Genomic DNA, 54,338 nt, shown 5'->3' on the forward strand with positions numbered 1-54,338 from the left:
AGGCTTCCTTGATTTGTGGGCCCAAGCTGTCGGCACCTTCTTTCTCGCGCGAGCAGATAAAGGCGATGCCGCGCTTGCCCAGTTCACGGGCCACGTAGGTGAAGGTCTCGGCCAGGTTGTCGTCGCCCATGTCATGGGAATCGGCACGTGGCGACAGGTGCACACCCACACGGCCTGCGCCCCAGACTTCGATGGCGGCGTCGGTCACTTCCAGCAACAGGCGCGCACGGTTTTCCAGGGAGCCGCCGTAGATGTCGGTGCGCTGGTTGGTGCTGCTTTGCAGGAACTGGTCGAGCAGGTAGCCGTTGGCGCCGTGGATTTCCACGCCGTCGAAACCGGCGGCCTTGGCGTTCTCGGCACCGACGCGGTAGGCGTCGACGATGTCGGCGATTTCAGCGGTTTCCAGGGCGCGCGGGGTCGGGTAGTCGGACAACGGGCGAACCAGGCTGACGTGGCCCTTAGGCTGGATGGCGCTCGGTGCGACCGGCTTTTCGCCGTTCAGGTACGACTCATGGGAGACCCGGCCGACGTGCCACAGTTGCAGGAAGATCTTGCCGCCCGCGCCGTGGATGGCCTTGGTGACGTTGGTCCAGCCGCGTACCTGATCGTTGGACCAGATGCCCGGGGTGTCCGGGTAGCCGACGCCCATCGGCGTGACCGAGGTGGCCTCGCTGAGGATCAGGCCGGCGGAGGCGCGTTGTACGTAGTACTCGGCCATCAGCGCGTTCGGCACACGGCCTTCGTCGGCGCGGCAGCGGGTCAACGGGGCCATGATGATGCGGTTGGACAGCTCGAGGTCGCCCAGTTTGATCGGATCGAAAATAGTCGTCATTCGTTAAAACCCTCGTGAGGTAATGGTCAATCAGTTAGTCGCAGGAGCCAGTTCGGGATTGCCGCTCTGGCGGAAAGTGATCAGGGTTGCCAGCAGGGCGAGCACCGCCAGTGCCGCGGCGGCGAGTGGCACGCTGGTCAGGCCGAAACCATGGGCAATCACGCTGCCGCCCACCCAGGCGCCGAGTGCGTTGCCGACGTTGAATGCGCCGATGTTCAGGGTCGACACCAGGTTCGGCGCTGCCTGGCCATAGGTCACCACGTTGACTTGCAGGGCCGGCACGGCGGCGAAACAGGCGGTGGCCCAGAGGAACAGGGTGATTTCGGTGGGGATCAGCGCCACGCTGGTCCAGGTCAGCACGGTGGAGACCACGGCCATGGCGATGAAGACGCCGATCAGCGTCGCGGCCAGGCCTTTGTCCGCCAGCTTGCCGCCGATGATGTTGCCGACGGTCAGGCCCAGGCCGATGAGCATCAGGCTCCAGGTCACACCACGGGGCGAGACGCCGGTGACTTCGCCCAGCAACGGTGCGACGTAGGTAAACAAGGTGAACACCGAGGCGGCGAACAGCACGGTCATGCTCAGGGACAACCAGATGCCGGCACCTTTGAGGGCGCGCAGTTCGGCGCGCATGTCGAGTTTTTCTTCATCGCGCTTGGCCGGCAGGAAACGGATCAGGCCGATCAGCGCGATCACACCGATCACTGTCACTGCCCAGAAGGTCGAGCGCCAGCCGGCTTCCTGGCCGAGCGCGGTGCCCAGTGGCACGCCGAGGACGTTGGCCAGGGTCAGGCCGGTGAACATCAAGGCCACGGCCGATGCACGTTTGTTCGCCGGCACCAGGCCCGCCGCGACCACCGAGCCAATCCCGAAGAAGGCACCGTGGCAAAGGGCTGTCACCACACGGGCGAGCATCAGCACGTTGTAGTCACTGGCCACCGCACACAGCAGGTTGCCGATAATGAAGATGCCCATCAACGCCACCAGCGCAGCTTTGCGCGGCAGTTTCGCAGTGGCCAGCGCCATGAACGGCGCACCGATGGCCACGCCCAGGGCGTAACCGGTCACCAGCCAGCCGGCGCCAGGAATCGATACACCAAGGTCGGCCGCCACGTTAGGCAGCAAGCCCATGATGACGAACTCCGTGGTGCCGATGGCGAAGGCGCTCAAGGCCAGGATGAGTAGCGAGAGGGGCATTGGTTTAATTCCTTTTCGGCTGGCTGACGTTAAGGGTCAGAGCTCTTTGCTGAAGGTTTTGAGGAACTCCTGGATGGTTTCCTCGTTGCGCTTGAAAAAATGCCACTGGCCGACTTTGCGGCTGCTGATCAGGCCGGCGCGTTGCAGCGTCGCCAGGTGCGCGGACACCGTGGACTGCGACAAGCCGCAACGTTGATCGATCTGCCCGGCGCAAACGCCGTGCTCATTGCTGTGGGACTGGTCTGGAAATTCGACGTCCGGGTCTTTGAGCCAGTGCAGGATTTCTCGCCGTACCGGGTGCGCCAGGGCTTTTATTATTTCGTCGAGATTGAGGGTCATGGGTGTGGGCTCGTGATGATTAAAACGCTATATCGCGATGGGGCGAACTTTAAATCGGTATTTCGCGATATACAAATATGATTTGGCTCTGACCAGCTCACATTTCGGTATATCGAGTTATAACGATACGTTGATGTGTAGATACAAGGGGCAGTGCTAAGCTGCGCCCATGAACTATCTCGCACATCTTCACCTCGGTGGCCAGCGTCCCGGTCAACTGCTCGGCAGTCTGTATGGCGATTTCGTCAAGGGACGGCTGCAAGGGCAGTTCGATCCGGAGATCGAAGCGGCCATCCAGCTGCATCGCAGCATCGACGTGTTCACCGATCGTCACCCGTTGGTGGACGCTTCGTTGTCGCGCTTTTCCCTGACACGCAGGCGCTATGCCGGCATCGTTCTCGACGTTTTTTTCGACCACTGCCTGGCGCGGGACTGGGCGCAGTACGCCGATCAGCCGTTGGCGCATTTCACTTCGGACGTGTACCGGGTGTTGTCCAGTGAACGGCAGTTGCCCGAACGGCTGGCGAAAATCGCACCGCACATGGTGGCCAATGACTGGTTGGGGTCTTACCGGGAGTTTGAGGTGCTGGAGCAGGTGCTGCGCGGGATTGCCCGGCGCTTGACCCGGCCCGAGGAACTGGCCGCCGCGATGCAGGAATTGCGGGTGTTGTACGAGCCGTTGAGCGAGGACTTTCGGTTGTTCTATCCGCTGCTTCAGGATTTTGCGCAGAGCCATCCAACGACATAGATCACTGTGGGAGCTGGCTTGCCAGCGATAAGTCCGGATCATCCAACATCTACATTGGCTGACCCACCGCTATCGCTGGCAAGCCAGCTCCCACAGGGGGGGGATGTGTTCAGGCTGCGATGGCAGGGCGCAATGGGACTTGCTGTTTTTCCGGGATCGCCCCAAACAACACCTTCTGCACCGCCTGCTGCGCCTCGAACGCCAGTGCGGCGCGTTCGCGACCTTCGCAAGCGATCGGCTTGAGCAAATGAATTTCCACCTGGCCCCGGTCATTGGCAAACAGGCGCATCAGGTGCGAGAGCAAATCATCGTCGCCAATGAACGGGGCCAGCAGGCAAGGCTCGCCGTCGCGCACATAACGAATCGCTACCGGTTGCAGCGCGACTTCAGAATCGATGGCCGCCGACAACAAACGGCCATGAAAGGTACGCAGCGAACGGCCATCGGTGGTGGTGCCTTCCGGGAACATCAGCAGCGGGTGCGCCTGCTCCAGGTGGCGAGTCATTTGTTTGCGGATCAACTGGCTGTCGCCCGAACCGCGACGGATAAACAGGCTGCCGGCCTTGGCCGCGAGCCAGCCCGCCACCGGCCAGGTGCGCACTTCGGCCTTGGACAGGAACGACATCGGCGTGAGCATCCCCAGCAACGGAATGTCAGTCCAGGACACATGGTTGCTGACCCAGAGCATCGAGGTCTTCGGCAGTTCACCCTTGATCGTCACGTCGAAGGGCAGGGCGTTGCTCAGGCGCGCCATGAAAAAGCGCGACCAGCGTTGGCGACGCTCCATCGAATGGGCCATGCCCAGGCGTTCGAATACGCCGAACACGGTGGCCATGCCCAGGCCAAGCGCGACCACCAGCAGCACCCGCGCGATTCGCGCGTACACGCGCAACCGACGCATCACACAGCCGCCTTGAAGTGTTTGGCGTAACGCGGGCAAAGCTCGTCGCGCTTGAGCAGGATGAACACGTCGGCGACCTGGAAGTCTTCGTCCCAGCACGGCTCGCCGCAGATTTTCGCGCCCAGACGCATGTAGGCCTTGAGCAGCGGCGGCATTTCGGCGATCACGTTCGATGGAATATCCAGGGTCGGCAGCGGCTTCTTTGGCTCGGCCCGCAGGTGTTCGGTGCACAGGTAGCGCTCGCGCAGGCGCTGCATGATCGCGTGGGCCTGGACCCCGCCGTCCTGCATCGGAATGCTCGCGCAACCCATCAAGTAGCTGTAGCCACCCTGGTTCAGCACTTCGGCCAGCTCGCCCCAGAGCACGGCGATGGTGCCGCCGTTGCGGTAGGCCGGGTCGACGCAGGTACGGCCGATTTCCAGGATCGGGCCTTGCAGATGGATCAGGCCGTGCAGGCTGAATTCTTCTTCGCTGTAAAACCTGCCCAGGCTGCTGGCGGCGGTGTGATCGAGCAATCGAGTGGTGGCCACCAGGCGCCCGGTGTTGAGGTCGCGCACGCCGATGTGGGCGCAGTGAACATCGTAGTCGTCCATGTCCAGACCCCGTTCCGCGCCCTTGAGTTTGGCGTTGAATTCGCCGCTGAACACGTTGAAGCGCAAGGCTTGGGCTTCCTGCAAGGCCTCGGCGCCCACCAGGCGTTCGGCTTGCAGGCGGCGTTCGTTGCCGGTGTCGCTGATGCGGGCGATCTGAGTCATGGCGAATCTCCGTGCGGGCTGTTCACTCGTCTTTGGGTGCAGCCGATCGACTTTCTTTATGCAGCCGTGTTGTGCAAAGTCAGGCTATGTAGCGCCGGTGTCATCGCCGTTAAGCTTTGGTGATGCTTATATGACAGCCCACAAGGAGCCTCTTATGCCCTGGCAAAACCTGTTGATTCGCCGTGAACGCCTGCCCGCCAATCCGGACCTGGGTGAGGGCTACGCGACCTTGTTGCACCACTTGGGCACGGTCATGCCCTTTGATTTGGCGGTGGCGGGGGGGCGGATGATGGCGACGCCGGGGCTGGCATTTCTGGTGGGGTATCAAGCGGCCTTGCGCATGTTGTGGCCGAGCGCGCCGCCGAGCCTCGGTGCGTTGTGCGCCACTGAGCAACGCAGCCTGCGGGTGGCGGACATGCAGACCCGTCTGCACGACTTGCGCTTGAGCGGGCGCAAGGATTTTGTCACCGCTGGCGATGCCGCCGACTGGCTGTTGATCGCTGCGCGCAGCGAGGCGCCGGGCGACGATCCGTGCCTGAGCCTGGGGGTGGTCTATCCCGATGAGCCGGGCGTGCGCGTGGAAAAGCTGGCTCCGATCCCGTTGATGCCGGACATCAGCCATGGTCGGGTGTTTCTGGACAACGCTTTGTGCGAATTGCTGGCCGGGGACGGTTGGGATGCTTACGTCAAACCGTTCCGTACCCTGGAAGACATTTATGTGTTGAGCGCCATGACGGCGTGGCTGTATGGCGTCGGCCAGGACAGCGATTGGCCGCAAGCCCTTCAACTACGCCTGCTGGCGCTGCTGGCCGGGTGCGCGGAAGTCAGCCGCCAGGCACCGAACAACCCGTGCGGGCATGTATTGCTCGGTGGGCTGTTTGCGCAGTTCGAAGGGCTCAAGGGCGAAATCAATCAAGCGCTGGCCGAAGGGCCGCAGCAGTGGGCGGCGATGTGGCAGCGTGATCAAGCGGTGATGGATCTGGCGGCGGGGGCACGGGGCAAGCGATTGGCCAAGGCGTTGGCGGCGATTTGACTGACCCCTTCGCGAGCAGGCTCGCTCCCACTTTTTGAAGCGCATTGCCCTATGGGAGCGAGCTGGCTCGCGATAGCCATCTTTCCGGCAATACAATTTTCAAAACTGTCATCAACCTCAACTAGGCTCAGAAGGTTAATCCCCACGAGCACCCGCCATGCCCAAAGGCCTGTCGTTGTTTGTTGTGCTGCTGTTCAGTCTCGCGGCCCACGCTGAAAACTGGCCTGGCGAGCAATGGTCACCGGGCCCGAGCATCACCGGGCCGGCACTTCGGGCGTTTGAGGGGTACGCCTTCCCACCGCGCAACGACACCACTCGCCGAGGCATCCGCACCGATGCCTTGCTGGTGATCCGCGACGGTCAGTTGATCTTCGAGCGCTACGCTGGCCCGACCACCGCCACAACGCCACACCTGACCTGGTCCATCAGCAAGAGCCTGCTGGCCACGGTGCTGGGCGTGGCCTACGGCGAAGGCCGGTTCAATCTGCAGGACCCGGTGGCGAAGTTCTATCCGCCACTGAAAAAATACCCAGGCATGACCATGGCCGACCTGCTGCACTGGGCCTCGGGCCTGGACTGGCAGGAAGACTACGAATACGCACCATTGAAATCCTCGGTGGTGGCGATGCTCTACACCCGGGGGCACCGCGACATGGCGGCGTTTACTGTCGATCAGGACGCGTACGCCGCACCGGGTCAGGTGTTTCGTTACTCCAGCGGTGATAGCGGTCTGTTATCCGCTGCATTGAAGGGCATCGTCGGCCCGGCCCGCTATGCGGACTACCCGTGGACCGCGCTGTTTGAACCCCTGGGCATTCACCATGCCACCTGGGAAACCGACGCCACGGGTATCTTCGTCGCCTCGTCTTACGCCTACCTCACCGCGCGGGATCTGGCGCGGATCGGTCTGTTGATGGCCCGTGACGGCCGCTGGGGCGAGCGCCAATTGCTGCCCAAGGATTGGGTCACTTTCAACCTGGAACCCTTTGCCCGTTATCACGCCAACCAGGATGACGCCGTGCCCGGCGGCCACTGGTGGCTCAACCGCGCCGTGGAGGGCGCGCCCCGGCCCTGGCCCGACGCACCCGCGGACACCTTTGCCGCGCTCGGACACTGGGGGCAGGCGCTGTATGTGATCCCCAGCGAAAACCTGGTGATCGTGCGCTACGGCGATGACCGCGACGACAGTTACCAACACAACCAGTTACTCAAGCTCGCGCTCAAGGCCTTTGGCGGGAAGGTGCAGCCATGAACCGCCGCAGCTTTGTGCGTCGCCGACCGTTCAGCACCCTGCTGTTGATTCTGCTGATCGTCCTGTGCGGCTGGATCTGGCGTGAGCGGGTGGCACTGGAGGCGTTCCCGGACATCATCAGCGCCTACACCGCCAAGGAATATTGCTCGTGCCGCTACGTGATGAACAATGGCGCCGAGTACTGCCGTGGCTACGTGAAACAGTGGGTGCCCATCAGCGGCTTTACCGATGACGCCGCCAGCAAAAGCGTCACCGTCAGCGGTTTGGGGCGCAGCAACAGCGCCGTGTGGATCGGCGAGCGCCAGGGTTGCCGCTTGAACCCCTGACCGACAGGTTCCATCTGGTGGAACCACATTCGATTGTCCTCGCGCGCGACTCGCGGTTATCTGGCGGTGAGCGCGACCTGCCTTGATGTGTCGCGAAATCACAGCGAACAAAAAGAACGGGAATACACCCGGCCCGAGGACAATCGTCATGACCCGACATCAGCACATTCTTGCCTGGCTCAGCGACGTGGCCAGCGATCTGCACGCCACCCGCCAGGACATCCACGCCCACCCGGAACTCGGCTTCGAGGAAAACCGCACGTCGGCGCTGGTGGCCCGATCTCTGAAGGAGTGGGGGTACGAGGTGCACACCGGGATCGGCAAGACCGGCGTGGTCGGCGTCCTGCGCAACGGCAGCAGCCCGCGCAAACTCGGCATTCGGGCGGACATGGATGCGCTGCCGATCATCGAGAACACCGGTGCGACTTATTCCAGCCAGCATCAGGGCTGCATGCACGCCTGCGGGCATGACGGTCACACCACGATGTTGCTGGGCGCGGCGCGATACCTGGCGGCAACCCGTCAGTTCGACGGCACCCTGACCCTGATCTTCCAGCCCGCCGAAGAAGGTCAGGGCGGCGCCGAAGCCATGCTCGCCGATGGCTTGCTCGAGCGTTTTCCCTGCGACGCGCTGTTCGGCATGCACAACATGCCGGGCTTGCCGGCCGGACACCTGGGCTTTCGCGAAGGGCCGATGATGGCCTCGCAAGATTTACTGACAGTGACGATCGAAGGCGTCGGCGGCCACGGCTCGATGCCGCATCTGGCGGTCGATCCGCTGGTGGCGGCGGCCAGCGTAGTCATGGCGTTGCAGACCGTGGTGGCACGCAACATCGATGCGCAACAGGCGGCAGTGGTCACGGTCGGGGCATTGCAGGCCGGGGAGGCGGCCAACGTCATTCCGCAGCAAGCGATCCTGCGCCTGAGCCTGCGCGCGCTGAACGCCCAGGTGCGCGAGCAAACCCTGGAGCGGGTGCAAGCGATCATTGAATCCCAGGCCAGGAGTTTCGGTTGCAGTTCGAAGGTCGAGCACCGCCCGGCGTACCCGGTACTGGTCAATCATGCCGCCGAAACCGAGTTCGCCCGGCAAGTGGGCGTCGAGCTGGTCGGCGCCGATGCGGTGGACGGCAACACGCCCAAGCTCATGGGCAGTGAAGACTTTGCCTGGATGCTGCAACGCTGCCCCGGCGCCTACCTGTTCATCGGCAACGGCGTATCGCGGCCGATGGTGCACAACCCGGCCTATGACTTTAACGACGACATCCTGCTGACCGGCGGGGCGTATTGGGGCGCGCTGACCGAGCGCTGGCTCAAGTCGGCCTGATTTCCTCTCTTTCTACTGCCGCTGGACCGGGCGCGCGCCGTCGTGCCCGCCATCACCCACAGGTTTTTGGAGAGTTCCCCATGCAGACTTCGAGCGCAGGTGTTTCGCGGACCCGGCAGGTGATCGCCGCCGTGATCGGCAATGCCCTGGAATGGTATGACTTCATCGTTTACGGCTTTCTGGCGAGCATCATCGCCCGGCAGTTTTTCCCGTCCGAGGACGAGTACGCGTCGTTGCTGATGGCCCTGGCGACCTTTGGCGTCGGCTTTTTCATGCGCCCGGTGGGCGGCATTTTGTTGGGCATGTATTCGGATCGCAAAGGGCGAAAAGCAGCGATGCAGATGATCATCCGCCTGATGACGGTCTCCATCGCGCTGATCGCTTTCGCGCCCGATTACGCCGCCATCGGCATGGGCGCACCGTTGTTGATCGTGATCGCGCGGATGCTCCAGGGCTTCGCCACCGGCGGTGAATATGCCAGCGCCACCGCGTTCCTGGTGGAAAGCGCACCGGCACATCGCAAGGGCTTGTATGGCTCGTGGCAGTTGGTCGGGCAATGCCTGGCGGTGTTTGCTGGCGCGGGCATGGTGGCCTTGTTCACCCATCTGTTGAGCCCTGAAGCACTGGACAGCTGGGGCTGGCGGATTCCGTTCATGATCGGCCTGTTGATCGGCCCGGTGGGCCTGTGGATTCGCAAGCACATGGAGGAGCCAGAAGAATTTCTCCAGGCGCGCAAGCAGGCCAAAGGCGAGAGCCCGGGGCTGCTGCACGTGATCCGCGAACACCGTCGCGCCATTCTGGTGTCCATGGGCCTGGCGTGCGGCGCAACGGTGTCGTTCTACGTGGTGCTGGTGAACATGCCGACCTTTGCCCACAAAAACCTCGGTCTGCCGCTGGATCAGGTGTTGCTGGTGCAGATGATTGCAGTCGCCGTGATGACCGTGGTGATTCCGCTGTCCGGCGCATTGTCGGATCGACTTGGCCGCCGCCCGGTGCTGATGGCCTTCACCCTAGCGTTTTTTCTGATGGTGTATCCGCTGTATGTATGGGTGGCGGCGGCGCCGTCGGTGGAGCGGCTGCTGGTGATGCAGCTGTTGCTGTGCAGCGCGATCGGCGGATTTTTCGGCCCGGCACCGACGGCACTGGCCGAGCAGTTTCCAATCGAAGTGCGTTCCACCGGCGTGTCGGTGGCGTACAACGTCGCGGTCATGGTCTTCGGTGGTTTCGCGCCACTGATCGTCACCTGGCTGAGCAAGGTTCTGGCCACGCCGGTGGCGCCGTCCTTCTACGTATTGTTCGCTTGCCTGCTGACGCTGCTGGGTACTTACTGCATGCAGGAGGCGTCGCGTGCAAAGCGATCCGTCGCACTTAACCTTGAGGTGAAATCTTGAGCATCCATCCGATTGTTGAAATGGACGCCGATTTGTTGTCCCGCGCCATTCACGGGCGACAGGTGTCCTGCCGTGAAGTGATGCAGGCGTATCTGGCGCAGATCGAGCGCTTCAATCCGCAGGTCAATGCGCTGGTGTCGCTGCGCCCGGCCGAAGAGTTGCTGGCCGAGGCCGACACCTGCGATCGGCAACTGGAGCAGGGGCAATCCCGCGGCTGGATGCACGGCATGCCGCAAGCGATCAAGGACCTGGCGGCCACCGCCGGGTTACGCACCACCATGGGCTCGCCGCTGTTCGCCGAGCAAATCCCGCATCACGACGCCATCAGCGTGGCGCGGGTTCGCGACAGTGGCGCCATCATTATCGGCAAGACCAACGTGCCGGAGTTCGGCCTTGGTTCGCAGACATACAACACGGTGTTCGGCACCACCACCAACGCTTACGACCCGAGCCGGGTGGCCGGTGGCAGCAGCGGCGGGGCGGCGGTGGCACTGGCGTTGCGCATGCTGCCGGTGGCCGATGGCAGCGACATGATGGGCTCGCTGCGCAACCCGGCGGCGTTCAACAACGTATTCGGTTTTCGCCCGTCCCAGGGGCGCGTGCCCCACGGTCCGCAGCCGGAGGTGTTTGTCCAGCAACTGGCCACCGAAGGGCCGATGGGCCGTACCGTCACCGATGTCGCCCGATTGCTCGGCACCCAGGCCGGGTACGACCCGCGCGTGCCGTTGTCGCTGACGCAGGACCCGGAGATTTTCCATCAGTCCCTGGCGCAGGATTTCAGCGAGGTTCGTGTGGGATGGCTGGGTGACTACAACGGCTACTTGCCGATGGACCCCGGCGTGATGAGCCTGTGCGAATCGGCGCTGCAGGATTTCGCGGCGCTGGGTTGCAAGGTCGAAGCCTGCCAGCCGGATTTTTCCATGGAGCGCCTGTGGCAGACCTGGCTGGTACATCGGCACTGGCTGGTGCAGGGCAGTCTCGGCGCGCTGTATGCCGACCCGAAGAAACGCGAGCAACTCAAGCCTGAAGCGCAATGGGAAATCGAGGGTGGGCTGCGTTTGACGGCGGCGGATGTGTATCAGGCATCGGTCGGCCGCAGTGACTGGTACCGCGCCTTGAACGAATTGTTCGAGCGTTACGATTTTCTGTTGCTGCCCACCGCCCAAGTGTTCCCTTTTGATGCACACACCCACTGGCCCCGGGTCGTTGGCGGGCAGAGCATGGACACCTATCACCGCTGGATGGAAGTGGTCATCGGCCCGACCCTAGCCGGCTTGCCGAGCATGAACGTACCGGTGGGCTTCAACCCGGCAGGCTTGCCCATGGGCCTGCAAATCATTGGCCCGGCCCAGGCCGACCGCGCGGTGCTGCAACTGGCTTATGCCCATGAGCAGTTGACCCAGTGGGTCAAGCGACGCCCGCCCGGTTGTCTGTCAAACGCCTGAGCGCGCCGGACGGGCGCGCATCTTGCTGTACTTTGTAACAAGAGCACACGATCATCCATTCCGGGCAAAGGGAGGTCGAACACATGGACAGCAAGACAGAAACCGGCAGCGTGCGTTCCGTCGAGCGCGCCCTGGCCATCGTCGAGTTGCTGGGCGAGCATCAGGCGCTGGGTCTGGAGGAGTTGCACTACCTTACCCGCCTGCCCAAGGCCACGGTCTCGCGCATGTTGCTGACGCTGCAGGAGCAAGGCTGGGTCTATCGCGGGCTGAGCGACCGGCGTTATCGCCTGTGCGCCAAGCGCCTGTTTGGCGACAGTCAGCAGCGCTTCAAGCGGCGCCTGGTGGAAAACGCCGCGCCACTGTTGCTGGAGTTGAGTGAACGTACCGGGCTGGTGGCGGACCTGTCGTGTTTCGACGGCGAACGTGTGGAAGTCATGGAAAGTGCGGTTCCCACGGTGCTGCGCAAGCGCTATCCGAACAACTGCCAGATCGTCGGCCAGCATGCCAGCCTGTTTCATTCGGCCATGGGCCGGGCTTGCCTCGCCGAGTTGCACAGCGCTGAAGTGGAGCGTCTGGCCGATCGTGAGCGGCTGACCGATGAAAACCTGTTCAGCGCCACGCAGCAGGCCTTGCATCAAGGCTTCGGCCAGCGCACCGAAGGTTATTGGGAATACCCGGTACGCCTGCCGTTCCTGATTCGCGCGGTGGCCTTGCCGATCCATAGCGACGGCCGCTTGGTCGGCAGCATGGCGTTGCACTGGCCGATGGATCAGGCGCCGGTGGAGCGGGTGCTGAGCCTGCACCTCAACAGCCTGGCGGCGACCATCGGCGATGTGCAGCAGGCGATGGCCTGAGTGGAACCTTTGGCGGTTTAACGACTCAAGGCAACACAAAGTTTGCAACCTGTGTCAGGCCGGTTAAGGTTCAGCACAGGTTTATTTGCCTCACGAGTCACTATGTTCAAGCGCTCCATCATCAAAACGCTCACCGTCCTGCTATTGGCCGGCGCTTCGCTGTCGGCCCGGGCCAATTGGTACCTGGACGGCGAATCGTCGCGACTGTCGTTTGTCAGCACCAAAAACGCCAATGTTTCCGAAGTGCAGCGCTTTCTGGTGTTGCACGGCAAGGTCGATCCCGAAGGGGTGGCGGAGGTGGAGGTCGAGCTTGAATCGATCAACAGCGGTATTCCGTTGCGCGACGAGCGCATGCGCAAGGAACTGTTCGAAATCGACAGGTTTCCCGAAGCGCTGATCACCACCCGGATCGATCTGCGTCCGATCAACGATCTGGCCCCCGGTGCGCAACTCGAGCTGCGCTTGCCGCTGACCGTCAATCTGCATGGCAAGCAACACACCTACACCACCGAGCTGCTGGCGACCCGTCTCGATGACCGGCGCTTTCAGGTGGTGACGCTCGAACCGGTGGTGATCAATGCCGAGGACTTCGACCTGGCACCCGGCCTGGAAGCGTTGCGCAAGCTCGCCGGGCTGTCGGCGATCAGCCTGTCGGTGCCCGTGGGTGCCGTGCTGATTTTCGCGGCGCGCTGACATGGCCGGCCCCGTCTTTCCCTGGCGTGAAGGCAACCACTTCGAACTGTTGATTGATGGCCCGCAGTTTTTCCCGCGCATGTTGGTGGCGATTGCCCGTGCCGAAGAGCAAGTCGAACTGGAGTTGTACCTGGTGGAGGCGGGTGCCTGCGCCGAGGCCATGGTTCAGGCGCTGGTCCAGGCTGCCGAGCGCGGCGTGCGGGTGCGTTGCCTGTTCGATGATTACGGCAGCCTGGCGTTCACCTTGCACCTGCGTCAGCGGCTGATGGCCGCCGGGGTCGAGCTGCGGTTCTACAATCGCCTGAGCTGGCGGCGCTGGGTCGGTAACTTCTACCGCGATCACCGCAAGCTGTTGCTGGTGGACCAGAGCCTGGCGGTGGTCGGCGGCACCGGTGTCACCGATGAGTTCTGGACACCGGGCAAGGACGTCAGCGACTGGCACGAGGTGATGGTGGAAATCACCGGGCCGCTGGTCCTGGACTGGCAGTTGCTGTTCGATCGGCAATGGATCGCCAACCGCCATCGCCGCGCCTGGAAACCCGCCTCGCATTTCGGCCTGCCGCGCCTGCCCCGTGTGCCACCCGTGGGCGAGGGCATGGGCCGGGTCGCCTATGCCGACGCCCGTCAGCATCGGGACATCCTGCATTCGCTGGTTCGTGCCTTGAACAGCGGACAAAAGCAAATCTGGCTCGCCACCCCCTACTTTCTACCGACCTGGAGGGTCCGGCGGTCATTGCGTCGGGCGGCCGGCCGCGGTGTCGATGTGCGACTGCTGCTGACCGGACCGCGCACCGATCACCCTTCCGTGCGCTATGCCGGGCATCGCTACTACCCGCGCCTGCTCAAGTCCGGGGTGAGGGTTTTCGAGTACCAGCCGTGCTTCCTGCATTTGAAAATGGTCCTGATCGATGACTGGGTGAGCATCGGCTCGTGCAATTTCGATCACTGGAATTTGCGTTTCAATCTGGAGGCCAACCTGGAAGCGCTCGACCCGGGATTGACCCGGGCGGTGACGGCGAGCTTCGAAAACGACTTCGCCCTGAGCCAGGAAGTCAGCCTGGAGTCATGGAAACGCCGACCGCTGTGGCGGCGGGTCAAGCAGAGGGTATGGGGATGGGTGGATCGGCTGGTGGTGAATCTGCTGGATCGGCGGGGATAGGCGCTACACCCTAAAACACTGTGGGAGCGAGCCTGCTCGCGATGGCGGCCCGACAGTCAACAGTGATGTTGAATGTTATGACCTCATCGCAAGCAAGCTCGCTCCCACAGGTACTTCATGCAGCTTTAAGAATTACAGCAGTTCAAAACTCTGCTGCGTCACGTCCTGGGAATCCAGGCCGATCTGCACGTTGAACTTGCCCGGTTCCGCCGCGTACTTGAGCTGGGTGTTGAAGAACTTCAGGTCGTCCTCGGTGATGGTGAAGTGCACGACTTTCTGTTCGCCGGCCTTGAGCATCACTTTCTGGAAGTTCTTCAGTTCCTTGATCGGGCGGATCATCGAACCGGCCACGTCCTGGATGTACAACTGCACCACGGTTTCGCCGTCACGCTTGCCGGTGTTCTTGACCGTGACGCTGGCGTCGAGCTTGCCGGTCTTGTTCAGCGTGGTCGACGACAGGGCCATGTCGCTCAGGCTGAAGTCGGTGTAGCTCAGGCCGTAGCCGAACGGGTACAGGGGACCCGTGGTGTCATCGAAGTACTGCGAGGTGTAGTTGCCCGGCTTGCCTGGCGTGAACGGCCGGCCAATGGTCAGGTGGTTGTAGTAGGTCGGGATCTGCCCCACCGAACGCGGGAAGGTGATCGGCAATTTGCCCGACGGGTTGTAGTCGCCGAACAGCACATCGGCAATGGCGTTGCCGCCTTCGGTGCCGCTGAACCAGGTTTCCAGAATTGCGTCAGCCTGTTCCTTCTCTTCAAGAATCGTCAGCGGACGGCCGTTCATCAACACCAGCACCAGCGGTTTGCCAGTGGCTTTCAAGGCACGGATCAGCTCGCGCTGGTTTTCCGGGATATTGATGTCGGTGCGGCTGGAGGATTCGTGGGACATGCCACGGGACTCACCCACGGCGGCCACCACCACGTCGGCATCCTTGGCGGCCTTGACCGCTTCGTCGATCAGCACATTGGCCGGGCGCGGGTCATTGACCACTTCCGGTGCATCGAAGTTGAGGAAGTTCAGGTAATCGAGGATTTTCTTGTCCTCGGTGATGTTGGCGCCACGGGCGTAGATCAGCGTTGCCTTGTCGGCGACGGCGGCGTTCATGCCGTCGAACAGGGTCACCGATTGCGCAGGTTTGCCGGCGGCGGCCCAGCTGCCCATCATGTCGATCGGCGCCTTGACCAGCGGACCGACCAGCGCGATTTTCGCGGTTTTCTTCAGCGGCAGGGTTTCGTTCTGGTTCTTCAACAACACCAGGCTACGGCGTGCCACATCGCGGGCTTCGGCGCGGTGCAGGCGGCTGTCGGCATAGGTGTCGGCCGGGTCGTCCTCGGCCTTGCCGATACGCAGGTACGGGTCCTTGAACAGGCCCATGTCGTACTTGGCGCCCAATACGGCACGCACGGCGTTGTCGATATCGCTTTGCTTGATCTCGCCAGACTTCAACAGCCCCGGCAGCTCTTTGCCATAGAGGGTGTCGTTCATGCTCATGTGGATGCCGGCCTTGATCGCCAGCTTCGCCGCTTCGCGACCGTCAGCGGCCACGCCGTGCTTGATCAGTTCGAAAATCGCGCCGTGGTCACTGACCGCCAGGCCCTTGAAGCCCCAGTCCTTGCGCAGCAGGTCGTTCATCAGCCAGGTGTTGGCGGTGGCCGGTACGCCGTTGATCGAGTTCAGCGCGACCATCACCCCGCCGGCGCCGGCATCGATCGCCGCGCGGTAGGGTGGCAGGTAGTCCTGGTACATCTTGACCGGACTCATGTCGACCACGTTGTAGTCGCGACCGCCCTCGACGGCGCCGTACAAGGCGAAGTGCTTGACGCTGGCCATGATGCTGTCGGCGGCGTTCGCGCCGGTGCCCTGGAACGCCTTGACCATCACGCCGGCAATTCGCGAAACCAGATAAGTGTCTTCGCCGAAACCTTCGGACGTACGACCCCAGCGCGGGTCGCGGGAGATGTCGACCATCGGGGCGAAGGTGATATCGAGGCTGTCAGCCGCGGCTTCCTTGGCGGCGATGCGCCCGGACAGGCCGATGGCGTCCATGTCCCAGCTCGAGGCCAGGGCCAGCGGGATCGGGAAAATGGTGCGGTGGCCGTGGATCACGTCATAGGCGAAGAACATCGGGATCTTCAGCCGGCTGCGCATCGCCGCGTCCTGCATCGGACGGTTTTCCGGGCGGGTGATCGAGTTGAACGTACCACCGATGTTGCCGGCTGCAATTTCCTTGCGGATCAGCTCCCGGGGCATTTCCGGGCCGATGCTGATCAGGCGCAACTGGCCGATCTTTTCATCGAGGGTCATTTGCTTCATCAGTTTGCTGATGAAGGCGTCCTTGTTCTCCAGAGGTGCGGGCGTCGTGGCGGCCAATACGTTATGACTGGCCAGGCTGACGAGCAGGCCCAGCAAACACAGCTTCTTCATGAATGTTTTTCTCAAGGGCCCAAACGGCGATGTACACGCCGGCCAGCCAAAATTTAGGGAGCGACTATTGTTGTTCGGGTGCAGACTCAAAACGGGCAGCCGCAAGACGACGATCGAATGCCGAAAGCGTTTTTGCGCAGGGCGTCTTTTTAGCCCATCGGCCCGTTGCAATCCAGAGGCGCGGGCGATTATGCCCCAAGAGCCGGCTCAGGAGGTTTCACGGTGGTTTATTTCATGAAGTGTACAAAGGGAGCATCATCCTGATGAATGTCAGTCCTACCTACCGTTCTCGCCTGCAGGTCGCCACCCTGCTGGTGCTGGCCACATTGCTGACCGCTTGCGGCATCAACAACATCCCGACCCTGGATGAACAGGCCAAGGCCGCCTGGGGTCAGGTGCAGAACCAGTATCAGCGCCGCGCCGACCTGATCCCCAATCTGGTGGAAACCGTCAAGGGCTACGCCAAGCATGAGGAAGCGACCCTGACCGCCGTGATCGAGGCCCGGGCCAAGGCCACGTCGATCCAGGTCGACGCCTCCACCCTGGACAACCCGGAAAAGCTCAAACAGTACCAACAGGCCCAGGATCAACTCAGTGGCGCCCTGAGCCGGTTGATGGTGGTGTCCGAGCGCTATCCGGACCTCAAGGCCAACCAGAACTTCCTGGCCCTGCAATCGCAACTCGAAGGCACCGAGAACCGCATCGCCGTCGCCCGGCGCGACTTCATTCTCGCGGTGCAGAAGTACAACACCGAAATCCGCACGTTCCCCGGTCGCCTGTGGCACAGCGTGCTGTACAGCAATCTGCCGATTCGCGAGACCTTCGAGGCCACGCCAGGTTCGGAGAAGGCGCCCGAGGTCAAGTTCTGAACACTGAAGGACCCGCCAGCATCACAAGGTGGGTGCGTCATCGCCCAAGAGGTTGCCCATGCGCATCTTGAAAATGGGCCTGGTGCTGTTGCTCTGGGCGTTGTCCCTGGCGGCCCAGGCGCAATTGAAGTTCCCCGAGCTGACCGGGCGGGTGGTGGATAACGCCCAGATGATCGAGCCGGCCGTGCGCGAGCAACTGACCCAGCAACTCCAGGCCCACGAAAAGGCCACCGGCGAGCAGTTGGTGGTGGTCACTCTGGCGAACTTGCAAGGCACCGACATCGCCGACTTCGGTTATCAACTGGGGCGTTATTGGGGCATCGGGCAGAAGGACAAGAACAACGGCGCGCTACTGATCGTCGCCCGTGACGAGCGCAAACTGCGCATTGAAGTCGGTTACGGCCTGGAAGATCGCCTGACCGATGCGCAGAGCTCGGTGATCATCAATCAGGTCATCACCCCGGCATTCAAGGCCGGCAACTTCAGCAAAGGCATCAGCGACGGGGTGGCGGCCATGTTGGTGGTGCTGGGTGGCAACGCCCTGGACGAGCCATCGACCGTTTATGACTCCAGAGGCGATCCGGGTGACGATTTCGTCTCGCGGCATCCGGGTGTCTTCGTGTTTTTGGTGCTGCTGTTCATCCTGACTGTTTTTGTCTGCCAGATGCTCGGTATCCTTCCCGCCGGCCGCGGTGGTTCGGGCGGCTCGGGAGGCGGTTTCGGCGGTGGAGGTTTTGGCGGCGGTGGAGGCGGTGGCTTCAGCGGCGGCGGGGGCAGTTTCGGGGGCGGTGGTTCGTCGGGCGGCTGGTGATAAAAACAATAGCGAACAGGCATCTTCAAGACATGGCATTACTCACTGAACACGAACAACGCAAAGTGGCCGAAGCCATTGCCCGGGTCGAGCGCGACACCGACGCGGAGCTGGTGACCGTGCTCGCGGCCCGCGCCGACGACTATGCATACATCCCGCTGCTCTGGGCCAGTCTGCTGGCGCTGGTGGTGCCGGGTATCGTGCATTACCTGACAGGGTGGTTGACCCTGCACAGCCTGCTGCTGGTGCAATGGATCAGTTTCATCGTCCTGTGTCTGGTGTTCCGCCTGCCGAAAATCACCACCCACCTCATTCCGCGCGCGATGCGGCACTGGCGTGCTTCCAACCTGGCGCGGCGGCAGTTCCTGGAGCAAAACCTGCATCACACGGTGGGCCGCACGGGCATGCTGATTTTCGTCTGTGAAGCCGAGCGTTATGTGGAAATCCTGGTGGATGAAGGCATTTCCAGTCGGCTGGACAACAAAAACTGGGACGCGATTGTCGCGACGTTCACCCGGCAGGTACGCCAGGGGCAGACGTTGCAGGGGTTCGTCAGCTGCATCGAAGCATGCGGCGAGTTGCTCAAGGTGCATGTACCGGTCACCCATGTGCGCAATGAGTTGCCGAATCGCCTGGTGATACTGGGCTAGGCCTTTTGATCGGGAACTTTTGTAGCGCTCCCAGGGACAATGCCCGTTGATTGTGCGGGTTCCGGCTTGTCTTCAACATCTCTCTCCAATAGCGAACGCCCTGCGACAGGCGTTCTGATGAGAGAGAGTTCTTATGTCTATGCATCAAACACTCGACTCTTTGGCTGGTGCCTGCGGCGGCGCACATTCCCTGCCGGTGCAACTGACGGCCAAAGAGACGCAAACCCTAATGTGGTGCTTCAAAGGTAAAACTTCGTGGGAAATCGCCAGGATTCAGAATTGTTCGGAATCCACGGTCAACTTCCACTTCTCCAATATTCGCCGCAAGTTTGCGGTCAGGTCTCGCAGTGCCGCCCTGCTCAAAGCCATTGAGTCCGGTGCCATCCGCGTGAGTGAGGTTGAATCGCGAGGCGCCCATGAGCCTGACTGACTCGGCCTACAACAGTGTGGGTGGACTCCTGTTGGGCTTGGGCATCGCGACATTGCCCGTGATCGACGGCGAGGTGTTGTTCGGCGCATCGCTCGGGGCGTGGCTGGTAACCACGACGCGTGCCAACTTCAAGGCCTGGCAACGCATCGGCTCCTGGATGCTGTCGGCGGGCGTCGGTTATCTCTTCACGCCCGTGGCCCTTCCGTTGATCCCTTTCCTGACGGCGGGCGTGACGGCATTTCTGTGTGCGCTGGTCGTCATTCCCATCAGTATCAAGCTCATGCAGTGGATTGACGGTGCCGCCCTGGGTGAAATCGTTCGGCATTTGAGAGGGCGAGGATGATGAGTGATGACGCCGTTGTACTTGTCTTCATTACCGGTATTGCTCATTTGTTGAGTGCATTCAGGCTGGCCTGTTATCAGCGTGATGAGGTGCGACACCGTTGGCGTGACGGACTGTTGACCAGCCTGTGTGGCGGGCTGTTTTGCGTGGCCGGGATGGATGTACTTATAGCCTCTGTACCGGTGAGTCCATGGCATTCAGTCGTGAGCGTGCTGTTATGCGTACTGATAGTACGAAATGAAGGAAATATCATTGTGCTATGGCGCGCCTTGAAGTAAACGCTCTTCGGGCTATATATGACTTCATGTTTCTTTCGACTGTTGAAGTGTCGCAAGAATGGCGGCCATTTCCGATAGTTGAAGTTCCATGTCTCGCAGGCGTCGCTTTTCCTCCAGTGCATGTTGAATGGCGCGGCGATCCTCTTCATTGAGTAAACGCCACAACGCGAGAATTGTATTTTCTCGCGTCGCATTGTCCTGATTTTCCTCGGCTGACTGCGCAGGAGCAGACCGTAATACCGGCCCTTCACCGAGCAGTAACCAGTCAAGAGAGATGCCACGCGCTTGTGCGATATCTACGCATAATGAGTACGGTGTGCTGTCGCGACCTTTCCAGCTGCTGAGGGTTTGCGGACTGATCTTTAGCGCGGAGGATAGTGATGCATCGCTTGTAGTACCGGTGATTTGCTTTAAGCGCGTCAGAACAGCTTGTGATTTTTTGCTACGCAATTTGAGCCTCTTCCTTTTGACATATGCTTTTTGAGTGCCTAATTTATGCGTAATGAGTACGTTTTTTCTTGTGAGTAATCAATCGTCAACTATGAATCAGAAGAATACGATGTCGAAACTTCCTAATGGTAGCAAGGTGATTTCCTACGGGTTTAGTTCTTACCCAAGACGCTTCTGCCCATTGCACTTCCTTTTGTCCGGCAGGCGCCATTCGCAAGGGCGGATCTTGGCGAGCAATGCTTCCAGCAGTATTGCGTTTGACAATGTCGATTACCACCAGACGACCATCGGGAAGCAGGCATGAGCACTTACAAAATGGTGTGTCCGCACTGCTTGAACCGGATGCGCATTCGAACCAGCGAGGGCCGTCATATTTTTCTGCGGGTCGCCTATTTGCAATGTACGTCGGAAGCTTGCGGCTGGTCGGTTCGCGCCGAGTTCGAAATGACCCATGAACTTTCCCCCAGTGGAATGCCCAACCCGGCGGTTCGTTTACCTTGCGCCGGGCCGGACTTGCGCCGTGCCGCCCGCCCTGTTGCGGTCAGCGATGCTTCGACGGACCTGCAACAGGAGTCGTGAACATGAACGAAGTCGATGAAAACCCAGAATTGAATGAGGATCTGCTGGCGATGGCCCGGGCTTTTCTGGTTCGTCATGAAAGCGAAGGATTGCTTGATGACCAGGTGTTGTTCTGTCGTGCCGTCAAGCATTTGCAAAGTGTCGATGTGCCCATGCACGTGGCGGAAAGACTGGTCAGCCATGCCTATGGGGAGCTCAAGTCGAGCCATGATCGTCGGCGTCTGGACATCGCCGCGAGCTCTGAAACCGTCGCCGTGGTGACTGACCCGCTCAACGGTCTTACCTGGGCGGTACCGGTCGGGTTGATCGTCAAATACGTGATCAACTCGCCGAGTAACCGCAGGCTGCGACTGGTTGAGCCGTGATGCTTTAAAGGCGTTAATTCAGGTCTTGGGTGGCGTGACCAAGACCTGCCACAAAATAACCCCGTGCCCAAAACCCTCGGCCCCCCTAAAATACCCGGCATTCTCCCGATTCGTATTGCCCGAGGCCGTTTTTCCATGTCTGTCACCGCCACTCCCGCCAGCCTCGCGCCGGATCAACACGCGCAGTTCATCGAGCTGCTGCAATCGAGCCTCGATCACAATGCCTTCATCAAACTGGTGCTGGCCAAATACGTCGGCGAAGAAGCGGAGCTGCAGCGGGTCATCATCAAGCCGGTGACCGTCAAGTCGCAGCCGTGCCTGTCCTTCGTCTATCGCTACAAAACCCGCGACATCACCAAGAACCTGCCGCTGGCCGAAGGTGTCGCAAGCGTTGCCGAGCTGCTCCCCGCGTCGTTCAAAAATGCACATTTACTGTCGCTGACCGATGAAGCCCAGCTCGAATACAGCAAAAAGGGCAAGTCTTCGCTGTTCAGGAGCAAACCCCAGCAACTGCGTGAAGTGCCGTCCGCCGAGCACAACCGTGAGAAAAACCGCTTCCTTGACTTGAGCCGACCGTTTCTCGCCGACCTTGGCGTGACCAACAAGCAGCATGAGCTGATTCCTGCGATGTCGCGCAAATGGAAGCAGATCAACAAGTTCATCGAAGTGTTCAGCCATGCCCTGACCTCGTCTCCCTTGGCGCTGGACAAGCCGGTGCGTGTGGCGGACTTCGGTTCGGGCAAGGGTTACCTGACCTTTGCCATTCACGATTACCTGCGCAATACCTTGAACGCTGAAGGCGAAGTGACGGGCGTCGAGTTGCGCGAGGACATGGTCACCCTCTGCAATGCCGCAGCGGCCAGGCTCGAGCATCCGGGGCTGGTCTTCAAATGTGGTGACGTGCGTAGCGTGGCGCCGAGCGAACTGGAGGTGATGATCGCGCTGCATGCCTGCGACATCGCCACCGACTACGCGATTCACACCGGCATCCGTTCCGGCGCGTCGATCATCATGTGCTCGCCGTGCTGCCACAAACAGATTCGCCTGCAAATCCAGAGCCCGGCATTGCTCAAGCCGATGCTGCAATACGGCTTGCACCTGGGCCAGCAGGCAGAGATGGTGACCGACAGTCTGCGTGCACTGTTCCTCGAAGCCTGTGGTTACGAGACCAAGGTGTTCGAGTTCATCTCACTGGACCATACCAACAAGAACAAGATGATCCTGGCGGTCAAACGCGCCGAGCCGGTGGACCCGGCCCAACTGTTGGTGAAGATCCAGGAGCTGAAGGATTTCTATCACATCAGTGAGCATTGCCTGGAAACGCTGCTACGGGCCGACGGTTACCTGTGATCCGCTTGCTGGCGATGGCGATCCTGAGGACGCCATCGCCAGCAAGCTGGCTCCCACAGGATTTATGCGGTGGCAATTCGCGCGGGTTTGATGGCGGTCTTGCGTCCCAGCATCACCGTCACGATCACCCCGGCGGCAAACAGCCAGGTGATCGGCTCGACGTGTTCGCCGAAGAACAACGCCGAGAAGGCGATGGTGAAGAAGATCTGCAGCAACTGGATCTGGCTGACCCGCGCAATACCGCCCATGGCCAGCCCGGCGTACCAGGCAAAGAACCCGATGAACTGCGAAAACAGTGAGACATAACCGAAAGCCCACCAGGTTTTCGCCGAAATCTCGCCTTGATGTTGCAGCGCCAGATACACCACCGGCCCGATCAGCACGGGCGTCGACAGCACCAGCGCCCAGCAGATCACCTGCCAGCCGCCCATTTCCTTGGCCAGGCGACCGCCTTCGGCATACCCCAGGCCGCCCACGGCAATCGCTCCGAGCATCAACAAATCGCCGGCCTGAATGCTGCCGGCACCGCTGATCAGCGCATACCCGAGCACCAGCGCACTGCCCAGTGCGGCGCAGGCCCAGAACGCTTTCGACGGACGTTCATGGGACAACCATGCGGCGTACAGCGCCACGCACAGGGGCTGCAGGCCATTGACCAGGGCGCCATGGGACGCCGGCAAGGTTTGCATGGCCCAGGCCGACAGCACCGGGAAACCCAGAATCACCCCGGCAATCACCAGGGTCAGGCCCTTGACCTGCTTCCAGGTCGGCCATTTTTCACGACGCCAGAGCAACAGCAGTGCCGCGGGAATCGCCGCGAACAGGGCCCGGCCCAAGCCGTTGAGCAGTGGATGGAGTTCCTGCACGACGATTCGCGTGAAGGGCAGGGTGAGGCTGAAGATCACAACGCCGAGCAGGCCCAGGGCCATGCCGGTGTTTTCGCGGGAGGACATGATGGCAACCAGAATCGAGGGTGATGAGAGATGCCTTCATCTAGCCATAAATGCCGGGTTTGGCGCTGTTACAGCTAGGTGCAGAGTTATCCGTACAGTTTGAGGACGCCTTCGCAGTCCATCAGGTAGTAGCTGGTTATTACCCGACCCGCCGGATAAGGACTACCTTGAATACTCCTGCCTGCCTACGTTTTCCAGAGGAGTCCTCCCCATGGCCGCTAAAAAAATTCTGATGCTGGTCGGCGATTACGTCGAAGACTATGAAGTGATGGTGCCGTTCCAGGCGCTGCTGATGGTCGGTCACACGGTACACGCGGTGTGCCCGGACAAAACCGCCGGCCAGACTGTGCGCACCGCGATCCATGACTTCGAAGGCGACCAGACCTACAGCGAAAAACCCGGTCACCTGTTTGCCCTGAACTTCGACTTCGCCAAGGTCGCGGCAGCGGACTACGACGCGCTGCTGATCCCTGGCGGTCGTGCACCGGAATATCTGCGGCTGAACGAAAAAGTCCTGGAGCTGGTACGGGATTTCGACAAGGCCGGCAAACCGATTGCCGCTGTGTGCCACGGTGCGCAGTTGCTGGCGGCGGCAGGAATTCTCGAAGGCCGCGAGTGCAGCGCTTACCCGGCCTGCGCGCCGGAAGTGCGCCTGGCTGGCGGTACCTATATCGATATCCCGGTGACGGACGGCCACGTTCAAGGCAATCTGGCCACCGCGCCGGCCTGGCCTGCCCATCCGAAGTGGCTGGCGGGTTTCCTCGGCTTGCTGGGCACCAAAATCACGCTGTAACGAGGAACGTCACCATGTGCGAGCTCTACGTCAAAGCTGACCCGATCCTCTACGAATCGCGCTCCCGCTCGCTGCGCATCTGCGGGGTGGTCACCACGCTGCGACTGGAGAATCAGTTCTGGGACATCCTCAGCGAAATCGCCGAGGTCGACGGCATGACCACCAATCAGTTGATCGCCAAGCTGTATGAAGAGGTGATGGACTACCGCGGCGAGGTGGTGAATTTCGCCTCGTTCCTGCGGGTGAGTTGCACGCGGTATTTGAGTCAGCGGCGAGTGGCTGCTCCGGAGTTGTCGGTGGTGCGAACGGCGGTGAAATAGATAGGCGTGCATCGATCCTGCCGGCCCCTCGCGGGCCGGTACAGGCGACAAACGACCTGGCCTGATCTTTACTCTGAAGCGCGCAACCTCTCAATCGCCCAGGAGAAAGAGCATGTCCGGATGGTACGAAGTGAGCAAAAGCATCAGCGGCCAATTCAGGTTTGTGCTGAAGGCGGCCAATGCCGAAACCATTCTGACCAGCGAGCACTACACCACGCGCGCCGCGGCCGATAAAGGCATCGCGGCGGTGCAGGCCAACAGCCCGCTGGGTGAGCGCTACGAGAAGAAAACCACCAGGGATGGCCACCCTTATTTCAACCTCAAGGCCGCTAATCACGAGATTATCGGCAGCAGTGAAGCTTATTCGTCCGCCATCGCTCTGGAAAAAGGCATCGCCAGCGTCAAGGCCAACGGGCCGACCAAGGTGATCAAGGACAAGACATTGCCGGTGCTTTGAGGCAATTGTGGGAGCAAGCTCGCTCCCACATCGGTTTCGGGAAGACGCCAGATCCAGCTGCACTAAACCTCGACCGGCACCGCCAGCTTCGGGCTACCCAGTGCATGGGTCTTGGAATCAAAAAAACGCAACTCAACACCCGTCCCCTCGAACACCTTCGCGTAATAGCGCTTCTGATGCTGGATAAACGCCTTGCTGCGCGGATAGATCGAAATCGCCACCACCTGCGGTTTCGCCTGACGCAAGGCGTGCACGACATGACTGTCCTGTTCGCCCAGTGCATGACCAAAAATGCACAAGCCTTCGCCATGCTCCAGCAGCTGGTCGTAGCAGAACGACAAATAATCCGAGCTGCGAATGGTCTTGAGCTTGTCCGCGCTCGGGCCTTCGTTGACGAACAGCGGCACGTCGTCGAGGGTCTTGATCGTGTTGTTGATCGCGAAATTACCCAGCAATGTGCCCTCGGTCGACATCAGCTTGCGCGCCGTGCCGTCCTGATTGCGTACCAGATGCAAACCGCCGTGCAGGTACAGCAAGCGGGTTTTGTCCGTGGCGGTGGCGCTGAGGTCGAAGCCGGGCTCGTCGCCCTGGAACAGATCGGTGATCGCCTGCGGCGAGTGCTGGATCGCCCAGTAATTGAGCAGGTCGTAGTTGGTGGTGAATACCGTGCGGTAGCTGGTCAGTTCCTGATTGATCGACGCCAGGGTCGAAGCCTGGACCAGACGCCACGGGATATGCACCGCGTGCACGGTGTTGATCAAGGCTTCCTTGATCGCGTAGTAACGATTGCGCGGGGCGGCGGAGCTGACGGCCAGGGCCTTGTTGACCCGGCTGGTGGTTTTCAGCGCGCCGAGCACTTGTTCGAAACTGCGCGTTTGCAGCGCATCGAACACACTCAATTCCGATTGGCTCAGGGGCTTTTCTTCGACGGTGCGGGCGTTCTCGAACAGCGAGTCGTAGCCGAAATCGTCCCACACGGCGCGGCTGGCGCCGTTGCCCACCAGCAAGCCGGCGAACGCGGCGCTTGAGCGCAAGGCGTTCCAGTCTTCAAGTTGGGCGTCGACATCCTGTAAATCGGTCATTGCGTTTGTCGTCTCGAAGCAAAAGGTCTGATGGGCGGCGACTTTATCACGACCAGACGTTGAGCCAGATCAACATGCGGCGTTGGCGACGGGTCGATCCTGAGCATTCAGTGGATCGGCGCTGCCGGTCTGAAGTTCGCCAGGAGACTCGTGCATGAGTAGTACGTTTTTTATCCCCGCTGTGAACATCATGGGCATCGGTTGCCTGGACGAAGCCATGGACGCCATCCGCCAATACGGTTTTCGCAAGGCGTTCATCGTCACCGACGCCGGACTGGCCAAGGCCGGCGTGGCAAGCATGGTTGCCGGGAAGCTGGCGCTGCAGGACATCGACTCGGTGATTTTCGACGGTGCCAAGCCCAACCCCAGCGTCGCCAACGTCGAGCATGGCCTGGGTCTGCTCAAGGAGACCCGCTGTGACTTCGTGGTGTCCCTGGGCGGTGGCTCGCCCCACGACTGCGCCAAGGGGATTGCCTTGTGCGCGACCAATGGCGGGCAAATTCGCGACTACGAAGGCGTCGATCGATCCACTAAACCGCAACTGCCGTTGATTGCCATCAACACCACTGCCGGCACGGCCAGCGAGATGACCCGGTTCTGCATCATCACCGACGAGTCGCGGCACGTGAAAATGGCCATTGTCGATCGCAACGTCACGCCGCTGCTGTCGGTCAACGATCCGGAGCTGATGACCGCCATGCCCAAGGGCCTGACGGCCGCCACCGGCATGGATGCCCTGACCCACGCCATCGAAGCCTACGTGTCCACCGCGGCCACCCCGATCACCGATGCCTGCGCCCTCAAGGCCATCACCCTGATCAGCGATAACCTGCGCTGGGTGGTACAGGACGGGGAAGACCTCGGGGCGCGGGAGAATATGGCGTACGCGCAGTTTCTGGCGGGCATGGCGTTCAACAATGCGTCCCTGGGCTTCGTGCATGCCATGGCCCACCAGTTGGGTGGCTTCTACGATTTGCCCCATGGTGTGTGCAACGCAGTGCTGTTGCCCCACGTGCAAAGCTTCAATGCCCAGGTCTGCGCGGTGCGCCTGACCGACGTGGCCCATGCCATGGGCGCCGACATTCGCGGATTCAGCCCGGAAGAGGGCGCCCAGGCAGCCATCGACGCCATCCGCCGCCTTGCCCGCGATGTGGACATCCCCGCCGGTTTGCGTGAACTTGGCGTGCGCCTCAACGACATCCCGACCCTGGCCAGCAACGCCCTGAAAGATGCATGCGGCGTGACCAACCCCCGGGCAGCGGATCAGCGGCAGATCGAGGAAATTTTCCGCAGCGCGTTCTAGACGTTTTGACGGCCGGGCGCGAGCATCGCGCCCAAGGCCAGTATGACCGGGTGGCCTCCCTTTAGCCCACGGTCGCCAGTGCCTTGTCATGAGCCCCACTGAACTGAATCAGTATCACACCCGCAATCAGCATCACGACGCCCAACACCCGTGGCAAGCTCACCTGCCGCTGCACCAACCCGAACCACCCAAAGTGATCCAGCACCAATGACGCGACCACTTGCCCGGCCAGCGCCAAGGCCATGAACCCAGAGGCCCCGAGCTTGGGCAGCAGTACCAGGGCCAGGGAAATGAAGCAGACTCCGAATGCGCCACCCGCCCACATCCAGAGTGGCGCTCTGCTGATGAACGCCATTGAAGGCAACGGCACGCGCAGCGCCAGCATGATCGGCAACAGCACCAGGATACTCACCAGCAACGAGGCCAATGTGGCCCACAACGGATGCCCCAGGCCTCGTCCAAGGTTAGCGTTGATCGCACTCTGAAAAGGCACCACCGCCCCGGCAATCACGGCCAGCAACAACAGGCCGACCCCATGCAACGTACTCATGTTCATTCTCCAGCAGGTTTTGCTGGACTCTAGAGTATTCGTCGCGCAGATTTAAATTCCGCTTTGCTATCCAGAACATGCATCAAATGAATGATCTGCGCCGTATCGATCTCAATCTACTGGTGATTCTCGACGCCTTGCTCAGCGAGCAACACGTCACCCGGGCGGCTGAACGTTTGCACCTGAGTCAGCCGGCCGTCAGCCATGCCCTGGCGCGTTTGCGCGACCTGCTGGGCGATCCGCTGTTGGTGCGGGCGGGCGCCAGTCTGGTGCCGACTTCGCGGGCGCTTGAACTTATGGCGCCGTTGGCCGAAGCCCTGGCCCAGGTGCAATCGCTGCTGGCGCCCAATGCCTTTGATCCGGCGACCACCCAGCGCACCTTTCGCCTGGCCATGTCCGATTATGGCGCCGCCATCGTTCTGCCCGGTCTGATCCGCAGCTTGCGCAGTGAAGCACCGGGCATCGATCTGCAAATCAGTCACGCCAGCCGCGAAGGCATGCTCGACGGGATACTCAACGGTGATATCGACATCGCCGTCGGCGTGTTCCCGGAAATGCCCAACGAACTACGCAGCACCCTGCTGTTCGAAGAGCACTACGTGTGCCTGGTGGATCGCGACAGTTTGCCGGCCGACGCCACCCTCGACCTGCCGGCCTACCTGGCGCGTCCCCACGTCTTGCTGGAAATGCGCGGCAGTGGCACGCCGGAAATCGAGCGCGCCCTGACGGCGCTGCATGAACGGCGTCGCGTGGCGGTCAGCCTGCCGCACTGGAATGTCGCCCCGCAGTTGATCAGTGGCACGGATTTGATTCTGACCGTCGCCTCCCGCGGCGTGCGCGACATCGACGAGGCGTCACTGATCGTCGTGCCTCCACCCTTTCATATTCCGTCGTTTACCTTTGTGTTGGCGTGGCACCAGCGGCGGGGCGGGGATCAGGCGTTGAACTGGCTGAAACAACGCATCGGCGAGGGGATAAAGCGCTGATGAAGTTCTTCGACGATCAGTCAATCAATGCCCAATGAGCTGATATAGACTGGCGCCCACTCACCAAACGGTTCAAAAGGATTTCCCATGACCCCGTCGCTGCTAATGGCCGTTCTCGCCTCGGGCTTTATTTACGGGATTACGCCAGGCCCCGGCGTGCTGGCCGTATTCGGCATAGGCGCGGCCCATGGAAGACGGGCCGGGGCGGGGTTTCTCTGCGGGCATTTGCTGGGGGACGTGGTCTGGTGCGGCACCGCGCTGGTGGCGATTGTCGGGGCGCGGGAAATCGGCAGTACCGCGTTCGATGTACTGGGTGTGCTCAGCGGGCTTTACCTGTTCTGGCTCGGGCTGCGGGCGGTGCGGGCGCGTCGCAGCAGTGCCCAGGCGCCACAAGGGCCGGCACGTCAGCCGTTCTGGCACGGCATCCTGTTTGGCCTGACCAATCCCAAGGCTTATCCGGTGGCGGTGGCGACATTCACCGCGCTGCTGTCCAGCCGTGCAGAACTGCTGCATTGGTCGATGTTGCCGTGGCTGATCCTGCTGAGTTTCGTCGGCGGCCTGATCGCCTACGCTATCCTCATCGGCATCGTCGGTGCGCGGCGGGTGCGCACCTTGTATCAGCGCCATGAATTGGCCATCACCCGGCTTTGCGGGGTAATGTTTATCGGTTTCGCCATCAACGCCCTGGTGCATGCACTGCCGGGGCTGGTGACGAACAAGGCTTGAAGCCCGGCGCAGGGATGCCTCGGTTACACAGGTTTCAACGGTCAGGGACGGTTCTTTATTGCTGCATTGTCAGGACATGCTTTCAGCACCATGACCACCAGAAATTCCGCGCCGTTGGCGAGCTACATCGACCTCTTGCTGGACGCCGTTTGCGCGGTCGACAAGCAAGGTCGCTTCGTATTTGTCAGTGCGGCCTGCGAGCGCATTTTCGGCTACAGCCCTGACGAGTTGATCGGACAACCGATGATTGAACTGGTGCACCCGGCCGATCGCCAGCGCACCCTCGACGCCGCCCAGGAAATCATGGGCGGTGAGCCCAAGCTCAATTTCGAGAACCGCTACCTGCGCAAGGATGGCCGGGTGGTGCACATTCTCTGGTCTGCACGCTGGTCGGAGGTCGATCAACTGCGCATCGCCGTCGCTCGTGACATTACCGAGCGCAAGCAAGCCGAGTCCCGGCAAGCCGCGCTGTATGCGATTTCCGAGGCGGCGCATGCAGCGGAAGATCTCTTGGCGCTGTTCAAGCGTATTCACCTGATCATTGGCGAATGGCTGCCTGCGCTGAATTTTTCCGTGGCGCTGTATGACGAACACTGTACCGAGCTGAGTTTCCCCTATCACGTTGATGTCCACGAACCCGAAACCGGGCAGCCCGGCACGATGACCGGGCGCCTGTGTGCCGAGGTGGTCCGCAGCGGCCAGCCGATCCTGCTGACCCCGGATCAGGACGATCGACCTGCGGGGTTCGAGAGGCAAGGGAGCGGACAGAATTCGCCGTGCTGGCTCGGCGTGCCGCTGAACTCGCAAAACGGCACCATCGGTGCACTGATCGTCAAAAGCATGCCGGGTAGTGAGCGCTATACCGAGCAGGACAAGGAGTTGTTGCAGTACGTCTGCGCGCAGGTCGCGACCGCGATCGAACGCAAGCAACTGCACGCGCGCCTGCAACGCATGGCCCAGTACGACCAACTGACCCAACTGCCCAATCGCGAATTGCTGCGCGACCGGCTCAAGGTTGCACTGGAAGCGGCGCGTGAGGATCGCGGGCGCATGGCGTTGCTGTATGTCGATCTTGACCGCTTCAAGGAGGTCAACGACACCCACGGGCATGCGGTTGGTGACATGTTGCTGCAAACCGTGGCCAATCGCCTTAAAGGCTGCGTGCGTGAAACCGACACGGTGGCGCGCATTGGCGGCGATGAGTTTGTGGTGTTGTTGCACAGTATTCACGCCTCGGGAGATGCCGATTGCGTCGCTGTGAAAATCCGTCAGGTCCTGGCTCAACCCCTGCGCCTGGACGGCCACAGTCTCAACATTCAACCCAGCATTGGCGTTGCCCAATACCCCGAACACGGCACGGAAGAAAAACAGCTGTTCAGGCACGCCGATGAAGCGATGTACACCGCCAAGCGCGAGCATCACCTGCGGCTGGTCTGATTCGCGTGCACCGTTCGTCGTGGCATCCACATTTTTTTCTAAACCTTTTGCATCGCGCTAATTCAGATTCTATGCGGGCGTCAGCTCGCCGCGATCATCACCAAGAGGTAGAGAATCATGCCTAACTCAAGAAACTCGAACTCGGGAAGTTTCGCCAACGATCGAACCAAGGCGTCTGAAGCCGGTCGCAAGGGTGGGAAAACCACCACCACGACCGTCGATAAAGAGCCAGCGAAACCCGACATGGGCCGCAAACCCGGACAAAAATCCAAGTAGTGGATGAAGGTGGTTTTGATTGAGAAGCGGGGGCGAAAGCTCCCGTTTGAATTTACTGAGGAGGGCGCGACCATGAAGTGGATGGCCACCCGAATACGCAACACCGGTTTCGCCACGTTACTGGGCCTGTGTGCCAGCACGGCCTTTGCCCAGTCCCCCGCCGAATTCATCAACGATGCATCGGCCCAGGGCATGGCCGATATCGAAGCCAGTCGCCTGGCACACCAGAAGTCCGAATCCAAAGCGGTCAAGGACTACACCATCGTCGTGATCAACGACCGCACCACCGCCAACCAGCACCTGGCGAAAATTGCCAAACAGCTGAATCTGCCGGTGGCCCCGCGTGAACAAGTGGTCGACAAAGCCAAGGCCTTGATGCCGCAAGTCATGGAAGGCGCGAACTTCGATGAGGCCTATGCGGCCAGTCAGGTGCAGTCGACCGAAGAAGCCATCGCGCAGCTTCAGCAGGAAGCGCAAACCACGGATGTGCCTGAGATCAAGGCGTTCGCTGAAGAGACGTTGCCCAAGCTGCAAAATCACCTGCAGATGGCCAGGGCGTTGCAAGCCAGTCGTTAGGATAATCACGCGGGCGGCTGGTTGCCGCCCGCGCAGTGACCTTCAGCACTTGTTCAAATCCTGTTTGTTGTTCTCTTCGACGACCGTGCCATCAAGGGAAATCGTTTCGCCTTCGCCAAGTTGCCGATACCGCTTTCTCAGTGCTTCCAGCTCCTTGAGATCCAGTGCTTCGAGACCCAGCATCGCGTTCTGTGCCTCTTTCGTTACTCGCAACAGTTCATCGACTTTCAAATGCAGAATGTCCGTATCGCGGTTTTGCGTGTTCTGGATCAGGAACACCATCAGGAAGGTGATGATGGTGGTCGAGGTGTTGATGATCAGTTGCCAGGTATCGTTGAAATGGAAGATCGGCCCGCTCAGCCCCCACAGGAAAATCAGAATGATCGCCCCCAGGAAGGTCCTGGGGCTACCGGCCCACAGGGCAAGTTTCTGTGCGATTTTTGCGAATTTCATGGCCGTGTTCCTCATCTGAGAGCGCTTGAATTTCAGACAGTCAGGGCGGGATGAAAATTCGATGGGCGTGGCGGTGCGCCTCAAAGGGCATTTTCTGAAACCTTTGGGCGTGCCTGTCGCGGTATCGTAGCGGTCCGAGGACAACGCACCGACAGGAGAACGCAATGAGTTGGTCCGCCAAACAGTACGTCGCTTTTGAAGATGAACGCACCCGTCCCGCCCGTGATCTGCTGGCGGCCATTCCCGCCGGTGATGTGCGCTCGGCGATCGATATCGGATGTGGTCCCGGCAACTCGACCGAGTTGCTGGTGGAACGCTTTGCCAACGCCACGGTGCGCGGGCTGGACAGTTCAACCGACATGATCGAGGCCGCCCGCAAGCGATTGCCGCAGGTGCAGTTCGATATCGCGGACATTGACCGCTGGAACGAAACCGGCCCATTCGATGTGATTTTCGCCAATGCGGTGTTGCAGTGGCTGCCGGATCACGCCACGTTGCTGCCTTCGCTGGTGAACAAACTTGCACCTGGTGGCAGCCTGGCGATCCAGATGCCGGACAATCTCAATGAACCCTCCCATCGCTTGATGCGTGAAGTAGCGGCTGACGGGCCCTGGGCCGCCAAACTGTCTGGCGCTGCCGGGCAACGCACGCAGATGGACGATGCCAGCGGCTACTACTCCATGCTCAAACCACACTGCACTCGGGTCGATGTGTGGCGTACCACTTACCATCATCCACTCGCAGGCGGTGCGTCGGGCGTGGTCGAGTGGTTCAAGGGCAGCGGTTTGCGGCCGTTCCTTGAGCCACTGGATGAGGCCGAACGTGCTGAATACCTGAAGCAGTATCACGCCGCCATCGAACAGGCTTATCCGGCGCAGGCCGATGGTTCGGTGCTGTTGCCGTTTCCGCGGTTGTTTCTGGTGGCGACGCGCTGATGTGAAAAAAGGGACAAATGACCTTGAGCGTCATCTGTCCCTTTTCTTGCCCGTCCGAATCATTGCTGCGGCTTGTTCTTTTTCGAGCGACGGGCGCTCAGGTATTCAAATGCAAACGAGGCAAAGCCGAACAACCCGATCAATGAAATGATCATGATCCCCAACTCTGAATTGGCCATGTTGATCTCTTGGCGAAAGGTGAGCCTGGAGCATAAGGCATCTGCCATCGGGCTCAACGCAGCGCTATTGCTTCTTTACGGGCGTGCGTGGATCTATACGCAAACAATACGAGTGCCCGTTCAGCGTTGAACACCAACCAGCAACATCATCGGCCGTTCGCGTTCTTCGGCCAGCGCGGGTTGCGCTGCCACCTCGGCATCCGTGGGGCCCCATTCGTTGATGTGCTGGATGCTGAAGCCCGCGGCGATCAGCGCGTTAAGCAAAGTACCAAGGGTGCGATGTTGCTTGATCACACCCTCGGCCAGCCAATTGGTCACGCGCTCGCCTTCCCTCTGATAGCCATCCACCGGCCAGCTCTTGCGGCCCTCGGCATCGGTGATCCAGCCCGGATTACGCGGCGCCATGAAGATCGGATGCTCGATGGAGAACACGAAACGCGAGCCGGGCTTGAGGGCCGCGTGGACAGTCGCGAACAACCCCGGCAGGTCCTTGATGTAGTGCAGGGCCAGAGAACTGTAGGCCAGGTCGAAACGGGCGACCGGCAGGTCAAGGTGTTCCAGGTCGGCGCGTTCGTAACGGATGTTGGACACCGACGTGGTCTTGCGCGCATGCTCCAGCATTTTCTCCGACACATCCAGGCCCAGCACCTTGTCGGCGCCTTGCTCGCTCGCCCAGCGGCAGAACCAGCCATAACCGCAACCGAGGTCGACCACGTTCAGGCCCTGCATCGGCGGCAGCATCGATTTCAAGGCAGGCCATTCCGGCGCGGCGTCGAGACCACTGATCGAGCGGGCCATCTGGCTGTAGCCTTGGAAGAAACCGGGGTCGTCGTAGATGTTTTGAGTCATGGTGGGGATGCTCTTTTTGAGGTCGTTCGACAGGCATTTGAACGCCGAAAGACTTGTGGGAGCGAGCCTGCTCGCGATGACGGTTGCACGTTCAACGACTGAGTAGCCTACCCGTCCGTCCGCTATCGCGACCAAGCCCGTTCCTACAGGTTAGGTCAGGACGATTCTCCATCCATGCGCCGAGCGATGACATCCAGTACGTCGCAACCATCACGCAAAGGTATGCAGCACAACAATGCGAAGTCGCTGAGGATGACCGAGTCACTGGTGATATCTCCCCGCATCGCGAAGTTTTCGAGGATCTGCGTCACAGCGCCAATTCTGTAGCGGGCGGTGGTGAGCAGTGAGTGCAGGGGTTGGGTGGTGTTGACGTAGAGGGAGGGGAGGTCGTCGGCGTTGCTGGTTAAAGCCATAAATTCTTTCATGCGTAAAGGTTCCACTTAGTTGAGGTTTACCAGCCGATCGTCGCCAAACGAAAGGGTGGCAACTGTACGCAGGTTGGCGAACCGGAGTGGAAGCCGGCAGATCCGAAGATCTCCCGCGTACAGTCGCCAAAAAACGACAACTCTACAGATGCGAAAACGCCTGCAAGCAAGCCAGTGCGCTTTTGCATTCCACTTCAGGTCGCCAAACCCGATACGCCATTTTGGGCGCGCTCGGACTATAGGCCTCGTGGCAAAAGCACAGCAACGCGCAAGTGTACGGATATTTCCGAGTGTCGTGTAGGACGTTGCTTTTTTTGATAATTCGCCTTGGTCATGGTTTTTAAAACTTGGATGTGCGTCCACTTTGGCGGGTGTTTCTCTAATCTCCACCCATAAAAAAACCGGTCACTTGGACTAATGCCAGTCAGTTAAGGACGAACACTGTACCTGTGGCGAGCAAGCTCGCTCGCCACAGGTTACTGATTGCTCGCTCTATCTCTTAACTGATCGGCATTAGCCACTTGGACTGGCTTTTAAGTCTCTGCATCTCCTGTCAGGCAACACCCGCAAGCAAACTTTCATAAGGGATGCGTAGCCCATCGTGCAGGCGCTTGATCATCGACAGACTCAATTTACGCTTGCGATTGAGCACTTCGGACACACGTCCGCTCGTACCGATGAAAGGTTCCAGATCACGAGGCGTCAGGCCTTGTTGGTCCATGCGGAACTTGATTGCCTCAATCGGATCGGAGGGCGGCATGGGATAATGCTCGTCTTCGTACTTTTCAATGAGCAGCGCAAGAATTTCCAGCTCATCGCCTTCCGGAGAGCCGACTTCCGAGCCCCACAACTGCTCAACGCGAGCAAATGCAGCGGTCAGGTCTTCTTGGCTGCGAATAGGTTTAATGTCCATCATACGGTCTCCGCGTTGATCTGATCGTACTGGGCGTGGGTGCCAACGAATCGTATGAAACCGAGTTGGCGCTGATAATCAATTGCCATGATCACTCGGTACTTATTGCCACCAATGTTAAATACAACCCTACCACCCTTGAGAATGCTGACCGTTCTGAGCTCCGCTTTGACCTCTTGCGGCGTGCGATAAATCGCCTTTTCCATATGTCGATACCATTCGACAAGCGGTATTTCGGAGTCTGAGTAAGCTGAGCTGCTTTCCCAGAATTCCCGCAAAGTCCCTTTTGCAATCACTCGCACCTACATTCTCCTCCCGTTTTGGGAGATATTAGTCGTCACTCTAAAGAGACGCAATCGCCAGTAGTTGTCCGCATGTCAATCACCCATTCGCACGCATAAAAAACCGGCCGCGAGGGCCGGTCGAAATCTCTGAAAAAAACCATCAACTCTGCTGTAACACCTTGAGCGCCGCTGACGCCAGAAAGCCCGAACGGCTCTTCTCTTCCGGATGGTGCAGTACGTACTCATCGATTCGGTTGAGCAGGTAGCCAGGCAATGTGATGTTCAGTTTCTGGGCCTTGCCCAGGTATTTGGTAACGTCGATGTCCACCAATGCCCACGTACAGCCCGCATATTTCGGATTGGCTGCGTGCAGAGTGACTTTGTTGGCAGGCGGAATGGGTGAACCGTCCTCGGCCAGAATCTCAAAATGGCCTTCAATGGCTTCCCGGGCCATGGCCATTGCGTCATCCAGATCGTCCCCGGCGGAAAAGCATCCCGGAATGTCAGGGACTTCCACGCCCCAGGCGTGCTCGTCGTCGCCCATTGATATCGCAATTGGGTACAGCATGTTCATTGTCCTCCGAGGACTCAGCGCGTCGGGCTCGTTAAAGCAGCGCCTGTTGCAAAATACTGATGGCCGTTTTCTTCAGCAGATCTTTTTTCGGATGAGGGACCGTCACCAAGCCCGGCTTGGTCGGATGCTTGAAGTGATGATGGCTGCCTCTGATACGTACCAGATACCAACCGTCCGCCATGATTTGGCTTATCAAAAATCGGCTGTTCACATCACCTCCGTGTGGTGTGCTTGTGGTTACTATACCTACTGAACTTGTGTAATCAACACTATACCTACCAAATCTTCCTGGCTTGGTGGAATGGCGATAGAAATCGAGTCTAGGAGGGAGCTGCGGCAACGGCTTTGGGTCAGTCTGAATTTATGTGGTCTGTGGTATTGCGAGGTTTTTTCGTGAGCAACGTCGCCCGAATTCCAGGCATAAAAAAACCGGTCACGAAGGACCGGTTTTTTCTGTCTCAACATCCCCCGTCAAAACCTTCTTAACGTGAGACCCAAATTTGATGTGGAGCGGGTGAAGGGAATCGAACCCTCGTTATCAGCTTGGGAAGCTGGAGTAATGCCATTATACGACACCCGCTCAGAGCGGTGACTTTGTACCAGATACGGCTGGGGATTTGAAGTTTTTCTTTGCGTGGGGCGGGTTTAACGCAGACAGACCCTGTGGCGGTCTATCGCGGGCAAGCCTCGCACGTGCAGGAATGCAATTAACGCTGCGGGGCGAAGCTTGCTCGCGATGACTCTGTTTCAGATTGCCAATGCATGGTGGTCCTGGACGTAGTGGTAACGCGGTCGGCTTTCGTGCTGTGCCGGTTTCAGGAACCCAAGCAGTGCGTTGCGGCTGTCCCGGCAGGCGGCTTTGTGCTCCATGTCGAGAAAGTGGCCGGTGGCTTCCAGCGTCGTGAAGGTGGCGTGTTGCACGTGGTCGGCGAATAACCGGGCGCCTTCGGCGGCAGTGTATTCGTCCCATTCGCCATTCATGAACAGCACCGGCACGTTGATTTTCTGCGCGGCCTTGAAGAAGCACTGGCGATCACTGTGCAGCAGGTCGCTGATGTGGAAATGCATCTGCCCATATTCGTGATCGGCCAGGCTGCTCACGTGCCGGTAGTTGAAGCGCTTGAACAGCGTCGGCAAGTGTTTGCCGATGGTGCTGTTCACCAGGTTGCCGACCCGGTCGCCGTCGCGGCAGCCGAGGTAATCCACACCGCGCTCGAGGTAATCGAGCATGTGCGCGTTGATCTCCGGCGAGAACGAGCTGATCACCGCTTTTTCGATGCGCCGAGGCTGGTGGGCGAGTGCGACCAGTGTCGCGGCGCCCCCCCAGGAAAACGACAGCACGTGTTCGGCGGCGAAGTGGTCGATCAGCTCCAGGAGGATCTGCCCTTCGACTTCCTTGGTCAGCAATTTCTCATGCAGGTTGTGGGCTTTTGACTTGCCCGCGTAGGGCTGGTCGTAGCAGACCACATTGAACTGCGGGTGGAGGTTTTTCACGGTTTGTGCAAACGACGCAGTCGTGGCCATCGAGCCGTTGACCAGAATAATGGTCTTCTCTGCGGCGTCTGCGCGATAGAACTCCGTGTAAACCCGATACTGACCCTGTATATCCAGCACAGCGATTTCTGGCCTCATGTCATAAGACTCCTGGCAAGCGGGTATGCGCGCAAAAGAGATTGCACGAGCTTTGTGACAGGTAGGCATACGCCTGGAATTTGAGAGGCCCATGTCGATCCGTTACGGCAGGTCGACGGGTATTATTATTGGCGGGCAGTTTGCCGGGGAGGCGGAACCTGAAGGTTCTCTACCGGCAAAAAGTTTCTTAGAAGTATGTTGTGACTCGTCAGTCACATTTCGGCTGACGACCTGATTCAAGCAGGGGAGACGCGATCACGCAAGTGCCGTTGGTAAATTGTTCGACAACTTCTGCTCAGCGGTAGGCGGCTTAGATCCTTTCGAACTCATCAACGCTCAGCGGGCGGTATTCGCCCGGTTTCAGCGCCTCATCAAGCACCAGAGGGCCCATGCGTTCGCGATGCAGGCGCAGGACTTTGTTGTCGAAGTGACCGAACATGCGCTTGACCTGGTGATAACGGCCTTCGACGATGCTCAGTCGCGCCGATTTTGGCCCCAGCAGCTCCAGTCCGGCGGGTTGGGTGGTGAGGTCTTCGAAGGCGAAGTACAGGCCTTCGCTGAATTTGAGCGCGTACTCGGGGCCGATTTCCTGTTCGGTTTCGACGTAATAGACCTTTGGCAGTTTGGTCTGCGGTTGAGTCAGGCGCCGCGACCAACTGCCATCGTTGGTGATGAGCATCAGGCCGGTGGTATTGAAGTCCAGCCGACCGGCGATGTGCAGTTCGTCCTTGTCCGGCTCGTGGATCAGGTCGAGCACCGTCGGGTGCTGCGGGTCACGGGTGGCGCTGACGCAACCGGCGGGTTTGTGCAGCATGAAGTGGCGAAGCGGCTTGCCGGCCTGCAGCACGTGCTCGTCGACCTCGACGCGGCTGAACTCACGGACTTCGGCATGCGGGTCGCTGGTGATTTTTCCGTCAATCCGAACGCGCTTTTCTACCAGCAACAGGCGCACCTGCTTACGGTTGAAGCAGGGTAGGTTGCTGAGGAAGCGGTCGACGCGCATGGCTAAGGATCGGCGAAAAAGGGGCCGCGCATCTTACTCGATTGGCCGGGGCGCTGCTTGCAACTGCGCCTCGACGGCGGCGCAACGCGGGCACAGACACGACGCGTTGCGCAGTTCGGGCGGCAATGCTTCGAGTACCGCCGGATCGATGCTGACGCCGTAGCACCAACACGCGCGGTCAGCGGTTCGCGGGTCCGCCAGGGTGCAGTCATTGGGCGCACCGCAGGCCGGGCAGAGGTCTGGCTGATTCATGAGTTGTCAGGCATAGGCTGATTGAGGTATTTCCACGCAGGTACGATTGCGGCCGGATTGTTTGGCCCGATACATCGCATGATCGGCCCGCGACAGCAGGGTGTGCAAGGTGTCGTCGTCCTGCAGGGTGGTCAGGCCGATGCTGACCGTCAGGTGCAGGCTACTGCCGTTGTAGGCATAGCGCTGCTGTGCCACATGCTGGCGGATTTTTTCGGCGATCATCAGGCCGGTCTCACCGTCGGTGTCCTTGAGCAGCACGATGAATTCTTCACCGCCCCAGCGGCAGACAATGTCGGAGTGGCGCAGGCAGCTCTCCAGGTCCCGGGCGAAGCCGATCAGCACCTTGTCGCCGGCCAGGTGGCCGTAGGTGTCGTTCAACGCCTTGAAGTGGTCCAGGTCCAGCAGCAGCGCGCTCAGCGGCTTGGGTTCGCGCTGGGCTTCGTGCATCGCTTGTGCGGCGAGCAGGTCGAAGCCGCGGCGGTTGGGCAATTCGGTCAGGCTGTCGAGGGTGGCCTGGGCCTGGATCTTGTCCTGATAACGTTTGATCACACGGTTGAGCAGTGCGAGCACGGTCAGCGTGACGATCAGGCAGATCAGCAGGTTGAGGTACAACGAGCGACGGATGTCACTGAGGTCGCCGTCTTCGAGTTTGTCGACGAACAAATACCAGTTCAGCTCCGGAATGAACCGCACATTGAGGAAATGCCCCTGGCCCTGACCGGAATATTCGTAGCTGCCGCTGTGGGGTTTGGGCAACTGACTGACGAGGTTTTTCATGCTGGCGATTTCGCTCAGCGGTTGGCCGACCCGGGCGCCTTGCGGGCCACCCTCGGCACCGGTCAGTACCAGGCGTCCGAAAGTGTCGACGAAATACACGCTGCGCTGGTAGTGCTGCTGGTACTTGTCGATCAGCTTGATCACCGCATCGACGGTCAGGCCGACACCGGCGGCACCGATGAAGCGGTTGTTGTAGTCGTAGACCTTGTAGTTGATGAAAACGGTCAGGTTGTCTTTGTTGGCCAGGTCCGGATCGACATTGATCTCGTAGGGATCCTTCATGTCACGCACCCGGAAGTACCAGGCATCGCGGGGTTCGGTGGCCTTGACCTGCTTCAATACGCCCTTGGCGTGGTAGTAGGTCAGACTGGTGTCGGAGACGAAAAACGCCGTGTAGGCGCCGTAATGGGTCATGACTTCGTCGAGGTAACGGGTCATCTGGTCGGGGTCGCGTTCGCCGTTGACCACCCAGTCGCGCATAAAGGTATCGCGGGACATCATCGAGGAAATCAGGATCGGTCGGACCAGGTCTTTCTGGATTTCCGAGTAGACCGTGTCCGACGTCAGCGGCAATTCGGTGTTGACGATGTTGTCGCGGATCGACGTTCGCGAAGCGTAATAACTGAGAAAGGAAGTGGCCAGGAAGCCTGCGCCCAGCAACGCAATCAGTGTGAGAATCAACGAGCGTTGAGAATACAGCGGCGAGCGGGGCGACATGACAATTCCGTTGGCAGTGGTCCGATGGCAAGCATTCTAATGGCACGGCGGGGAAATAACTGCTCCATGTGTGCCACGAATGGTCGTCAATCCTGCCCGGACCTTGCATGAGCGAGCCAGCTCGCTCCTGCAGGTTCACTGTCAAACGAGGCTTTTCAGATAGGCCCGCCACCCGCCGAAATAACTGATGTCCACTGCACCCTCCAACCCGTACGCCTCGCAGATAAAGCCGCTCTCCCAGCGACCGTCCGCCAGTTGCACCTTGCCCAGGCCCAGCGGTGCCGGAATGCCGGTCAGGAACGAGCCCAATTCACTGCTCGGCAATTCCCACACCTCCACGGCAATCGCCACGCCGCCTTCCTTCACCCGAACCATGCCCGGACGAAACGGCGGGCCGCCGGCCAGGGCGTGCAGTTGATAGTCAGGCGAACTCTGGGTGGTTTCGACCAGCCGAGCCCCACGACGCTTCAGTTGCCAGTTCAGTGCCAGGCCATCGAGGTGCGCGCCGCAGACCACCAGCCGCGCGCGGTCGTGGCGTGCCGCTGTCGTCGGTGCCGGCGCGGTTGTACCTTGCTGGCGCTGCAAGCCAGCCGCCACGCTCAACAGGTATTGATCGGTGAACGCCCGCCCGAACAGCGTCACGCCCCACGGCAGGCCATTGCCCATGAAACCGCTGGGCACTGCGACGGCGGCGTAATCGAGCAGGTTCATGAAGTTGGTGTAGTAACCGAGTTCCGAATTGCGCAGCACCGGTTCGGCTTCAAGCTCTGCCAGCGTGACGGGGCGGCCGATGGTAGGTGTGAGCACGCAATCAAGACCCTCCAGTGCCTTGTCACACAGGGCTTTGAGCGCTTGCAACCGATACTGGGCGCGGAAGGTTTGCACCCCGCTGACCGCCGGGGCCTTGGCCAACACAGCGCGGATCACCGGCAGCACGGCCTCGGGATTCTGCTCCATCAGTTCGCCGGCCACGCTGTAGCGCTCGGCCACCCACGGGCCTTCGTACAGTAGACGCGCGGCTTCGAGGAACGGCGACAGATCCAGTTCCACGGCTTCACCGCCCAGGGCCTTGAGTTGCTCGACGGCCTTGGCGAACAACAGCGGGCCTTCAGTGCAGCCGAAGAATTCCAGGTCCTGGGATCGCGGCACGCCGAAACGAAATGGACGCAGTGCGCCGAAGGCCGAGCCGTCATTCCACAACGGGTTGCTGCGGCTGTACTCGTCCCGTGGGTCGAGGTGCGCAGTGAGCGCCAGCAGCTGACTGGCTTCGCGCGCGGTGGCGGTGAAGGTGGTCACGCAATCGAGGGTGCGACAGGCCGGCACTACCCCGGCGGTGGAGATCAGCCCCTTGGTCGCTTTGAGCCCCACCAGATTGTTCAGTGCTGCCGGCACGCGCCCCGATCCCGCGGTGTCGGTGCCCAGAGCAAAACTCGTCACACCGAGGGCCACGGCCAGCGACGAACCGGCGCTGGAGCCGCCCGATGGATACTCCGGCAACACGCTGTTCGGGCACGCGCCATAGGGCGAGCGACTGCCATTGAGGCCGGTGGCGAATTGGTCAAGGTTGGTCTTGCCCAGTGGCACCGCGCCCAGCGCCAGCAGTTGCTCGACGATGGTCGCCGAGCGCTGCGGCACATAAGCGAAAGCCGGGCAGGCCGCCGTGGTCGCAATGCCCGCCAGATCGATGTTGTCCTTGATCGCGAACGGCACGCCGTACAGCGGCAGGCTGTCGATATCGCGACCGTCGAGGGCGGCGAGGTAAGGTTCCAGTTCTTCGACACTGAGCAAGTGAATGAACAGGTGATAGTCCGGGTTCAGCGCCGCGGCTTTGTCTCGCAGGCTCAGCAACAATTGCCGGGGCGTGGTGCTGCCGTCGCGGTAAGCGTTGCGCAGGGCGTCGAGTTGCAGATCGATGTTCATGACGTTCGTCCTTTTCCAAATGGGTTCAGTCGAGTTCCAGCACCACGACGCGTTGTCCGGCACGCACCGCCGAACCCGGCTGCACGCGAATCTCCCGCACCACGCCGGCCATGGGCGCGAGCAGCGGGATTTCCATCTTCATCGACTCCAGAATCACCAGCACGTCACCGGCCTCGACCCGCGTGCCGGTTTCCACCTGGACCTGCCAGAGGTTGCCGGCGATGTGGCTGTCGACGCTCTGCTGACCGCTGGCCAGCGGTGCGTCTTCGGTCGTTTCCGCGACCAGGTCCTCACTGTCGAAATGCGCCTGGCCGCTGGCGATCCAGCGTTCGCGCTCGGCGTTGAAAGCGCCCTGTTGCTGGCTGCGAAACGCCTCGATGGTCTCGGCTTCCCGGGCCAGAAACGCCTGGTAGTCGGCGAGGTTCAACTGACTGTGCTCGATGTTCAGGTCGAAACGCCCGAGGGGGAAATCCCGACGGATGCGCAGCAGTTCATCGGCGCTCACCGGGTAGAAACGGATCTGGTCGAAGAACCGCAGCAACCACGGTTTGCCATCGAACGCGGCGACTTCGCGGTAGCGATTCCACATCTGCAACGTGCGCCCGACGAACTGATAGCCGCCGGGGCCTTCCATGCCGTACACGCACATGTAGGCGCCACCGATGCCCACCGAGTTCTCGGCGGTCCAGGTACGGGCCGGGTTGTACTTGGTGGTCACCAGGCGATGGCGCGGATCGAGCGGGGTGGCGACTGGTGCGCCGAGGTACACATCGCCCAGGCCCATCACCAGATAGCTGGCGTCGAACACCGTGCGCTGCACTTCATCGAGGTTCGGCAGGTCGTTGATGCGCCGGATGAACTCCAGATTGCTCGGGCACCAGGGGGCGTCCTTGCGCACGGTGGTCATGTATTTCTCGATCGCCAACTGGCACGCTGGGTCGTCCCAGGACAGGGGCAAGTGGACGATGCGCGACGGCACTTGCAAGTCTTTGGCCGCGCACACGGCGTCCCATTCGCCGGCGACGATGCCCAGCAGATCGGCCAGCGGCAGTTGCTCGGGCTGGTAGTGCACTTGCAGCGAGCGGATACCCGGTGTCAGGTCGATCACGCCTTGCAGCTGTTTGCTTTCCAGCGCCTGCATGAGGGCGTGGGCGCGGAAGCGCAGGACGAGGTCTAGTTCGGCGGCGCCGATTTCCAGCAGCAGGTGAGTATCACCGGATAGGCGCGCCACCAACCGCGTATCGTCCTGCCCAATGTCCAAAACCACAGGCGACACAACCCCCTGTGGGAGCGAGCCTGCTCGCGATGACGGCATGTCATTCAGGATTGATCTGTCTGATACACCGCTATCGCGAGCAAGCTCGCTCCCACATTGATCCCATTTCAACACGAGGTGGCGGGCGGTTTTGATATCGACCGGCACAAACTGCACCTTGTCCCCGGCCTTGAGCTGCCCCAGCTGCCACAGATCCGCCTCGATCACCGTCACCGGGCACACAAAACCACCAAGGCTCGGGCCATCGGGGCCGAGGATCACCGGCATGTCTCCGGTGAAATCCACGGCGCCGATGGCATACGGATTGTCATGGATGTTCGAGGGATGCAGGCCGGCTTCACCGCCATCCGCACGCACCCACTCGGGTTTGGGCCCGATCAGGCGAACGCCGGTTCGGCTGGAGTTGAAATGCACTTCCCACTGCGTTGCGAAGAAGGTGCCGATGTAGTGTTCGGTGAAGTATTCCGGGGCGCCATGGGGACCGTAGATCACGCGGATCTGCCGCACGACAGGCATCTCGGTGACCTGATGTTCAGGCAGTTGCGCGCCGACACTGCGGTCATTCAACGCCGGTACATGCAACACATCACCCGCCCGCAAGGCACGACCGCCATGACCGCCAAACTGGCCGAGGGTGAAGGTGCTTTTGCTGCCCAGGTAATCCGGAACCTGCAAGCCGCCACGCAGGCATAGATAGCTGCGTGCGCCGGTGCCGGCGATAGTGCCCAGACTCAAGGCAGCGCCGGCCGGCACCAGCAGCGCCGTGTTCATCGGTACCGATTCACCGTTCAGCGTCAGCGGAATCACCGCCCCGGTCACCGCGACCACCGCGTCGCAATTGAAGCGCAGCAACGGCCCGCTCATGGTGATCTCCAGCGCTGCCGCCCCCTCATCGTTACCGAGCAGGCGGTTGCCCAGGCGCAGCGCGCGACTGTCCATCGGCCCCGATGGCGGTACGCCCACTGCCCAATAGCCGAGGCGCCCCGGGTAGTCTTGAATGCTGGTCTGGGTGCCGGCACTCAACACTTCGAAGGTGTTGGCCTGATACACCAGGCCTTCCAGGCAGCGGGTCCACGGTTGGCCGCTGGCGAATGGCGCATCGAGCAGAATCTGCCGCAGGTAATCGCGGTTGGTTTCCACACCGTAGAGCAGGCTGTCGCCCAAGGCTTGATGCAGATCGGCGCGGGCCTGTTCGCGTGTCGGTGCCCAACTGATGACCTTGGCGATCATCGGATCAAAGTACGGCGGGATCTCGCAACCGGCCTCGACCCAGGTGTCGATGCGCAGTTGTACACCGTTGGCGACGGGAAAATTCACCGCCGTCAGCAAGCCTGGACTGGGTTGAAAATCCCGGCCCGGATCTTCCGCATACAAGCGCGCCTGAATCGCATGACCTTCCGGCTGCAATCCCTGACACAAAGCTTGCAGCGGCGGCAAATCACCGGCCGCCAGTTGCACCATCCAGCGCACCAGATCCACACCCCACACCTGCTCGGTAACGCCGTGCTCCACCTGCAGACGGGTGTTCACTTCAAGGAAATAGAAGCGCTGGGCATCGCTGTCGAACACGAACTCGACGGTGCCGGCGCTGCGGTAATTCACCGCTTTGGCCAGTTTGATTGCCGCTGCGCAGAGCTCATCGGCCATGCCGTCGGGCAGGTTCGGCGCCGGGGTTTCTTCGAGGACTTTCTGGTTGCGCCGCTGTACCGAGCAGTCGCGCACACCGAGGGCGATGACCTCGCCACGGCCATCGCCGAACACCTGCACTTCCAGGTGCCGGGCGCGCTGGATGTACTTCTCGATGAACACGCCAGCGTCACTGAAGTTGTTCTGCCCGAGGCGCTTCACGGCCTCGAAGGATTCGCTCAACTCGGCCGCGCTGCGGCACACGCGCATGCCGATGCCACCACCGCCGGCGGTGCTTTTGAGCATGACCGGATAGCCGACGTGCTCGCCAGCGACCAGTGCCGCGTCGAGGCTGTCGAGCAACTCGGTGCCTTCAAGCATCGGCACGCCGTGCTGCTTGGCCAGGGCGCGGGCGGTGTGCTTGAGACCGAATACGCGCAGTTGTTCTGGCGTCGGGCCGATAAACGCTATGCCGGCGGTTTCGCAGGCTTCGGCGAACGCGGCGTTTTCCGACAGAAACCCATAGCCGGGATGAATCGCCGTGGCGCCAGTGGCGTGGGCGATGGCGAGGATTTTTTCCACCGCCAGGTAGGTGCCGGCCGCGGCGCCTTCACCGAGGCTGTGGGCTTCATCGGCCTGCAGGATGTGCAGGCTCGCGGCATCGGCTTCGGAGTAAACGGCAACGCCCTGGACTTGCAGGTCGCGCAGGGTACGCAGGATGCGGCAGGCAATGGCGCCACGGTTGGCAATCAGGACTTTTTCGAACATGGCATAGCCCCTGAAGGGGATGCGGGCCGTCCCGCAGTTTTTCGATGAGCGCCGGGGTCGTCCCCGACGGAAAAATCTTTTTTCTTCAACGCTGACCCCTGTAGGAGCGAGCATGCTCGCGATGGACGTGAACGATTACGCGTAGCACCAGATGCCCAGCGGTGGCTTCTGGTTTTTCGCGAGCAGGCTCGCTCCTACAGTGGCTGGTGGTGCTCTTTAGGTTTGAGGCACTGCCCGGATCGGGCCTGGCACAGGGCAAACAACCAGCGGCGCAAACGGCTGAGGTTCAGTTCCATACCAGCAGCTCCGCAGGCGTCGGGTTGTAGGCGTTGCACGGGTTGTTCAGTTGCGGGCAGTTGGAGATCAGCACGATCACGTCCATCTCGGCGCGCAGGTCGACGTATTTGCCCGGCGCGGAAATGCCGTCCTCGAAGGTCAGGCCACCGTCAGCGGTGACCGGCACGTTCATGAAGAAGTTGATGTTCGGCCCGATGTCGCCCTTGCCCAGGCGCCCGTCGTGCACGCAGGCGCGCAGGTAGTTGTCGCGGCAGCTGTGCATGTAGCGTTTTTCCAGGGCGTAACGCACGGTGTTGCTCTCTTGGGCGCAGGCGCCGCCGAGGGTGTCGTGACGGCCGCAGGTGTCGGCGACGATGGTCAGCATCGGCTTGCCGAGGTTGGAGAACAGCACGCTGCCGGTGCTCAGGTACACGCTGTTCTGCCGACGCAAGGTGCGTTGCACGTCGTAGCGTTCTTTCGGGTTGGCGACGCTGTAGAACAGGGTGTCGACGGCCTGGTTGCCTTCCAGATCGAGGATGCGCAAGGTCTGGCCGGCCTTGACCTCCATCAGCCAGGGTTCGCCGGCGGGGATGGTGGCGCGGTAGATCGCGGTTTCTGGCTGCCGGTTTGGGGTAGCGGCGGTGGCGATAGCGAGTGACATGGCGGCGATCCTCAGGCGAACAGACGGTCGGTGTTGATGAAGCCGCGCTCGTTTTCCGGGCGCGAGGTGCGGCAGTGTTCGGCGACGCTGGCGTCGGCGTTCATCCAGCTGAGCTTCAGCGGTTTCGGCGCATAGTCTGGCGATGGGTCCATCGGGTGTTGCAGGGCGGTGAGCACCACCAGGGTGTCCATCGGCGCGTACAGCTCGATGTAATCGCCATCCTTCGAGTTGCCTTCGACGAAGTGGAAACGCCCGGCATCGTCGACGTTCACCCGGCTGAACAGATTGAGGGTCATCAGCAGGTCCGACAGGCCCAGCCCCCACTTGCCCAGTTCCACCAGCAGGTTGTCGGTGCCGTTGCGGAAGAAGCCGTTGCGCAGTTCCTGATAGCGGCCGGCGCCATACTTTTGCGCGACTTCTTCAGCGCAGAGAACGCCGCCGAGGCTGTCGCTCCAGCCACAGGTGTCGGCGGTGATGGCGGCCAGTACGCGACCCATGTCCGAGTACAGGCAATGACCGGCGGTGAGCTTGGCAGTGTGCTGGCATTTGAGGCTGTCGGGCAGGTTCAGGCGTTCGGTTTTTTCATTGGCGTTGAGCAGTGTCAGGCTGACGTTGGCGCCGCCGCGCAGGTCGGTCAGGCGCAGCAGTTGGCCGCGCTTCAAGACGAAAGAGCGATGGCCGCCGCCAGGGAGCATTTCTTCGGCGAACGGTGGGAACAGTTGAGTCGAATCGGTCATTTTCAAAATTCCTCTAAGCGATGCGAAGCGTGCCTGCCAGCGTGGCCGGCAGGGCGTCGACGGCGGCACGTTGGGCGCGGCGGTCGCTGTTCAAAGGGATGTCGTAGGTGATGCGCGCGCCATAGGCACCGGGGGCGTGCGGGTCGACGCGGACCTTGTCGAACACCAGCAGGCGCGTGCCGAGGCTGAAGCCTTCGGACAGGTCATGGGTGACCATGAACACCGTCAGTCGGGTTTCGCGCCACAGCTCCAGCAGCAAGGCGTGCATGTCTTTGCGGATGCCCGGATCGAGGGCACCGAACGGTTCGTCGAGCAACAACACCCGCGGCTTCATGATCAGTGCCTGGGCAATGGCCAGCCGTTGCTGCATGCCGCCGGAAAGCTGCGCCGGGTACTTGTCCAGCGAGTGCCCGAGACCGACTTTGTGCAGCAGCACCGCAGCCTGTTCCCGCGCCTCACGCTTGGCGCTGCCGAACAGGCGCCCGAGCAACGGCGAGCGCGGCAGTTCGAGGCCCAGGGCGACGTTGTCCAGTACGCTCAGGTGCGGGAACACCGAATAGCGCTGGAACACCACGCCACGGCTGGCGTCCGGTTCACCGGCCAGGGGCTGGCCGTCGAGCAGGATTTCGCCGCGACTGGCGCGCTCCTGGCCCAGCAACAGGCGCAGGAAGGTCGACTTGCCGCAACCGGACGCCCCGACCAGGGTGCAGAACTCACCCTCATTGATGTTCAGGTTCAGGCCTTCGAGCACCACCTGATCGGCGTATTGCTGCCAGACGTTTTTCACCGTGATGTAGCTCATTTGGCGGCCCCCTCGTACCAGGGAAACGCGCGACGGGTCAGGTATTTGAGCCCCCAATCCATCAGCCAGGCGAGCAGGGTGATCCACACCACGTAGGGCAGAATCACATCCATGGCCAGGTAGCGGCGCACCAGGAAGATCCGGTAACCGAGGCCGTCGGTGGAGGCGATGGCTTCGGCGGCAATCAGGAACAGCCACGCCGAACCGAGCATCAGGCGCAGCGAGATCAACAGGCGCGGCAGCAATTGCGGCAGCACCACACGCAGCATCAGGGTCCAGGTCGAGGCACCCAGGGTCTGGGCCTTGATCAGCAACTCCACGGGAATTTCCCGGGCGCGCTGTTCCAGGTCACGGGCCAGGGCGGGGGTAATGCCGATCACGATCAGCATCACCTTCGACAATTCTCCCAGGCCGAAGACGATGAACAGGATCGGCAGGATTGCCAGCGGCGGCACCATCGACAGCACCGTCAGCAGTGGTGACAACGGCGCGCCGAACAACGGCAGGGTGCCAGCGGCCATGCCCAGGCACAGCCCGGCGAGCGCGCTGATGCCCAGGCCGATGCCCAGGCGACGCAGGCTGGAGGCGGTGTCCTGCCACAGTACGTACTCGCCGGTGCGGCTGTCGGCGACGAAGGCCAGGCGTTTGACCGCGTCGGTCATCTGCACGGCGCTGGGCAGCAACTTGTCGTTGGGGTTGTCCGTCAGTCGCTCGGCCGAGCCCATGAAGTAGGCGAACAGCACCAGAGCGAACGGCAGGATCACCAACAGCAGGCGACTCGGGTGATCCGGATGACGATTGATCAGGCGCATGGCCAGGTCCTCTTCTTACAGCTTGGCGTCGGCGGCCATCTGCACGTAACTCGGATCGAAGCGCAGCTTGAGGTTGCCCTTGTCGCCACTGGTCACGCCGTTGGCGAAGGCCATGCCGACCGCGCTGGTGTCCTTGGCGCCTTCACCCAGCAAGCCGTGCTGGAATGAGAATTCGGCGACCCGGCGCATGGTTTCCGGCAATTGCTTGCTGGTGGAAAACGCCAGGGCTTCCTGGGGGGTGGCGAACAGTTTGGTGGTGTCCAGTTGCGCCTGGAAACCGGCCAGGTCAGTGCCCGAGGCTTTGGCCATGTGCTCCAGTGCGGCCTTGCTCGCGGTGTTTTTTTCGTTCATCAGTTCGACGACTTCGAACCAGGCGCCGGTCAGGGCTTTGCCAAGGGCCGGGTTGTCTTTGAGGGTCTGGGAGTTGACCACCATCATGTCCATGATTTCGCCGGGGATCTGGCTGGAGTTGAACACTTCGGTCACCGCAGGCTTGGCCTTGATGTCCGAGAGCATCGGGTTCCAGGTGGTCACGGCGTTGACCTGATCGGTGTTGAAGGCCGCCGAAATATCGGCGTCGGAGGTGTTGACCACTTTCAGGTCTTTCTCGGTGAGGTCCACCGAATCCAGGGCGCGGGCCAGCAGGTAGTGGGACACCGACAGTTCGACGAGGTTGACGTCCATGCCCTTGAGGTCGGCGACTTTCTTGCCTTCGCCCTTGAGCACGATGCCGTCATTGCCGTTGGAGAAGTCGCTGACGATCAGCGCCGTGCTATCTACGCCACCGGCGGCGGGGATGGTCAGGGCGTCCATGTTGGTCATGGTGCAGCCATCGAACTGGCCGGCGGTGTACTGGTTGATCGATTCGACATAGTCATTGAGCTGCACCACATCGATCTTGATGCCGTACTTCTTGGCCCATTTGTCGACGATGCCTTGGCTGCCGGCGTATTCCCAGGGCATCCAGCCGGCATAGATGGTCCAGCAGACGCTGAAGTGGTCTTTTTGCGCGGCGTGGGAAGAAAGGCTCACGAGGGCAGCGAAGGCAGCGGCGAGCAAGGCGGGTAAACGAAGCTGGGACATGATGGTTCTCCAGTTGATCAAGGGCGGACAGGAGGCAACGCGGCACCGTGAACGGTGGCTTGTCTCCCGGGCTTTTGTCCCGCCGTGTAACCTCAACTGGAGGTCGCCAACTCTCGGACCAGTCACTCGCGATTGCGAGCCGGAACCCTAGTCAGCCATTGCAAATTGTGGTGCCGCGAACCTGTGGTGACTCCTGCACGCCTTTGTTAAAGCGAGAGCCGTGCCAAGTCGCTTGAAGCGCTCTGGCATGCGGGTCAGGCGACAGATACCCGGTAAAGCAGGGGGCGTGTTGCCTTGTGATGGTGCGTGCGCGCACCGCAATGGGACGTGCCGGCCACTGATCCGAAGGCCAGCAGGGCGCTGCACTCGGTCGCGGATTGCGAGTCAAAACAGGTGTCAGTCGGTTTGTCCCGACGGCGGGTCTTTCAGGAGGCCGCCATGTTTCGTCGAGTGTTGCTGGTCGTTGTGCTCGGTCTGGGGCTTTGCGGCTGTTATTACTACGCCGGCTCCTACGATGTGTATTCGGCGCCTTATTACTACCCTGGCTACGCGCCTTATTACTATCCAGGCTACGCGCCTTATTCCTACTATTACGGCCCCGGTTACTACTACGCAGGTCCCCGTTTCTATGGTGGCTATCGCTATTACTACTGGGGCGGGCACGGCTCGCGTTATTACCGCGGTGGATACCACGGTGGTCACCACTAATCAGCGGCTGAATGGATGAAAAACTTTTAATTCACGAGATGTTTCAAGTTGTTACTGAATCGCACCAGATCCGGAATTTGATGTCAGATGTTTCGACAGTCACCGAATCATTGACTGTCGCCTGCCAGCGTCGCTGGTGTGGCTCACCCGCGGTCCAGGAGGCCGCCATGCTCTATCAAAAAAAGCTGCGTCGAATTCTACTGATTGCTGTGTTGGGATTGTCCGTGGGTGGATGCGTGGCTTATCCGGATGGAGGAGACGGTTACTACCGTTCCGAGGTCTACACCTCGCCAGCGCCGGCCTATTACGCCGGTGGTGCGTACTATTCCAATGGCGGCGGTTACTACTCGCCACCGGCGCGCTATTACGTGCCGCCTGCTCGGTATTACCAGCCAACCCCGCGTTATTACCCGCAACCGCGGGTCTATCAGCCGGCCCCGCGTTACTACCCGGCACGTGCAGATTACCGGGCGTATGAGAATCATGGCTGGGACGGCCGTAACCGCGGCAATTGGGACAATGACCACCGTGGTGGCGGACGTGACCACAATCACGACGACCGGGGCGACCGTAACGGTCGGGGCAATCACGACGGCCGGGGTGACCACCGTTAAGCCGACTTAAACGAAATTCTCCTGTAGGAGCGAGCCTGCTCGCGAGGGTGGTTCAGCCACCGCTGTGTTGACTGACACAGCCTCGATCGCAAGCTCGCCCCCACAGTTTTGTTTAATACTCCAACAGGTCCGCCAATGGATGGCGACCCTCCCAAACCTTTTGGAAATGCGCCTCCACCACGGCGTCCGGCACGTTGTTGATATCGGGCCAGTGCCAATGGGGCTTTTGATCCTTGTCGATCAACCGTGCACGCACGCCTTCGCTGAACTCCGGATGACGGCAGCAATTGAGGCTCAGGGTGTATTCCATCTGGAAGACTTGCGCCAGCGACATATGCCGCGCGCGGTTGATCTGTTCCCACACCAGGTGCGCGGTCAGCGGCGAACCTTCGCTCAGGGTTCGCGCGGCGCGGCTGAGCAGCAGATCCGGGTGATCGCGCAGCGCACTGATGGCCTTCCAGGCGCAAACCACATCACTGACGTCCAGCAGCTCATCAATGCGCTGGCGCCGCGGCAACCATTGGGATTCGGGCATGTGCGCGACGGCTTCCTGCTGCAAGGCCTTCAGCAGACTGTTGAGCTGCCTCGGGGTCTGTTCCTGCCAGTTCAACTGCAACAGGCCTTCGATCAGGGCTTCTTGCTGCTCATCGAGCAGGAAACGGTCGGCCAGGTCCAGATCGATCGCATCGCGAGCGTTCATGTGGGCGCCGGTCAGGCCAAGGAACAATCCGAGCTTGCCGGGCAGGCGTGACAGGAACCAACTGGCCCCGACGTCCGGGTACAGGCCGATGCTGATCTCCGGCATCGCCAGGCGACTGCTCGGCGTGACAATGCGAATGCTCGCCCCTTGCAGCAGGCCCATGCCGCCGCCAAGCACATAGCCATGGCCCCAGCAGATCAAGGGTTTGGGGTAGGTGTGCAGGCTGAAGTCCAGGCGATATTCCGCGGCGAAGAACTGCGCGGCCAGGGGCGGCACTTCGCCGGGATGGGCGCGACAGGCTTCGACCAGGCTGCGCACTTCGCCGCCGGCGCAAAAAGCCTTGGCGCCGTTACCGCGCAACAATACACAGACGATTTGCGGCTCCTTGGCCCAGGCGTCCAGTTGAGCGCGCAAGGCCTTGATCATCGGCAATGACAGGGCGTTCAGCGACTTTTCGGCATCCAGGCTGGCGATGCCGATACGCGCGCCGTCGGTGCCGGTGAGTTCTTCGAAGTGCAGATTCATCGTGACCTCGATCGGGAATTTGAGGGTTAAGTATGATCGTTGTGCGGGAAAGTGCCGGATCTGCGTCAGATCAATTGACAAGCGTGGTGGGCCTTCTTAGGGTTCGCCCCATTGTTTTTACCGGATATGACCATGACTGCTGACGACCGTATCAAACTCGAACCGGGCTGGAAGGAGGCGCTGCGTGCCGAATTCGACCAGCCCTACATGGCGGAGTTGCGAAAATTCCTGCAAGAGGAGCGGGCGGCCGGCAAGGAAATCTATCCACCGGGGCCGATGATTTTCAACGCGCTCAACTCCACGCCGCTGGACAAGGTCAAGGTCGTCATCCTTGGCCAGGACCCGTACCACGGTCCGGGCCAGGCGCACGGTTTGTGCTTTTCGGTCCAACCGGGTGTCCCGGCGCCGCCCTCGCTGGTGAACATCTATAAAGAGTTGAAACGTGACCTGAACATCGACATCCCCAACCATGGCTATCTGCAGAGCTGGGCCGATCAGGGCGTGTTGATGCTCAACACCACCATGACGGTCGAGCGCGCCAATGCCAATGCGCACAAGGACAAGGGCTGGCAGTTTTTCA

Annotated in this window: 61 protein-coding genes, 1 tRNA gene and 1 riboswitch (2 of these 63 running past the window's edge); of the genes, 32 read left to right on the top strand and 30 right to left on the bottom strand. The window is 60.9% G+C overall.

The genetic code is table 11. The features are described from left to right. The 3 genes in view from F7R06_RS18405 to F7R06_RS18415 are tightly spaced (at most 36 nt apart) and all read right to left on the bottom strand, a layout consistent with a single transcriptional unit that may run on beyond the window. Positions 1-832: the 5' portion of an alkene reductase gene (locus F7R06_RS18405; RefSeq protein ID WP_090317241.1), read on the bottom strand. The gene continues 218 nt to the left of window position 1, outside the view; 832 of the gene's 1,050 nt are visible here — the first part of the coding sequence; its start codon is at positions 830-832; its stop codon lies beyond the left edge, outside the window. A 30-nt stretch (positions 833-862) separates the two neighbouring features. Next, positions 863-2,029 (bottom strand): MFS transporter, encoded by a 1,167-nt coding sequence (locus F7R06_RS18410; RefSeq protein WP_090317244.1) that lies wholly within the window; start codon positions 2,027-2,029, stop codon positions 863-865. Between the two features lie 36 nt (positions 2,030-2,065). After that, positions 2,066-2,368 carry an ArsR/SmtB family transcription factor gene (locus F7R06_RS18415; protein WP_090317247.1) on the bottom strand — a complete coding sequence of 101 codons (303 nt, stop codon included), beginning with the start codon at positions 2,366-2,368 and terminating at the stop codon, positions 2,066-2,068. 169 nt (positions 2,369-2,537) lie between these two features. Between F7R06_RS18415 and F7R06_RS18420 the strand changes: the two genes are divergently transcribed. Continuing rightward, the gene (locus F7R06_RS18420) at positions 2,538-3,116 is read left to right on the top strand and encodes an acyl carrier protein phosphodiesterase (protein WP_090317250.1); all 579 of its coding nucleotides are present in this window, start codon (positions 2,538-2,540) and stop codon (positions 3,114-3,116) included. Positions 3,117-3,225: 109 nt separating this feature from the next. Here F7R06_RS18420 and F7R06_RS18425 read toward each other — a convergent pair whose 3' ends face one another. Together F7R06_RS18425 and olsB are read right to left on the bottom strand one after the other, a co-directional pair. Continuing rightward, entirely contained in the window at positions 3,226-4,017 is a 792-nt protein-coding gene (locus F7R06_RS18425) for a lysophospholipid acyltransferase family protein (RefSeq protein WP_090317253.1), read from the bottom strand. After that, positions 4,017-4,772, bottom strand: coding sequence for an L-ornithine N(alpha)-acyltransferase (gene olsB, locus F7R06_RS18430; protein ID WP_090317256.1), 756 nt, complete (start codon positions 4,770-4,772; stop codon positions 4,017-4,019). Before olsB ends, F7R06_RS18425 begins: the two co-directional genes overlap by 1 nt. A gap of 154 nt (positions 4,773-4,926) precedes the next feature. On the opposite strand from olsB, the gene F7R06_RS18435 reads away from it, so the two are divergent. From F7R06_RS18435 to F7R06_RS18475, 9 genes are all read left to right on the top strand, one after another. Continuing rightward, the gene (locus F7R06_RS18435; protein WP_090317257.1) at positions 4,927-5,805 is read left to right on the top strand and encodes an acyl-CoA dehydrogenase family protein; all 879 of its coding nucleotides are present in this window, start codon (positions 4,927-4,929) and stop codon (positions 5,803-5,805) included. A gap of 157 nt (positions 5,806-5,962) precedes the next feature. After that, on the top strand, positions 5,963-7,057 hold the full coding sequence (locus tag F7R06_RS18440) for a serine hydrolase domain-containing protein (RefSeq protein ID WP_090317260.1): 1,095 nt from the start codon (positions 5,963-5,965) through the stop codon (positions 7,055-7,057). Next, positions 7,054-7,383 carry an amidase gene (locus F7R06_RS18445; protein WP_090317262.1) on the top strand — a complete coding sequence of 110 codons (330 nt, stop codon included), beginning with the start codon at positions 7,054-7,056 and terminating at the stop codon, positions 7,381-7,383. The genes F7R06_RS18440 and F7R06_RS18445 overlap by 4 nt, the downstream gene beginning before the upstream one ends. Positions 7,384-7,531: 148 nt before the next feature. After that, positions 7,532-8,707, top strand: a complete 1,176-nt coding sequence (locus F7R06_RS18450) for a M20 aminoacylase family protein (protein ID WP_090317265.1) — start codon at positions 7,532-7,534, stop codon at positions 8,705-8,707. Positions 8,708-8,787: 80 nt separating this feature from the next. After that, positions 8,788-10,098, top strand: coding sequence for a citrate-proton symporter (locus F7R06_RS18455; protein WP_090317268.1), 1,311 nt, complete (start codon positions 8,788-8,790; stop codon positions 10,096-10,098). After that, positions 10,092-11,543: an amidase gene (locus F7R06_RS18460; RefSeq protein ID WP_281198114.1), complete on the top strand. Its 1,452-nt coding sequence runs from the start codon at positions 10,092-10,094 to the stop codon at positions 11,541-11,543. Before F7R06_RS18455 ends, F7R06_RS18460 begins: the two co-directional genes overlap by 7 nt. Positions 11,544-11,626: 83 nt before the next feature. Next, on the top strand, positions 11,627-12,397 hold the full coding sequence (locus F7R06_RS18465) for an IclR family transcriptional regulator (protein ID WP_090317271.1): 771 nt from the start codon (positions 11,627-11,629) through the stop codon (positions 12,395-12,397). 102 nt (positions 12,398-12,499) lie between these two features. After that, positions 12,500-13,090 (top strand): YceI family protein, encoded by a 591-nt coding sequence (locus F7R06_RS18470; protein WP_090317274.1) that lies wholly within the window; start codon positions 12,500-12,502, stop codon positions 13,088-13,090. Between the two features lies 1 nt (position 13,091). After that, positions 13,092-14,249 (top strand): phospholipase D-like domain-containing protein, encoded by a 1,158-nt coding sequence (locus F7R06_RS18475; protein WP_090317277.1) that lies wholly within the window; start codon positions 13,092-13,094, stop codon positions 14,247-14,249. A gap of 132 nt (positions 14,250-14,381) precedes the next feature. Here the strand turns inward: F7R06_RS18475 and bglX are convergent, their stop codons facing one another. Next, positions 14,382-16,673, bottom strand: coding sequence for a beta-glucosidase BglX (gene bglX, locus F7R06_RS18480; RefSeq protein WP_090317280.1), 2,292 nt, complete (start codon positions 16,671-16,673; stop codon positions 14,382-14,384). 263 nt (positions 16,674-16,936) lie between these two features. Between bglX and F7R06_RS18485 the strand changes: the two genes are divergently transcribed. The 6 genes from F7R06_RS18485 (at position 16,937) to F7R06_RS18510 (ending at position 20,054) form a co-directional block, all read left to right on the top strand. After that, positions 16,937-17,542, top strand: coding sequence for a LemA family protein (locus F7R06_RS18485; RefSeq protein ID WP_090318367.1), 606 nt, complete (start codon positions 16,937-16,939; stop codon positions 17,540-17,542). Between the two features lie 58 nt (positions 17,543-17,600). Beyond that, positions 17,601-18,353: a TPM domain-containing protein gene (locus F7R06_RS18490; RefSeq protein WP_090317282.1), complete on the top strand. Its 753-nt coding sequence runs from the start codon at positions 17,601-17,603 to the stop codon at positions 18,351-18,353. A 32-nt stretch (positions 18,354-18,385) separates the two neighbouring features. Further along, positions 18,386-19,003 carry a TPM domain-containing protein gene (locus F7R06_RS18495; protein WP_090317285.1) on the top strand — a complete coding sequence of 206 codons (618 nt, stop codon included), beginning with the start codon at positions 18,386-18,388 and terminating at the stop codon, positions 19,001-19,003. A 133-nt stretch (positions 19,004-19,136) separates the two neighbouring features. Continuing rightward, entirely contained in the window at positions 19,137-19,433 is a 297-nt protein-coding gene (locus F7R06_RS18500) for a helix-turn-helix domain-containing protein (protein WP_090317287.1), read from the top strand. Further along, positions 19,420-19,776, top strand: coding sequence for a putative holin (locus F7R06_RS18505; RefSeq protein ID WP_090317290.1), 357 nt, complete (start codon positions 19,420-19,422; stop codon positions 19,774-19,776). Before F7R06_RS18500 ends, F7R06_RS18505 begins: the two co-directional genes overlap by 14 nt. Beyond that, the gene (locus tag F7R06_RS18510; RefSeq protein WP_090318370.1) at positions 19,776-20,054 is read left to right on the top strand and encodes a phage holin family protein; all 279 of its coding nucleotides are present in this window, start codon (positions 19,776-19,778) and stop codon (positions 20,052-20,054) included. The genes F7R06_RS18505 and F7R06_RS18510 overlap by 1 nt, the downstream gene beginning before the upstream one ends. 24 nt (positions 20,055-20,078) lie before the next feature. Here the strand turns inward: F7R06_RS18510 and F7R06_RS18515 are convergent, their stop codons facing one another. Further along, a complete protein-coding gene (locus tag F7R06_RS18515) occupies positions 20,079-20,504 on the bottom strand; it encodes a helix-turn-helix domain-containing protein (RefSeq protein ID WP_090317294.1) in 426 nt (141 codons plus the stop codon). 300 nt (positions 20,505-20,804) lie between these two features. Between F7R06_RS18515 and F7R06_RS18520 the strand changes: the two genes are divergently transcribed. From F7R06_RS18520 to F7R06_RS18530, 3 genes are all read left to right on the top strand, one after another. Beyond that, positions 20,805-21,083: an Ogr/Delta-like zinc finger protein gene (locus F7R06_RS18520; RefSeq protein ID WP_090317297.1), complete on the top strand. Its 279-nt coding sequence runs from the start codon at positions 20,805-20,807 to the stop codon at positions 21,081-21,083. Positions 21,084-21,085: 2 nt separating this feature from the next. After that, positions 21,086-21,448 carry a hypothetical protein gene (locus F7R06_RS18525; RefSeq protein WP_090317300.1) on the top strand — a complete coding sequence of 121 codons (363 nt, stop codon included), beginning with the start codon at positions 21,086-21,088 and terminating at the stop codon, positions 21,446-21,448. A gap of 135 nt (positions 21,449-21,583) precedes the next feature. Further along, a complete protein-coding gene (locus F7R06_RS18530) occupies positions 21,584-22,798 on the top strand; it encodes a class I SAM-dependent methyltransferase (RefSeq protein ID WP_090317302.1) in 1,215 nt (404 codons plus the stop codon). A 62-nt stretch (positions 22,799-22,860) separates the two neighbouring features. Here the strand turns inward: F7R06_RS18530 and F7R06_RS18535 are convergent, their stop codons facing one another. Beyond that, positions 22,861-23,751 (bottom strand): DMT family transporter, encoded by an 891-nt coding sequence (locus F7R06_RS18535; protein ID WP_090317304.1) that lies wholly within the window; start codon positions 23,749-23,751, stop codon positions 22,861-22,863. Between the two features lie 211 nt (positions 23,752-23,962). Here F7R06_RS18535 and F7R06_RS18540 point away from each other — a divergent pair, with 211 nt between their 5' ends. The 3 genes from F7R06_RS18540 (at position 23,963) to F7R06_RS18550 (ending at position 25,321) form a co-directional block, all read left to right on the top strand. Further along, positions 23,963-24,544 carry a DJ-1/PfpI family protein gene (locus F7R06_RS18540; RefSeq protein WP_090317306.1) on the top strand — a complete coding sequence of 194 codons (582 nt, stop codon included), beginning with the start codon at positions 23,963-23,965 and terminating at the stop codon, positions 24,542-24,544. Positions 24,545-24,558: 14 nt separating this feature from the next. After that, positions 24,559-24,864: a ribbon-helix-helix domain-containing protein gene (locus F7R06_RS18545; protein ID WP_090317308.1), complete on the top strand. Its 306-nt coding sequence runs from the start codon at positions 24,559-24,561 to the stop codon at positions 24,862-24,864. Between the two features lie 112 nt (positions 24,865-24,976). Continuing rightward, positions 24,977-25,321 (top strand): YegP family protein, encoded by a 345-nt coding sequence (locus F7R06_RS18550; protein WP_090317310.1) that lies wholly within the window; start codon positions 24,977-24,979, stop codon positions 25,319-25,321. Positions 25,322-25,383: 62 nt separating this feature from the next. Here the strand turns inward: F7R06_RS18550 and F7R06_RS18555 are convergent, their stop codons facing one another. After that, complete coding sequence (locus F7R06_RS18555; protein ID WP_090317312.1) at positions 25,384-26,403, bottom strand: DUF4917 family protein; 1,020 nt, start codon at positions 26,401-26,403, stop codon at positions 25,384-25,386. A gap of 154 nt (positions 26,404-26,557) precedes the next feature. Here F7R06_RS18555 and yiaY point away from each other — a divergent pair, with 154 nt between their 5' ends. After that, a complete protein-coding gene (gene yiaY, locus F7R06_RS18560) occupies positions 26,558-27,706 on the top strand; it encodes an L-threonine dehydrogenase (RefSeq protein ID WP_090317314.1) in 1,149 nt (382 codons plus the stop codon). Between the two features lie 61 nt (positions 27,707-27,767). On the opposite strand, the gene F7R06_RS18565 is transcribed toward yiaY, so the two are convergent. Beyond that, positions 27,768-28,256 carry a DMT family transporter gene (locus F7R06_RS18565; RefSeq protein ID WP_090317316.1) on the bottom strand — a complete coding sequence of 163 codons (489 nt, stop codon included), beginning with the start codon at positions 28,254-28,256 and terminating at the stop codon, positions 27,768-27,770. 77 nt (positions 28,257-28,333) lie between these two features. Here F7R06_RS18565 and F7R06_RS18570 point away from each other — a divergent pair, with 77 nt between their 5' ends. The 5 genes from F7R06_RS18570 to F7R06_RS18590 all read left to right on the top strand — a co-directional run bounded on the left by F7R06_RS18570 (position 28,334) and on the right by F7R06_RS18590 (position 32,257). Continuing rightward, entirely contained in the window at positions 28,334-29,242 is a 909-nt protein-coding gene (locus F7R06_RS18570) for a LysR family transcriptional regulator (protein WP_090317318.1), read from the top strand. 87 nt (positions 29,243-29,329) lie between these two features. After that, positions 29,330-29,968 carry a LysE family translocator gene (locus F7R06_RS18575; RefSeq protein ID WP_090317321.1) on the top strand — a complete coding sequence of 213 codons (639 nt, stop codon included), beginning with the start codon at positions 29,330-29,332 and terminating at the stop codon, positions 29,966-29,968. A gap of 90 nt (positions 29,969-30,058) precedes the next feature. Continuing rightward, a complete protein-coding gene (locus F7R06_RS18580) occupies positions 30,059-31,405 on the top strand; it encodes a sensor domain-containing protein (protein ID WP_090317324.1) in 1,347 nt (448 codons plus the stop codon). A 117-nt stretch (positions 31,406-31,522) separates the two neighbouring features. Then, complete coding sequence (locus F7R06_RS18585; protein ID WP_090317327.1) at positions 31,523-31,681, top strand: KGG domain-containing protein; 159 nt, start codon at positions 31,523-31,525, stop codon at positions 31,679-31,681. Between the two features lie 72 nt (positions 31,682-31,753). Next, entirely contained in the window at positions 31,754-32,257 is a 504-nt protein-coding gene (locus F7R06_RS18590) for a DUF4142 domain-containing protein (protein ID WP_090317330.1), read from the top strand. 42 nt (positions 32,258-32,299) lie between these two features. Here the strand turns inward: F7R06_RS18590 and F7R06_RS18595 are convergent, their stop codons facing one another. Beyond that, positions 32,300-32,710, bottom strand: coding sequence for a low affinity iron permease family protein (locus F7R06_RS18595; protein ID WP_090317332.1), 411 nt, complete (start codon positions 32,708-32,710; stop codon positions 32,300-32,302). Positions 32,711-32,874: 164 nt separating this feature from the next. On the opposite strand from F7R06_RS18595, the gene tam reads away from it, so the two are divergent. Beyond that, complete coding sequence (tam, locus tag F7R06_RS18600; protein ID WP_090317335.1) at positions 32,875-33,645, top strand: trans-aconitate 2-methyltransferase; 771 nt, start codon at positions 32,875-32,877, stop codon at positions 33,643-33,645. 299 nt (positions 33,646-33,944) lie between these two features. On the opposite strand, the gene F7R06_RS18605 is transcribed toward tam, so the two are convergent. The 18 genes from F7R06_RS18605 to F7R06_RS18690 all read right to left on the bottom strand — a co-directional run bounded on the left by F7R06_RS18605 (position 33,945) and on the right by F7R06_RS18690 (position 51,211). After that, positions 33,945-34,673: a class I SAM-dependent methyltransferase gene (locus F7R06_RS18605; RefSeq protein WP_090317338.1), complete on the bottom strand. Its 729-nt coding sequence runs from the start codon at positions 34,671-34,673 to the stop codon at positions 33,945-33,947. A gap of 155 nt (positions 34,674-34,828) precedes the next feature. Next, positions 34,829-35,098: a short-chain dehydrogenase gene (locus tag F7R06_RS18610; RefSeq protein WP_090317341.1), complete on the bottom strand. Its 270-nt coding sequence runs from the start codon at positions 35,096-35,098 to the stop codon at positions 34,829-34,831. 553 nt (positions 35,099-35,651) lie between these two features. Then, positions 35,652-36,011, bottom strand: a complete 360-nt coding sequence (locus F7R06_RS18615) for a helix-turn-helix domain-containing protein (protein WP_034150106.1) — start codon at positions 36,009-36,011, stop codon at positions 35,652-35,654. Then, a complete protein-coding gene (locus tag F7R06_RS18620) occupies positions 36,011-36,313 on the bottom strand; it encodes a type II toxin-antitoxin system HigB family toxin (protein WP_090317344.1) in 303 nt (100 codons plus the stop codon). Before F7R06_RS18620 ends, F7R06_RS18615 begins: the two co-directional genes overlap by 1 nt. A 142-nt stretch (positions 36,314-36,455) precedes the next feature. After that, positions 36,456-36,863 (bottom strand): type II toxin-antitoxin system HicB family antitoxin, encoded by a 408-nt coding sequence (locus F7R06_RS18625; RefSeq protein WP_090318374.1) that lies wholly within the window; start codon positions 36,861-36,863, stop codon positions 36,456-36,458. A 37-nt stretch (positions 36,864-36,900) separates the two neighbouring features. Further along, positions 36,901-37,080 (bottom strand): type II toxin-antitoxin system HicA family toxin, encoded by a 180-nt coding sequence (locus F7R06_RS18630; protein WP_090317347.1) that lies wholly within the window; start codon positions 37,078-37,080, stop codon positions 36,901-36,903. Positions 37,081-37,375: 295 nt separating this feature from the next. Further along, a tRNA-Gly gene (locus F7R06_RS18635) sits at positions 37,376-37,449 on the bottom strand. Positions 37,450-37,616: 167 nt separating this feature from the next. Beyond that, positions 37,617-38,501, bottom strand: coding sequence for an alpha/beta fold hydrolase (locus F7R06_RS18640; protein WP_090317350.1), 885 nt, complete (start codon positions 38,499-38,501; stop codon positions 37,617-37,619). Positions 38,502-38,811: 310 nt separating this feature from the next. Further along, positions 38,812-39,504, bottom strand: coding sequence for a pseudouridine synthase (locus F7R06_RS18645; RefSeq protein ID WP_090317353.1), 693 nt, complete (start codon positions 39,502-39,504; stop codon positions 38,812-38,814). A gap of 33 nt (positions 39,505-39,537) precedes the next feature. Beyond that, positions 39,538-39,756, bottom strand: coding sequence for a cysteine-rich CWC family protein (locus F7R06_RS18650; protein WP_090317356.1), 219 nt, complete (start codon positions 39,754-39,756; stop codon positions 39,538-39,540). 6 nt (positions 39,757-39,762) lie between these two features. After that, positions 39,763-41,250 carry a sensor domain-containing diguanylate cyclase gene (locus tag F7R06_RS18655; protein WP_090317359.1) on the bottom strand — a complete coding sequence of 496 codons (1,488 nt, stop codon included), beginning with the start codon at positions 41,248-41,250 and terminating at the stop codon, positions 39,763-39,765. A 141-nt stretch (positions 41,251-41,391) separates the two neighbouring features. Continuing rightward, positions 41,392-43,170, bottom strand: a complete 1,779-nt coding sequence (atzF, locus tag F7R06_RS18660; RefSeq protein WP_090317362.1) for an allophanate hydrolase — start codon at positions 43,168-43,170, stop codon at positions 41,392-41,394. A 25-nt stretch (positions 43,171-43,195) separates the two neighbouring features. Then, on the bottom strand, positions 43,196-46,840 hold the full coding sequence (uca, locus tag F7R06_RS18665; RefSeq protein ID WP_090317365.1) for an urea carboxylase: 3,645 nt from the start codon (positions 46,838-46,840) through the stop codon (positions 43,196-43,198). Between the two features lie 286 nt (positions 46,841-47,126). Beyond that, positions 47,127-47,777: an urea amidolyase associated protein UAAP2 gene (locus F7R06_RS18670; protein ID WP_090317368.1), complete on the bottom strand. Its 651-nt coding sequence runs from the start codon at positions 47,775-47,777 to the stop codon at positions 47,127-47,129. 11 nt (positions 47,778-47,788) lie between these two features. Next, the gene (locus tag F7R06_RS18675; RefSeq protein ID WP_090317371.1) at positions 47,789-48,514 is read right to left on the bottom strand and encodes an urea amidolyase associated protein UAAP1; all 726 of its coding nucleotides are present in this window, start codon (positions 48,512-48,514) and stop codon (positions 47,789-47,791) included. Between the two features lie 13 nt (positions 48,515-48,527). Further along, on the bottom strand, positions 48,528-49,316 hold the full coding sequence (locus F7R06_RS18680; RefSeq protein ID WP_090317374.1) for an ABC transporter ATP-binding protein: 789 nt from the start codon (positions 49,314-49,316) through the stop codon (positions 48,528-48,530). Beyond that, positions 49,313-50,128, bottom strand: a complete 816-nt coding sequence (locus F7R06_RS18685) for an ABC transporter permease (protein WP_090317377.1) — start codon at positions 50,126-50,128, stop codon at positions 49,313-49,315. The genes F7R06_RS18680 and F7R06_RS18685 overlap by 4 nt, the downstream gene beginning before the upstream one ends. 15 nt (positions 50,129-50,143) lie before the next feature. Next, positions 50,144-51,211, bottom strand: a complete 1,068-nt coding sequence (locus F7R06_RS18690) for a putative urea ABC transporter substrate-binding protein (protein WP_090317380.1) — start codon at positions 51,209-51,211, stop codon at positions 50,144-50,146. A 61-nt stretch (positions 51,212-51,272) separates the two neighbouring features. After that, positions 51,273-51,373, bottom strand: a riboswitch (guanidine-I (ykkC/yxkD leader). Positions 51,374-51,649: 276 nt separating this feature from the next. Here F7R06_RS18690 and F7R06_RS18700 point away from each other — a divergent pair. Beyond that, on the top strand, positions 51,650-51,919 hold the full coding sequence (locus F7R06_RS18700) for a hypothetical protein (RefSeq protein WP_090317382.1): 270 nt from the start codon (positions 51,650-51,652) through the stop codon (positions 51,917-51,919). Between the two features lie 167 nt (positions 51,920-52,086). Beyond that, positions 52,087-52,533 (top strand): hypothetical protein, encoded by a 447-nt coding sequence (locus F7R06_RS18705; protein WP_090317385.1) that lies wholly within the window; start codon positions 52,087-52,089, stop codon positions 52,531-52,533. Between the two features lie 112 nt (positions 52,534-52,645). On the opposite strand, the gene F7R06_RS18710 is transcribed toward F7R06_RS18705, so the two are convergent. Continuing rightward, on the bottom strand, positions 52,646-53,758 hold the full coding sequence (locus F7R06_RS18710) for an enoyl-CoA hydratase/isomerase family protein (RefSeq protein ID WP_090317389.1): 1,113 nt from the start codon (positions 53,756-53,758) through the stop codon (positions 52,646-52,648). Between the two features lie 132 nt (positions 53,759-53,890). On the opposite strand from F7R06_RS18710, the gene ung reads away from it, so the two are divergent. Next, positions 53,891-54,338, top strand: partial view of a uracil-DNA glycosylase gene (ung, locus tag F7R06_RS18715; RefSeq protein WP_090317392.1) — the 5' portion only. The gene runs 254 nt beyond the window's last position; 448 of the gene's 702 nt are visible here — the first part of the coding sequence; its start codon is at positions 53,891-53,893; its stop codon lies beyond the right edge, outside the window.

The organism is Pseudomonas moorei, from assembly GCF_008801475.1.
In the GTDB taxonomy this organism is placed as follows: Bacteria; Pseudomonadota; Gammaproteobacteria; order Pseudomonadales; family Pseudomonadaceae; genus Aquipseudomonas; species Aquipseudomonas moorei.

Excerpts from the sequence above, each read along its gene's own strand:
- tam (WP_090317335.1), top strand. The coding sequence starts at position 32,875 with ATGAGTTGGTCCGCCAAACAGTACGTCGCTTTTGAAGATGAACGCACC.
- bglX (WP_090317280.1), bottom strand. The coding sequence starts at position 16,673 with ATGAAGAAGCTGTGTTTGCTGGGCCTGCTCGTCAGCCTGGCCAGTCAT.
- F7R06_RS18475 (WP_090317277.1), top strand. The coding sequence starts at position 13,092 with ATGGCCGGCCCCGTCTTTCCCTGGCGTGAAGGCAACCACTTCGAACTG.
- F7R06_RS18495 (WP_090317285.1), top strand. The coding sequence starts at position 18,386 with ATGGCATTACTCACTGAACACGAACAACGCAAAGTGGCCGAAGCCATT.
- F7R06_RS18445 (WP_090317262.1), top strand. The coding sequence starts at position 7,054 with ATGAACCGCCGCAGCTTTGTGCGTCGCCGACCGTTCAGCACCCTGCTG.
- F7R06_RS18520 (WP_090317297.1), top strand. The coding sequence starts at position 20,805 with ATGAGCACTTACAAAATGGTGTGTCCGCACTGCTTGAACCGGATGCGC.
- F7R06_RS18645 (WP_090317353.1), bottom strand. The coding sequence starts at position 39,504 with ATGCGCGTCGACCGCTTCCTCAGCAACCTACCCTGCTTCAACCGTAAG.
- F7R06_RS18450 (WP_090317265.1), top strand. The coding sequence starts at position 7,532 with ATGACCCGACATCAGCACATTCTTGCCTGGCTCAGCGACGTGGCCAGC.
- F7R06_RS18655 (WP_090317359.1), bottom strand. The coding sequence starts at position 41,250 with ATGTCGCCCCGCTCGCCGCTGTATTCTCAACGCTCGTTGATTCTCACA.
- F7R06_RS18565 (WP_090317316.1), bottom strand. The coding sequence starts at position 28,256 with ATGAGTACGTTGCATGGGGTCGGCCTGTTGTTGCTGGCCGTGATTGCC.
- F7R06_RS18640 (WP_090317350.1), bottom strand. The coding sequence starts at position 38,501 with ATGAGGCCAGAAATCGCTGTGCTGGATATACAGGGTCAGTATCGGGTT.
- F7R06_RS18675 (WP_090317371.1), bottom strand. The coding sequence starts at position 48,514 with ATGACCGATTCGACTCAACTGTTCCCACCGTTCGCCGAAGAAATGCTC.
- F7R06_RS18435 (WP_090317257.1), top strand. The coding sequence starts at position 4,927 with ATGCCCTGGCAAAACCTGTTGATTCGCCGTGAACGCCTGCCCGCCAAT.
- F7R06_RS18710 (WP_090317389.1), bottom strand. The coding sequence starts at position 53,758 with ATGAATCTGCACTTCGAAGAACTCACCGGCACCGACGGCGCGCGTATC.
- F7R06_RS18550 (WP_090317310.1), top strand. The coding sequence starts at position 24,977 with ATGTCCGGATGGTACGAAGTGAGCAAAAGCATCAGCGGCCAATTCAGG.
- F7R06_RS18420 (WP_090317250.1), top strand. The coding sequence starts at position 2,538 with ATGAACTATCTCGCACATCTTCACCTCGGTGGCCAGCGTCCCGGTCAA.
- F7R06_RS18465 (WP_090317271.1), top strand. The coding sequence starts at position 11,627 with ATGGACAGCAAGACAGAAACCGGCAGCGTGCGTTCCGTCGAGCGCGCC.
- F7R06_RS18505 (WP_090317290.1), top strand. The coding sequence starts at position 19,420 with ATGAGCCTGACTGACTCGGCCTACAACAGTGTGGGTGGACTCCTGTTG.
- atzF (WP_090317362.1), bottom strand. The coding sequence starts at position 43,170 with ATGAACATCGATCTGCAACTCGACGCCCTGCGCAACGCTTACCGCGAC.
- F7R06_RS18440 (WP_090317260.1), top strand. The coding sequence starts at position 5,963 with ATGCCCAAAGGCCTGTCGTTGTTTGTTGTGCTGCTGTTCAGTCTCGCG.
- F7R06_RS18700 (WP_090317382.1), top strand. The coding sequence starts at position 51,650 with ATGTTTCGTCGAGTGTTGCTGGTCGTTGTGCTCGGTCTGGGGCTTTGC.
- F7R06_RS18425 (WP_090317253.1), bottom strand. The coding sequence starts at position 4,017 with ATGCGTCGGTTGCGCGTGTACGCGCGAATCGCGCGGGTGCTGCTGGTG.
- F7R06_RS18415 (WP_090317247.1), bottom strand. The coding sequence starts at position 2,368 with ATGACCCTCAATCTCGACGAAATAATAAAAGCCCTGGCGCACCCGGTA.
- F7R06_RS18485 (WP_090318367.1), top strand. The coding sequence starts at position 16,937 with ATGAATGTCAGTCCTACCTACCGTTCTCGCCTGCAGGTCGCCACCCTG.
- F7R06_RS18410 (WP_090317244.1), bottom strand. The coding sequence starts at position 2,029 with ATGCCCCTCTCGCTACTCATCCTGGCCTTGAGCGCCTTCGCCATCGGC.
- F7R06_RS18555 (WP_090317312.1), bottom strand. The coding sequence starts at position 26,403 with ATGACCGATTTACAGGATGTCGACGCCCAACTTGAAGACTGGAACGCC.
- olsB (WP_090317256.1), bottom strand. The coding sequence starts at position 4,772 with ATGACTCAGATCGCCCGCATCAGCGACACCGGCAACGAACGCCGCCTG.
- F7R06_RS18680 (WP_090317374.1), bottom strand. The coding sequence starts at position 49,316 with ATGAGCTACATCACGGTGAAAAACGTCTGGCAGCAATACGCCGATCAG.
- F7R06_RS18595 (WP_090317332.1), bottom strand. The coding sequence starts at position 32,710 with ATGAAATTCGCAAAAATCGCACAGAAACTTGCCCTGTGGGCCGGTAGC.
- F7R06_RS18690 (WP_090317380.1), bottom strand. The coding sequence starts at position 51,211 with ATGTCCCAGCTTCGTTTACCCGCCTTGCTCGCCGCTGCCTTCGCTGCC.
- F7R06_RS18470 (WP_090317274.1), top strand. The coding sequence starts at position 12,500 with ATGTTCAAGCGCTCCATCATCAAAACGCTCACCGTCCTGCTATTGGCC.
- F7R06_RS18685 (WP_090317377.1), bottom strand. The coding sequence starts at position 50,128 with ATGCGCCTGATCAATCGTCATCCGGATCACCCGAGTCGCCTGCTGTTG.
- F7R06_RS18670 (WP_090317368.1), bottom strand. The coding sequence starts at position 47,777 with ATGTCACTCGCTATCGCCACCGCCGCTACCCCAAACCGGCAGCCAGAA.
- F7R06_RS18590 (WP_090317330.1), top strand. The coding sequence starts at position 31,754 with ATGAAGTGGATGGCCACCCGAATACGCAACACCGGTTTCGCCACGTTA.
- F7R06_RS18525 (WP_090317300.1), top strand. The coding sequence starts at position 21,086 with ATGAACGAAGTCGATGAAAACCCAGAATTGAATGAGGATCTGCTGGCG.
- uca (WP_090317365.1), bottom strand. The coding sequence starts at position 46,840 with ATGTTCGAAAAAGTCCTGATTGCCAACCGTGGCGCCATTGCCTGCCGC.
- F7R06_RS18570 (WP_090317318.1), top strand. The coding sequence starts at position 28,334 with ATGCATCAAATGAATGATCTGCGCCGTATCGATCTCAATCTACTGGTG.
- F7R06_RS18575 (WP_090317321.1), top strand. The coding sequence starts at position 29,330 with ATGACCCCGTCGCTGCTAATGGCCGTTCTCGCCTCGGGCTTTATTTAC.
- F7R06_RS18490 (WP_090317282.1), top strand. The coding sequence starts at position 17,601 with ATGCGCATCTTGAAAATGGGCCTGGTGCTGTTGCTCTGGGCGTTGTCC.
- yiaY (WP_090317314.1), top strand. The coding sequence starts at position 26,558 with ATGAGTAGTACGTTTTTTATCCCCGCTGTGAACATCATGGGCATCGGT.
- F7R06_RS18580 (WP_090317324.1), top strand. The coding sequence starts at position 30,059 with ATGACCACCAGAAATTCCGCGCCGTTGGCGAGCTACATCGACCTCTTG.
- F7R06_RS18625 (WP_090318374.1), bottom strand. The coding sequence starts at position 36,863 with ATGCTGTACCCAATTGCGATATCAATGGGCGACGACGAGCACGCCTGG.
- F7R06_RS18650 (WP_090317356.1), bottom strand. The coding sequence starts at position 39,756 with ATGAATCAGCCAGACCTCTGCCCGGCCTGCGGTGCGCCCAATGACTGC.
- F7R06_RS18545 (WP_090317308.1), top strand. The coding sequence starts at position 24,559 with ATGTGCGAGCTCTACGTCAAAGCTGACCCGATCCTCTACGAATCGCGC.
- F7R06_RS18585 (WP_090317327.1), top strand. The coding sequence starts at position 31,523 with ATGCCTAACTCAAGAAACTCGAACTCGGGAAGTTTCGCCAACGATCGA.
- F7R06_RS18705 (WP_090317385.1), top strand. The coding sequence starts at position 52,087 with ATGCTCTATCAAAAAAAGCTGCGTCGAATTCTACTGATTGCTGTGTTG.
- F7R06_RS18605 (WP_090317338.1), bottom strand. The coding sequence starts at position 34,673 with ATGACTCAAAACATCTACGACGACCCCGGTTTCTTCCAAGGCTACAGC.
- F7R06_RS18530 (WP_090317302.1), top strand. The coding sequence starts at position 21,584 with ATGTCTGTCACCGCCACTCCCGCCAGCCTCGCGCCGGATCAACACGCG.
- F7R06_RS18535 (WP_090317304.1), bottom strand. The coding sequence starts at position 23,751 with ATGTCCTCCCGCGAAAACACCGGCATGGCCCTGGGCCTGCTCGGCGTT.
- F7R06_RS18615 (WP_034150106.1), bottom strand. The coding sequence starts at position 36,011 with ATGGACATTAAACCTATTCGCAGCCAAGAAGACCTGACCGCTGCATTT.
- F7R06_RS18500 (WP_090317287.1), top strand. The coding sequence starts at position 19,137 with ATGTCTATGCATCAAACACTCGACTCTTTGGCTGGTGCCTGCGGCGGC.
- F7R06_RS18455 (WP_090317268.1), top strand. The coding sequence starts at position 8,788 with ATGCAGACTTCGAGCGCAGGTGTTTCGCGGACCCGGCAGGTGATCGCC.
- F7R06_RS18540 (WP_090317306.1), top strand. The coding sequence starts at position 23,963 with ATGGCCGCTAAAAAAATTCTGATGCTGGTCGGCGATTACGTCGAAGAC.
- F7R06_RS18510 (WP_090318370.1), top strand. The coding sequence starts at position 19,776 with ATGAGTGATGACGCCGTTGTACTTGTCTTCATTACCGGTATTGCTCAT.
- F7R06_RS18610 (WP_090317341.1), bottom strand. The coding sequence starts at position 35,098 with ATGAAAGAATTTATGGCTTTAACCAGCAACGCCGACGACCTCCCCTCC.